At 73.1% G+C, this 55407-nt stretch carries 58 protein-coding genes (1 of these 58 only partly in view); 43 read left to right on the top strand and 15 right to left on the bottom strand.

Annotated features, from left to right (window positions below; translation table 11 throughout):
• Positions 1-491 precede the first annotated feature (491 nt).
• The 3 genes from QP090_RS33765 to QP090_RS33755 all read left to right on the top strand — a co-directional run bounded on the left by QP090_RS33765 (position 492) and on the right by QP090_RS33755 (position 3849).
• Complete coding sequence (locus tag QP090_RS33765) at positions 492-1478, top strand: heme o synthase (RefSeq protein WP_285943731.1); 987 nt, start codon at positions 492-494, stop codon at positions 1476-1478.
• A gap of 94 nt (positions 1479-1572) precedes the next feature.
• Positions 1573-2787 (top strand): PrsW family intramembrane metalloprotease, encoded by a 1215-nt coding sequence (locus QP090_RS33760; RefSeq protein ID WP_285943730.1) that lies wholly within the window; start codon positions 1573-1575, stop codon positions 2785-2787.
• A gap of 63 nt (positions 2788-2850) precedes the next feature.
• The gene (locus tag QP090_RS33755) at positions 2851-3849 is read left to right on the top strand and encodes a COX15/CtaA family protein (RefSeq protein WP_285943729.1); all 999 of its coding nucleotides are present in this window, start codon (positions 2851-2853) and stop codon (positions 3847-3849) included.
• A 72-nt stretch (positions 3850-3921) separates the two neighbouring features.
• Here QP090_RS33755 and polX read toward each other — a convergent pair whose 3' ends face one another.
• On the bottom strand, positions 3922-5652 hold the full coding sequence (polX, locus tag QP090_RS33750; protein WP_285943728.1) for a DNA polymerase/3'-5' exonuclease PolX: 1731 nt from the start codon (positions 5650-5652) through the stop codon (positions 3922-3924).
• A 38-nt stretch (positions 5653-5690) separates the two neighbouring features.
• Positions 5691-6530, bottom strand: coding sequence for a proteasome subunit beta (gene prcB, locus QP090_RS33745; RefSeq protein WP_285943727.1), 840 nt, complete (start codon positions 6528-6530; stop codon positions 5691-5693).
• 406 nt (positions 6531-6936) lie between these two features.
• Between prcB and QP090_RS33740 the strand changes: the two genes are divergently transcribed.
• The 4 genes from QP090_RS33740 (at position 6937) to QP090_RS33725 (ending at position 8825) form a co-directional block, all read left to right on the top strand.
• Positions 6937-7095: a hypothetical protein gene (locus QP090_RS33740; RefSeq protein ID WP_285943726.1), complete on the top strand. Its 159-nt coding sequence runs from the start codon at positions 6937-6939 to the stop codon at positions 7093-7095.
• An 80-nt stretch (positions 7096-7175) separates the two neighbouring features.
• Positions 7176-7715 carry a MauE/DoxX family redox-associated membrane protein gene (locus QP090_RS33735; RefSeq protein ID WP_285943725.1) on the top strand — a complete coding sequence of 180 codons (540 nt, stop codon included), beginning with the start codon at positions 7176-7178 and terminating at the stop codon, positions 7713-7715.
• Positions 7715-8230, top strand: a complete 516-nt coding sequence (locus tag QP090_RS33730) for a thioredoxin domain-containing protein (RefSeq protein WP_285943724.1) — start codon at positions 7715-7717, stop codon at positions 8228-8230. Before QP090_RS33735 ends, QP090_RS33730 begins: the two co-directional genes overlap by 1 nt.
• Before the next feature lie 70 nt (positions 8231-8300).
• Positions 8301-8825 (top strand): S26 family signal peptidase, encoded by a 525-nt coding sequence (locus tag QP090_RS33725; RefSeq protein WP_285943723.1) that lies wholly within the window; start codon positions 8301-8303, stop codon positions 8823-8825.
• A 32-nt stretch (positions 8826-8857) separates the two neighbouring features.
• On the opposite strand, the gene QP090_RS33720 is transcribed toward QP090_RS33725, so the two are convergent.
• The 3 genes from QP090_RS33720 to QP090_RS33710 are packed head-to-tail and all read right to left on the bottom strand — an operon-like array spanning position 8858 to position 11502.
• On the bottom strand, positions 8858-9793 hold the full coding sequence (locus QP090_RS33720; protein ID WP_285943722.1) for an EamA family transporter: 936 nt from the start codon (positions 9791-9793) through the stop codon (positions 8858-8860).
• Positions 9794-9796: 3 nt separating this feature from the next.
• Entirely contained in the window at positions 9797-10579 is a 783-nt protein-coding gene (locus QP090_RS33715) for an ABC transporter permease (RefSeq protein ID WP_285943721.1), read from the bottom strand.
• Complete coding sequence (locus QP090_RS33710; RefSeq protein ID WP_285943720.1) at positions 10576-11502, bottom strand: ABC transporter ATP-binding protein; 927 nt, start codon at positions 11500-11502, stop codon at positions 10576-10578. The genes QP090_RS33715 and QP090_RS33710 overlap by 4 nt, the downstream gene beginning before the upstream one ends.
• 190 nt (positions 11503-11692) lie before the next feature.
• On the opposite strand from QP090_RS33710, the gene QP090_RS33705 reads away from it, so the two are divergent.
• From QP090_RS33705 to QP090_RS33630, 16 genes are all read left to right on the top strand, one after another.
• Positions 11693-12598 (top strand): F0F1 ATP synthase subunit gamma, encoded by a 906-nt coding sequence (locus QP090_RS33705; RefSeq protein WP_285943719.1) that lies wholly within the window; start codon positions 11693-11695, stop codon positions 12596-12598.
• Positions 12599-12812: 214 nt separating this feature from the next.
• Positions 12813-14282 (top strand): APC family permease, encoded by a 1470-nt coding sequence (locus QP090_RS33700; RefSeq protein WP_285943718.1) that lies wholly within the window; start codon positions 12813-12815, stop codon positions 14280-14282.
• A gap of 46 nt (positions 14283-14328) precedes the next feature.
• Positions 14329-15570, top strand: a complete 1242-nt coding sequence (locus tag QP090_RS33695; protein ID WP_285943717.1) for an arginine deiminase — start codon at positions 14329-14331, stop codon at positions 15568-15570.
• Positions 15571-15609: 39 nt separating this feature from the next.
• Positions 15610-16611, top strand: a complete 1002-nt coding sequence (argF, locus tag QP090_RS33690) for an ornithine carbamoyltransferase (RefSeq protein WP_285943716.1) — start codon at positions 15610-15612, stop codon at positions 16609-16611.
• A gap of 32 nt (positions 16612-16643) precedes the next feature.
• On the top strand, positions 16644-17579 hold the full coding sequence (gene arcC, locus QP090_RS33685) for a carbamate kinase (RefSeq protein WP_285943715.1): 936 nt from the start codon (positions 16644-16646) through the stop codon (positions 17577-17579).
• Between the two features lie 43 nt (positions 17580-17622).
• Positions 17623-19083 carry an amino acid permease gene (locus QP090_RS33680; protein ID WP_285943714.1) on the top strand — a complete coding sequence of 487 codons (1461 nt, stop codon included), beginning with the start codon at positions 17623-17625 and terminating at the stop codon, positions 19081-19083.
• Positions 19080-20018 (top strand): universal stress protein, encoded by a 939-nt coding sequence (locus tag QP090_RS33675; RefSeq protein WP_285943713.1) that lies wholly within the window; start codon positions 19080-19082, stop codon positions 20016-20018. Before QP090_RS33680 ends, QP090_RS33675 begins: the two co-directional genes overlap by 4 nt.
• Positions 20019-20153: 135 nt before the next feature.
• Positions 20154-20918 carry a helix-turn-helix transcriptional regulator gene (locus QP090_RS33670; protein WP_432763105.1) on the top strand — a complete coding sequence of 255 codons (765 nt, stop codon included), beginning with the start codon at positions 20154-20156 and terminating at the stop codon, positions 20916-20918.
• Positions 20915-22324: a Fe-S cluster assembly protein SufB gene (gene sufB / locus QP090_RS33665; protein WP_285943712.1), complete on the top strand. Its 1410-nt coding sequence runs from the start codon at positions 20915-20917 to the stop codon at positions 22322-22324. Before QP090_RS33670 ends, sufB begins: the two co-directional genes overlap by 4 nt.
• On the top strand, positions 22321-23457 hold the full coding sequence (gene sufD / locus QP090_RS33660; RefSeq protein ID WP_285943711.1) for a Fe-S cluster assembly protein SufD: 1137 nt from the start codon (positions 22321-22323) through the stop codon (positions 23455-23457). Before sufB ends, sufD begins: the two co-directional genes overlap by 4 nt.
• Complete coding sequence (locus QP090_RS33655) at positions 23454-23771, top strand: Rieske (2Fe-2S) protein (RefSeq protein WP_285943710.1); 318 nt, start codon at positions 23454-23456, stop codon at positions 23769-23771. The genes sufD and QP090_RS33655 overlap by 4 nt, the downstream gene beginning before the upstream one ends.
• Before the next feature lie 15 nt (positions 23772-23786).
• On the top strand, positions 23787-24554 hold the full coding sequence (sufC, locus tag QP090_RS33650; protein ID WP_285943709.1) for a Fe-S cluster assembly ATPase SufC: 768 nt from the start codon (positions 23787-23789) through the stop codon (positions 24552-24554).
• Between the two features lie 37 nt (positions 24555-24591).
• Complete coding sequence (locus tag QP090_RS33645) at positions 24592-25854, top strand: cysteine desulfurase (RefSeq protein WP_285943708.1); 1263 nt, start codon at positions 24592-24594, stop codon at positions 25852-25854.
• Positions 25855-25901: 47 nt separating this feature from the next.
• Positions 25902-26360: a Fe-S cluster assembly sulfur transfer protein SufU gene (sufU, locus tag QP090_RS33640; protein ID WP_285943707.1), complete on the top strand. Its 459-nt coding sequence runs from the start codon at positions 25902-25904 to the stop codon at positions 26358-26360.
• Positions 26361-26467: 107 nt separating this feature from the next.
• Complete coding sequence (locus QP090_RS33635; protein WP_285943850.1) at positions 26468-26776, top strand: metal-sulfur cluster assembly factor; 309 nt, start codon at positions 26468-26470, stop codon at positions 26774-26776.
• A 72-nt stretch (positions 26777-26848) separates the two neighbouring features.
• The gene (locus tag QP090_RS33630; protein WP_285943706.1) at positions 26849-27631 is read left to right on the top strand and encodes a class I SAM-dependent methyltransferase; all 783 of its coding nucleotides are present in this window, start codon (positions 26849-26851) and stop codon (positions 27629-27631) included.
• Here the strand turns inward: QP090_RS33630 and QP090_RS33625 are convergent.
• Positions 27600-28241, bottom strand: coding sequence for a hypothetical protein (locus QP090_RS33625; RefSeq protein ID WP_285943705.1), 642 nt, complete (start codon positions 28239-28241; stop codon positions 27600-27602). The two genes, QP090_RS33630 and QP090_RS33625, sit on opposite strands and share 32 nt — an antisense overlap.
• A gap of 6 nt (positions 28242-28247) precedes the next feature.
• Positions 28248-28466, bottom strand: coding sequence for a hypothetical protein (locus QP090_RS33620; RefSeq protein ID WP_285943704.1), 219 nt, complete (start codon positions 28464-28466; stop codon positions 28248-28250).
• 123 nt (positions 28467-28589) lie between these two features.
• Between QP090_RS33620 and QP090_RS33615 the strand changes: the two genes are divergently transcribed.
• On the top strand, positions 28590-29807 hold the full coding sequence (locus tag QP090_RS33615) for a sensor histidine kinase (protein ID WP_285943703.1): 1218 nt from the start codon (positions 28590-28592) through the stop codon (positions 29805-29807).
• The gene (locus QP090_RS33610; protein WP_285943702.1) at positions 29804-30496 is read left to right on the top strand and encodes a response regulator; all 693 of its coding nucleotides are present in this window, start codon (positions 29804-29806) and stop codon (positions 30494-30496) included. Before QP090_RS33615 ends, QP090_RS33610 begins: the two co-directional genes overlap by 4 nt.
• A gap of 123 nt (positions 30497-30619) precedes the next feature.
• On the opposite strand, the gene QP090_RS33605 is transcribed toward QP090_RS33610, so the two are convergent.
• Positions 30620-31015 carry an ABC transporter permease gene (locus tag QP090_RS33605; RefSeq protein WP_285943701.1) on the bottom strand — a complete coding sequence of 132 codons (396 nt, stop codon included), beginning with the start codon at positions 31013-31015 and terminating at the stop codon, positions 30620-30622.
• A 173-nt stretch (positions 31016-31188) separates the two neighbouring features.
• Between QP090_RS33605 and QP090_RS33600 the strand changes: the two genes are divergently transcribed.
• The 3 genes from QP090_RS33600 to QP090_RS33590 are packed head-to-tail and all read left to right on the top strand — an operon-like array spanning position 31189 to position 33247.
• Positions 31189-31827, top strand: a complete 639-nt coding sequence (locus QP090_RS33600; RefSeq protein WP_285943700.1) for an AIM24 family protein — start codon at positions 31189-31191, stop codon at positions 31825-31827.
• Positions 31827-32477: an AIM24 family protein gene (locus QP090_RS33595; protein WP_285943699.1), complete on the top strand. Its 651-nt coding sequence runs from the start codon at positions 31827-31829 to the stop codon at positions 32475-32477. The genes QP090_RS33600 and QP090_RS33595 overlap by 1 nt, the downstream gene beginning before the upstream one ends.
• A gap of 2 nt (positions 32478-32479) precedes the next feature.
• Entirely contained in the window at positions 32480-33247 is a 768-nt protein-coding gene (locus QP090_RS33590) for an AIM24 family protein (protein WP_285943698.1), read from the top strand.
• Positions 33248-33290: 43 nt separating this feature from the next.
• Here QP090_RS33590 and QP090_RS33585 read toward each other — a convergent pair whose 3' ends face one another.
• On the bottom strand, positions 33291-34061 hold the full coding sequence (locus QP090_RS33585) for a VOC family protein (protein WP_285943697.1): 771 nt from the start codon (positions 34059-34061) through the stop codon (positions 33291-33293).
• Positions 34062-34313: 252 nt separating this feature from the next.
• On the opposite strand from QP090_RS33585, the gene QP090_RS33580 reads away from it, so the two are divergent.
• The 5 genes from QP090_RS33580 (at position 34314) to QP090_RS33560 (ending at position 39986) form a co-directional block, all read left to right on the top strand.
• The gene (locus tag QP090_RS33580; protein WP_285943696.1) at positions 34314-35912 is read left to right on the top strand and encodes an ABC-F family ATP-binding cassette domain-containing protein; all 1599 of its coding nucleotides are present in this window, start codon (positions 34314-34316) and stop codon (positions 35910-35912) included.
• Positions 35913-36028: 116 nt separating this feature from the next.
• The gene (locus tag QP090_RS33575) at positions 36029-36241 is read left to right on the top strand and encodes a helix-turn-helix domain-containing protein (RefSeq protein ID WP_018656527.1); all 213 of its coding nucleotides are present in this window, start codon (positions 36029-36031) and stop codon (positions 36239-36241) included.
• A gap of 206 nt (positions 36242-36447) precedes the next feature.
• Complete coding sequence (locus tag QP090_RS33570; RefSeq protein ID WP_285943695.1) at positions 36448-37293, top strand: enoyl-CoA hydratase/isomerase family protein; 846 nt, start codon at positions 36448-36450, stop codon at positions 37291-37293.
• Positions 37294-37553: 260 nt separating this feature from the next.
• Positions 37554-39641 (top strand): ABC transporter ATP-binding protein, encoded by a 2088-nt coding sequence (locus QP090_RS33565; RefSeq protein ID WP_285943849.1) that lies wholly within the window; start codon positions 37554-37556, stop codon positions 39639-39641.
• Between the two features lie 204 nt (positions 39642-39845).
• Positions 39846-39986, top strand: coding sequence for a hypothetical protein (locus QP090_RS33560; RefSeq protein ID WP_285943694.1), 141 nt, complete (start codon positions 39846-39848; stop codon positions 39984-39986).
• On the opposite strand, the gene QP090_RS33555 is transcribed toward QP090_RS33560, so the two are convergent.
• Entirely contained in the window at positions 39970-40944 is a 975-nt protein-coding gene (locus QP090_RS33555) for a sulfotransferase family protein (RefSeq protein ID WP_285943693.1), read from the bottom strand. The two genes, QP090_RS33560 and QP090_RS33555, sit on opposite strands and share 17 nt — an antisense overlap.
• 108 nt (positions 40945-41052) lie before the next feature.
• Here QP090_RS33555 and QP090_RS33550 point away from each other — a divergent pair, with 108 nt between their 5' ends.
• The 4 genes from QP090_RS33550 (at position 41053) to QP090_RS33535 (ending at position 45060) form a co-directional block, all read left to right on the top strand.
• A complete protein-coding gene (locus tag QP090_RS33550) occupies positions 41053-41820 on the top strand; it encodes an SIR2 family NAD-dependent protein deacylase (protein ID WP_285943692.1) in 768 nt (255 codons plus the stop codon).
• 91 nt (positions 41821-41911) lie between these two features.
• The gene (locus QP090_RS33545; protein ID WP_285943691.1) at positions 41912-43003 is read left to right on the top strand and encodes a S66 peptidase family protein; all 1092 of its coding nucleotides are present in this window, start codon (positions 41912-41914) and stop codon (positions 43001-43003) included.
• Positions 43000-43893: a hypothetical protein gene (locus QP090_RS33540; protein WP_285943690.1), complete on the top strand. Its 894-nt coding sequence runs from the start codon at positions 43000-43002 to the stop codon at positions 43891-43893. The genes QP090_RS33545 and QP090_RS33540 overlap by 4 nt, the downstream gene beginning before the upstream one ends.
• Positions 43894-43932: 39 nt before the next feature.
• Positions 43933-45060 carry a glycerate kinase gene (locus tag QP090_RS33535; protein ID WP_285943689.1) on the top strand — a complete coding sequence of 376 codons (1128 nt, stop codon included), beginning with the start codon at positions 43933-43935 and terminating at the stop codon, positions 45058-45060.
• A 36-nt stretch (positions 45061-45096) separates the two neighbouring features.
• Here QP090_RS33535 and yczE read toward each other — a convergent pair whose 3' ends face one another.
• On the bottom strand, positions 45097-45756 hold the full coding sequence (gene yczE, locus QP090_RS33530; RefSeq protein WP_285943687.1) for a membrane protein YczE: 660 nt from the start codon (positions 45754-45756) through the stop codon (positions 45097-45099).
• A gap of 133 nt (positions 45757-45889) precedes the next feature.
• On the opposite strand from yczE, the gene yczR reads away from it, so the two are divergent.
• Positions 45890-47356, top strand: coding sequence for a MocR-like transcription factor YczR (yczR, locus tag QP090_RS33525; protein WP_285943685.1), 1467 nt, complete (start codon positions 45890-45892; stop codon positions 47354-47356).
• 21 nt (positions 47357-47377) lie between these two features.
• On the opposite strand, the gene QP090_RS33520 is transcribed toward yczR, so the two are convergent.
• From QP090_RS33520 to QP090_RS33510, 3 genes are all read right to left on the bottom strand, one after another.
• Positions 47378-47812, bottom strand: a complete 435-nt coding sequence (locus QP090_RS33520; protein ID WP_285943684.1) for a CBS domain-containing protein — start codon at positions 47810-47812, stop codon at positions 47378-47380.
• A gap of 135 nt (positions 47813-47947) precedes the next feature.
• Positions 47948-48226, bottom strand: coding sequence for a DUF3618 domain-containing protein (locus QP090_RS33515; RefSeq protein ID WP_285943683.1), 279 nt, complete (start codon positions 48224-48226; stop codon positions 47948-47950).
• A gap of 49 nt (positions 48227-48275) precedes the next feature.
• The gene (locus QP090_RS33510; protein WP_285943682.1) at positions 48276-48773 is read right to left on the bottom strand and encodes a phage holin family protein; all 498 of its coding nucleotides are present in this window, start codon (positions 48771-48773) and stop codon (positions 48276-48278) included.
• Positions 48774-48975: 202 nt separating this feature from the next.
• On the opposite strand from QP090_RS33510, the gene QP090_RS33505 reads away from it, so the two are divergent.
• From QP090_RS33505 to QP090_RS33485, 5 genes are all read left to right on the top strand, one after another.
• The gene (locus QP090_RS33505) at positions 48976-50277 is read left to right on the top strand and encodes an NAD(P)/FAD-dependent oxidoreductase (protein WP_285943680.1); all 1302 of its coding nucleotides are present in this window, start codon (positions 48976-48978) and stop codon (positions 50275-50277) included.
• 112 nt (positions 50278-50389) lie between these two features.
• Positions 50390-51667, top strand: a complete 1278-nt coding sequence (locus QP090_RS33500; RefSeq protein ID WP_285943679.1) for an ABC transporter substrate-binding protein — start codon at positions 50390-50392, stop codon at positions 51665-51667.
• Positions 51664-52608, top strand: coding sequence for a carbohydrate ABC transporter permease (locus QP090_RS33495; RefSeq protein ID WP_285943678.1), 945 nt, complete (start codon positions 51664-51666; stop codon positions 52606-52608). Before QP090_RS33500 ends, QP090_RS33495 begins: the two co-directional genes overlap by 4 nt.
• Positions 52608-53438, top strand: coding sequence for a carbohydrate ABC transporter permease (locus QP090_RS33490; protein WP_285943677.1), 831 nt, complete (start codon positions 52608-52610; stop codon positions 53436-53438). Before QP090_RS33495 ends, QP090_RS33490 begins: the two co-directional genes overlap by 1 nt.
• Before the next feature lie 9 nt (positions 53439-53447).
• Entirely contained in the window at positions 53448-54626 is a 1179-nt protein-coding gene (locus tag QP090_RS33485) for an ABC transporter ATP-binding protein (RefSeq protein WP_285943676.1), read from the top strand.
• Here QP090_RS33485 and QP090_RS33480 read toward each other — a convergent pair.
• Positions 54560-55407: the 3' portion of a hypothetical protein gene (locus QP090_RS33480; RefSeq protein WP_285943675.1), read on the bottom strand. It continues 85 nt past the right edge of the window; 848 of the gene's 933 nt are visible here — the last part of the coding sequence; the start codon falls outside the window, past its right edge; it ends in the stop codon at positions 54560-54562. The genes QP090_RS33485 and QP090_RS33480 overlap by 67 nt on opposite strands.

Below are 55407 nucleotides of genomic sequence, written 5' to 3'. Positions count from 1 at the left end.
GACCCCGTGTCCTCCTCAGTGCGGATCCCGTCGGATCCGTCCCGCAGCCGCTGCGGGCCGGGGAGTGGCCGGCGCCGCCCGTCCCCCGCCGGCCGCCCTCGGCGGCCCCGGAGGCCGTGCATCCGGCCTCTACCGAGCCTATCGCGCGAGCGGCCCGCCGCCGCTGGCGGCAGAGGGCGTGCCACCACCGGCCCGGGCCCGGAGGACCCGCGCCGTCCTTTGACGACCCTTGCCCGATCGCCTCCGCCGATAACCCCCGCCCGGGTGATCTCGCGGGGGAGCCCCGCCTGGTCCCTTCTGCGCGCGCGGCGCGTCCGGTGCCCCGGTGCTCGACCCCGGGAGGGGGCGGACTACAGTGATGGCGCGGCTGACACACCTGCCGCGCGTACTCTCAAGCCGAAGTCGCACCCGACCGAGGCGCCTCCCGGACCGCGGGGGCGCCGACGGGGTGGCACGCGATTCCTCATGCCTAGTTGGACGTGGACCCGATTGTGACGGTGCTCAGTAACAAGCTCGGGGTCGACCTCGACGACCAGGTGCCGGAGGCCCCCGCAGCTCCTTCCGGGCCCGCCGATCCGGCGACCGGCCGGTGGTCGCCCGCCGCGAGCGTGCGCGCCTACGTCGCGCTGACCAAGCCGCGCGTGATCGAGCTGCTCTTGATCACCACCATCCCGGTGATGTTCCTGGCCGCCCAGGGCCTGCCCCCGCTCGGCACGGTACTGCTGACGCTGGCGTTCGGCACTCTGTCGGCCGGCGCCGCGAACGCGATCAACTGCTACATCGACCGCGACATCGACGCCAAGATGCGCCGCACCCGCCGCCGCCCGCTGGCCCGGGCGCAGGTCACCCCGACCCGCGCCCTGGTGTTCGGGATCACCCTGGCAGCGCTGTCCACGGCCGGGTTCTGGCTGACGGTCAACGGCCCGGCCGCGGCGATGTCGCTGTTCGCGATCCTGTTCTACATCTTCGTCTACTCGCTGCTGCTCAAACGCCGCACCTCGCAGAACGTGGTGTGGGGCGGCATCGCGGGCTGCATGCCGGTGCTCATCGGCTGGTCGGCGATCACCGGCGGGCTGGCCTGGACCCCGTTCGTGCTGTTCGGCGTCGTCTTCCTCTGGACGCCCCCGCACACCTGGACGCTGGCGATGCGCTACCGCGAGGACTACGCGCTGGCCAAGGTGCCGATGCTGCCGGTGGTCGCCACCGAGCGGCGGGTCGTCACCGAGAGCCTCGTCTACACCTACGCGACCGTCGCCTGCTCGCTGGTCCTGTGGCCGGTGGCCGGGATGGGCCCGGTGTACGGGACGGCGGCGATCGTCCTCGGCCTGGTCTTCCTCGCCGAGGGGCACCGGCTGCTGCGAGCCGTCCGCGCCGGAGTGACCGGCGTGCACCTGCGGCCGATGCGGTTCTTCCACCTCTCCAACGTCTACCTGGCCCTGCTGTTCACCGTGGTCGCGGTCGACCCGCTGCTGCACTGACCCGGCGGTCCGCGCGACGGCCAGCGCACGGCGCGCGGCCCCGCGGGAGGGCCGGCTCCCGGCCCGTCCGGCCCGGGACGGTTACCCTCACGTCATGGCGAGCGTAGATCCCAAGGCGGTCCTGGAGGGACGGATCCCGGGCCGGCCCCCGATCGCCCTGATCGTCGGAGTCACCGCCTCGTCGCTGTGCGCGCTCGGGGCGCTCGGCGTCGACGCCGTCTACGGCGGCTCGGGGTTCTGGGCCGGGGTGGTCCTGGCGATCCTGCCCATCCCGCTGCTGATCGCGCTCGCGCTCACCCTCGACCGGCTCGAGCCCGAACCGCCGCGCGCCCTGGTCTTCTCCTTCATGTGGGGCGCCGGGGTCGCGGTGCTGGGCGCGCTGGTGCTCAACACCCTCGGCCTGCTGTACGTCACCGTGCCGATCTTCGGCGAGGTCAACGGGCATTTCATCAGCTCCGCGGTGGGCGCGCCGATCATCGAGGAGCCGCTGAAGGGCGCGGTGCTGTTCGGCCTGCTGTGGTTCCGCCGCAACGAGATCGACGGGTTCGCCGACGGCCTGATCTACGCGGCCATGGTCGGGCTCGGCTTCGCCATGATGGAGAACGTCACCTACTACATGCGGGCCTTCGAGGAGGGCGGCACCGACCAGCTCCAGGCGGTGTTCATCCTGCGCGGCATCGTCGCGCCGCTCAGCCATCCGCTGTTCACCGCGATGACCGGCCTCGGGGTCGCCTACGCCGCCACCCACCGCGACCGGCAGATCCTCGCACCGGCGCTCGGCCTGCTCGGCGCGATGCTGCTGCACGGCCTCTGGAACGGCGCCACCACCCTCGGGCTGGGCGGCCTCGCCGCGGTGTACGGGCTGAACACCTGCGTCCTGGCCGTCCTGATCGTCATCGTCGCGGTGGAGCGCCGGCACACCGTGCGGCTCATCGAGCGGTACCTCCCGATCTACGCCGACACCGGCCTGGTCACCCCGCAGGACATCCGGATGCTGCGCTCGATCCCGTCCCGCCGCGCCGCCCGCCGCTGGGCCCGGAGCGTCGGCGGACCGGCGGCCGGGCGCGCCATGGTCGACTACCAGCTCGCCGCCACCGAGCTCGCCCTGCTGCACAAGCGGGCCGAGCGCGGCGTCGCCGAGCCCCGCTGGTTCGTGAACCGCCGGGACGCGCTGCTGGACCTCATGGGCCTGGCCAGGCAGGCGTTCCTGCGCACCCCGCCCCGCGGCGACGCGCCCGCCGGGCCCGCCGCCGGGCCGCCCTGGGCGCCGCGCGGCCCGTCCGGCTTCCTGCCGCCGTACGGCGGCTGACCCGAACCGCCGTAACCGGGGGGCGGGGCGGGACCACCGGACCCCGCCCATACGATTGGTGCCGTGGCTGAACGATCCGGTGCTGATCCGACCAACCCCCTCATCCGAGCGCGCGACGCGGTGTGGAATCCCACCGCGGGCTCGCTGCGGCTGCTGGCCCTGCTCGGCGTGATCGGCAACGCCGGCATCGTCGCCACCGGCGGCGCCGTCCGGGTCACCGAGTCCGGCCTCGGCTGCCCCGAGTGGCCCAAGTGCACCGGCGACAGCCTCGTCCCGACGCACAGCCCCGAGCACGCCGCGATGAACATGGCGATCGAGTTCGGCAACCGGATGCTGACCTTCCTGGTGCTGGCGGTCGGCGTGCTGGTCTTCGTCGCGGCCTGGCGGCTGCGGCCCCGCCGCCGCGACGTGGTCTGGTGGGCCGCGGCGCAGCCGCTGAGCGTCGTCGCGCAGGCCGTGATCGGCGGCATCGTGGTGCTGACCGAGCTGCATCCGGCCTCGGTGGCGCTGCACTTCCTGATCTCGCCGGCCCTGCTGGTCTTCTGCGTGGCGCTGTGGGTGCGCACGGGCGAGGGCGACCGGCCGCCGCACCCGCTGGTCGCGCCCCTGCTGCGCCGGGCCGCGCTCGTCCTCGCCGCGCTCTGCGCCGCCGTGCTGGTCGCCGGCACCGTCGTCACCGGCACCGGCCCGCACTCCGGCGACGCCGAGTCGCGCCGCTGGGGCTTCAACATCGAGGACGTCACCCGGGTGCACAGCGTCCTCGCCTGGCTCACCGTCGCGGCGACGCTGGTGCTCATCGTCGCCGTCCACCGCGCGGGCGCCCCGGCGGCGCTGCGGCGGCGGACGCTGGAGCTGCTTGCCGTCGAGCTGGCCCAGGGCGCCGTCGGGTACGTCCAGTACTTCACCGGGGTCCCGGGCCCGCTGGTGGTGCTGCACATGCTCGGCGCGGCGCTGCTGTGGATCGCCGCGCTGCGCATCTTCTTCGCCACCCGCGACCGCGGGCCCGTCCCCACCGCGGCGGACCCCGCCGAGGTGCCGGCGCAGACCCCCCAGCCGGCCTGACCCGTCCCCACCGGCCCGGCCCACCCGGCCGGGGCAGGCCCGGCCCGCGCGATCGGGCCGGGCGGGCGCCGGTCAGCCGGCGGCGGGCTTGCGCAGGAAGGCGCGGAGCCGGTCGAGCGGCCAGGTGTTGATCACGTCGTCGGGGGTGAGCCAGCCGCGCTGGGCGGTGCCGACGCCGTAGCGGATGTTGCGGTGGTGGCCGACCGCGTGGGCGTCGGTGTCGATCGCGAACTTGACGCCGTGCCGCAGCGCCCGGCGGATCAGGTCGGCGGGCAGGTCGAGCCGGTCGGGGAACGAGTCGACCTCCAGCGCGGTGCCGGTGCGGGCCGCGGCCGTGAAGACCTCGTCCCAGTCGGCCTCGACCTCGGGCCGCCGGCCGATCTGCCGGGCGGTGGGGTGGCCGATCACGTGGACGTGCGGGTTCTCGCAGGCCCGGACGAAGCGGCGGGTCATCTCGGCCTCGTCCTGGGTGAAGTGCGAGTGGACCGAGGCCACGCAGATGTCGAACCCGGACAGGAAGTCGGCGTCCCAGTCGACCCCGCCGTCCGGGTCGATGTTGAGCTCGGTGCCGTGCAGCAGGACCAGCCCGGGGTACTCCCGCTGGAGGGCGCGCACCCGCTCGCGCTGGGCGAGCATCTTCTCGTCGGTCATCCGCTGCATGAACAGGTTGGGCGCGTGGTCGGTGATCGCGTAGTACTCCAGGCCGCGTGCGGCGGCGGCCCGGACCATCTCCTCCAGCGAGGCGGTGCCGTCGGTCAGGTCGGTGTGGCTGTGCAGGTCGCCGCGGAGATCGTCGACGGTGACCAGCCGGGGGAGGCCGCCGGCCAGTGCCGCCTCGATCTCGCCGCGGTCCTCGCGCAGGGCGGGCGGGATCCACGGCAGGCCGAGGCGGTCGTACACCTCCTCCTCGGTGGCCGACACGATCGGCTCGCCGGTCTCGTCGCCGTCGGCCGTGAACAGCCCGTACTCGGAGAGCTTGAGCCCGGCCCGGACGGCGATCTCGCGGGTGCGGACGTTGTGCGCCCGGGAGCCGGTGAAGTACTGGAGCGCCGCGCCCCACGCCTCGGGCGGGACGACGCGCAGGTCGACCTGGAGGCCCCCGGTGGTGCGGATCGAGGTCTTCTTGTCGCCGCCGCCGATCACCTCGGCGACCAGCGGGAGCGCGGTGAACGCCGCCATGATCGGCTTGGGCTCGCGGGAGGCGGCCAGGATGTCGACGTCGCCGATCGTCTCGCGCATGCGGCGCAGCGACCCTGCGTGGACGCAGCGCTCGGCGAGCGGGGACAGCGCGGCGACGATCTCGTCGGCCAGGCCGGCCGCCACGTCGATCAGCACCCGCCCGCCGGTCCGCTCCATCAGCTCGATGCCGCGCAGGATGTTGTCCTCGGTCTTGGCACCGAAGCCCTTGAGACCGCGCAGCCGGCCCTCGCGGATCGCGGCGGCCAGCTCGTCCACCGAGGAGACACCGAGCTCCTGGTGCACCGCCAGCGCCTTCTTCGGGCCGAGCGTCGGGATCGCGGTGAGCGCCCGGACCCCCGCCGGGATCTGCGCCCGCAGCTCCTCGACCTGGCGGATGGTGCCGGTGGTGTTGTAGTCGGCCAGCTTCTTGGCGATCGCCTCGCCCACCGTGGGGATCTTCTTCAGCCCGGCGAGCCCGAGCCCGGAGATGTCCTCGGGGTAGCCGGCTATCGCCCGCGCGGCCTTCTCGTACGCGCGGATCTTGAAGGCGTCGCCGCCGGTGATCGAGAGCAGGTCCGCCAGTTCTTGGACGAGTGCCGCGGCCTCGTCGTTCGCCCGTGCCATGGGGGGAGTCTACGAGCTGGGTACGACGTTCCCGGAGTTCAGCGCAGCGGCGCGACCGGCCCGTCGGGCCGGGCGTGCCGGGCGTCCACGACCCGGTCGACGATCCCCGCGAGCTGCTCGCGGGGCAGGGCCCGGTAGCCGTCGGCGGTGACGGCCGCGATCGACGGGTAGATGCGCCGGGCCCGGTCCGGTCCGCCGGTGGCCGAGTCGTCGTCGGCGGCGTCGTAGAGGGCCTGCACGCACACCTCGGCCGCGTCCTCCAGGGAGAGGTCGTCGCGGTAGAGCTTCTTCAGCGCGCCCTGCGCGTAGGGGGAACCCGACCCGTCGGCGTGGTACCGGCGGGTCTCCTGCGGGGCGCCGGTGATGTCGTAGGTGAAGATCCGGCCGGCGCCGGTGTCGGGGTCGTAGCCCGCGAGCAGCGGGACGACCGCGAGGCCCTGGAGCGCCTGGGCGAGGTTGGCCTGGATGATGGTGCCGAGCCGGCGGGCCTTGCCCGGCAGCGACAGCGGGACCGTCTCCATCTTCTCGTAGTGCTCCAGCTCGACCTGGAACAGCCGGACCATCTCCAGCGCCAGCCCGACGGTGCCCGCGAAGGCCACCACCGAGTGCTCGTCGGCCCGTTGGACCTTCTCCAGCTCGCGGTAGGCGATCTGGTGGCCGCGGGTGGCGCGGCGGTCGCCGGCCATCATGACCCCGCCGGGGAACGTCAGCGCGAGGACGGTGGTGCCGTGCGGCAGGTCCGGCGCCGGTCCGGCGTCCTGGACCCGGTTGACCGGGAGCAGCTCGGGCGAGTGCAGCCGCAGGAAGTCGACGAACGAGGCGGGCCCCGCCTCGAAGTACTCGGGCGGAAGCCCCTGATCCTCGGCCCAGCCGGTCACGGCGGCTCCTCTCTGGACGTGTCCTCCCGGTGATCCTCGCATCAACCGGACCGATCCCGCCACTCTCCGGCCGGCTCCGCCCGCCGATCGGGAGCGCTCGTCCACCGGCCCGCCGGCGGTCCACCGAACCGATGGGTCATAACGGCTTTTCTGATCATTTCGGCCTGGGCTGGTCGGTCCGGTTGACGTGCCGAAATGGGGACGACCTGGGAATCGTCGATCACCCGCGGACCTAGTGGATCTTGGGCCTTGCGCCGAAAATCCGGGACTTTCCATGATCGGCATCACCACGGCCGGTCGGCGGCTCCCGCCGGTGCGGGCCGTTGGGGACGGAGGGGTCCGTACATGGACGCCTGCCGTCGTTCCCCCGCATACCTGGCTGTAGCCCGGCCTGAGAGGACACACCATGACCCGTCTCACCGACCGCCTGCTCGGACGCCTCGCCCGCACGACCACCGTCGACGCCGGGTGCAGCAACGTCTACTACTGCGAGAAGGGCATCAAGTACCTGCGTGCTTGCTGCCTGGACCAGGGCTGCCAGATCGTCAAGGTCGGCAAGTGCTGATCTGATCCACCCGCTGTTCGGACGCGGGCGGGCGTGCCACCGGCCGCCCGCCCGCGTCCCGGGCGTGAAGGAAGGTGCGCGTGCAGTACCTGCAAGTGGGATGCGCCTGCCTGATCGGGCTGGTGTTCGCGGTGTCGGCCTTCACCAAGGTCCGGGACTTCGAGGGGTTCGCGGCCTCGGTGCCGGATCTGCTGCCGTTCGGCGGCGGCCCGGCGGCCGGGCGCGCGTCGGGCGGCGGCGGGCACGTCCGGCCGATCGCCTCGCTCGTCCTGGTGCTGGAGGCCCTGGCGCCGGTGCTCCTGGCCGTCCCGGCGACCCGTCCGGCCGGATTCGGCGTCGCCCTCGCCCTGCTGGCCGCGTTCACGTCCGCCATCGCCCTCACGCTCCGGCGCGGGCGCCGCGCCTCGTGCCGGTGCTTCGGCGCCTCGAACGCCCCGCTCGGCGCGCGGCACCTGGTCCGCAACGGCGTGCTGTTCACCGCCGCCGCGCTCGGCCTGGCCACGCCCGGGGGCCCGCCCGTGACGGCGGGCCTCGCCGTGGCCGTCGCCGCCGGGGCGGTGGCGGCGATCCTGATCGTCGCCTTCGACGACATCGCCGATCTGCTCGCTGGGAGTCTCTGATGCCCTACCTCGCCGCCGCCGTCGTGCTCCTCGGCCTGCTGAGCGCCTTCAACCTGCTGCTCACCCGCGCGCTCATCCGGCGGATGAAGGAGGGGGCCGGGCCGCGGCCGGAGGTCTCGGCGGGGCCGCCGGTCGCCCTCAAGCCGGGCTCGCGCCCCGCCGGGTTCATGGCCATGACGACCAACGACGAGCCGGTGACCGCCGAGAACCTCACCGGGCTGGTCGGGTTCTTCGCCGCGGGCTGCGACCCCTGCCACGCGCTGGCGCCGGCGTTCGCCGAGCGGGCGCGCGCCACCGGCCGCGGCAGCATGCTCGCCGTGGTCACCGGCGAGGACGCGGAGCTGACCGCGATGCTGGAGCCGTCCGTCCGGGTCGTCGTCGAGGACCACGACGGGACGGTGTCGGAGGCGTTCCAGAACACCTGGACCCCGGCGCTCTACCTGATCGGGCCCGACCACGCGGTGCTGGCGACGGGCGGGCGCCTTGAGGACCTGCCCCTCGAAGCCCTCGCGTGAGCCTCGTCGCCGCGGGCGGCACCTGCGCCCGGCTGTTCCGGCTCTGGGCCACCGGCTACCGGGAGGTCTCGTGAGGCGCCCGGTCGCGGTGGCGGCGGGAGCGGCGGGGGTGGCCACGGCCGCTGTGCTGCCCGCACTGTGGTTCCGGTGGCGGTACCTGGTCGCGACGGTGGACGGGCGGAGCATGGAACCGACGCTGCGCGCGGGGGACCGGCTGCTGGTCCGCAGGGGCGTCCGCCCCCGGACGGGCCAGATCGTGGTGGTCAGGGTCCCCGACCCGCCGCTGGTGTACGGCCCGCCGGACGTCCCGCTCACCGCGGCGGAGGAGGCGGCGCTCCTGGCCGCGCCCGAACGGCCCGAGGCCGCGCCGCCGCCCGGCGGCAGGCTGGTGGTCAAGCGCGCGGTCGCGGTTCCCGGGGACCCGGTGCCACGGGAGCTGGTCCCGGTGCTGCGCGATGTCCCGGAGGACGTGGTGCCGCCCGGTTTCCTCGTCGTGCTGGGAGACAACGCCGACGCGAGCTGGGACTCGCGGGATTACGGCTTCGTCCGCCCCGGTCAGTGCGTTGGCGTCGCGCTCCGCCGCATGGACGACTGAGACCGGGCCGGGACGGCGGGGAGGGGAGCCGGTCAGGCCTCGTCCGCACCGGGCGGGTCCTGACCGCTGCGGGTGGCGCCTGCGCAGGCGACGATCACGCAGCAGATCGCGATCCACTGCCGTCCCGTCAGGACCTCCCCGAGCAGCGCCACGCCGACCAGCGCGGCCACGGCCGGCTCCAGGCTCATCAGGACGCCGAAGACCCGCGCGGGCATCCGCCGCAGCGCCTCCATCTCCAGCGAGTAGGGGATCACCGAGGACAGCACCCCCACACCGAGGCCGACGAGCAGCAGCATCGGGTCGAGCAGCGCGGCGCCGCCGGAGACCACGCCGACCGGGAGCACCGCGGCGGCGCCGACGGCGCTGGCCAGCGCCAACCCGGTGGACCCGGAGAAGCGCTGCCCGGTGGCGGCGCTCAGCAGGATGTAGGCGGCCCAGCCCACCCCGGCCAGGAGCGCGAAGGCGATGCCGACCGGATCGAGGTCGCCGCCGCCCCGGGCGAGCATCACCACGCCCGCGCCCGCCAGCAGCACCCAGAGCACGTCGCGGGGACGGCGGGAGGCCACGATCGAGACCGCCAGCGGCCCGAGGAACTCGATCGTCACCGCGACGCCCAGCGGGATCCGCAGGAACGACTGGTAGATCGCCAAGTTCATCATGGCCAGCGACAGCCCGAAGCCCGCGGCCAGCGCCAGGCTCCGCCGCGAGTGGTCGCGCAGCACCGTGCGCAGCGCCGTGCGGGCCAGGAAGCACAGCACGATCGCCGAGGTGAGCAGCCGCATCAACACCAGGGCGCTCGGCGGCAGCCGGTCGAACAGGTGCTTGGCCAGGCCGGCGCCGACCTGGAGCGAGATGATCCCGAGCAGGATCAAGGCCGGCGGCGGCACCGAGCCGAGCGACAGCAGCCGCACGCGGCGGGCGAGCCCTCCCTCGCCGCCGTACGGACCGGGTACGTCAGCGAGCGCCAAGGATCACTCCCACTTGAAGAACCGGGCGGCCAGAACGAGCCCCGCGACCGCCCACACGGTGAGGACGAGCAGCGGTTTGCCGGGGAACGCCGCGCCGTCCTGAAGGACCTGGCGCAGCCCGTCGGACAGCGCCGAAATGGGCAGCAACTCCAGCGCGGCGCGTATTCCCGAGGGGAACTTGTCGAGCGGGAAGACCACGCCGCCGACGGCGAGCAGCAGGATGTACACGAGGTTGGCGGCGGCCAGCGTCGCCTCGGCGCGCAGCGTCCCGGCCATCAGCAGCCCGAACCCGCTGAACGCGGCGGTGCCGAGGAGCAGGAGCGCCACGACGGACGCGGGGTCGCCGTGCGGATGCCAGCCCATCGCGAGCGAGACGGCGCAGATCACCACCGCCTGCACGATCTCCACGACGATCACGGTGAGGGTCTTGGCGGCGATCAGCCCGCCGCGCGGCAGCGGGGTCGCGCCGAGCCGCTTGAGCACGCCGTAGCGGCGCTCGAAGCCGGTGCCGATCGCCTGGCCGGTGAACGCGGTGGACAGCACCGCCAGCGCGAGCACCCCCGGCGCCAGGAAGCCGATCCGGTCGCCGGTCCCGAGGTCGAGCAGCGAGGTCCCGCCGAACAGCAGGAGCAGCACCACGGGGATGATCAGCGTGAGCAGCAGCTGCTCGCCGTTGCGCAGGGTCGAGCGGACCTCGTAGCCGGTCTGCGCGAGGACCATCCGCGCCGCCGGGACCGCGCCCGGCGCCGGGGCGAGGTCGAGCCGTGGTGCCGGTGCGGCCGTCATGAACGCAGCTCCCGTCCGGTCAGTTCGAGGAACACGTCCTCCAGGGTGCGGCGCTCGATCCGGAGATCGTCCGCGAGCACGCCGTGCGAGGCGCACCAGGCCGTCACGGTGGCCAGCAGCCCCGGGTCCACGTTCCCCTCGATCAGGTAGTGCCCGGCGGGGGACTCCTTGGCCGTGCTGCCCACCGGCAGCGCGGACAGCAGTTCCTCGAGCCCGAGGCCGGGCCGGGCGCGGAACCGCAGCTGCCGCTCGGCGCCGGTGAGGTCGGCCGGGGCGCCCTCGGCCACGATCCGGCCGTGGTCGACGATGACCACCTGGTCGGCGAGGTGCTCGGCCTCGTCCATGTAGTGGGTGGTGAGCAGCACCGACACCCCGGCGGCGCGCAGCTCGGCGATCAGCTCCCAGACGGAGTGCCGGGCCTGCGGGTCCAGACCGGTGGTCGGCTCGTCCAGGAAGACCAGCTCGGGCCGGCCGACCAGGGCGACGGCGAGCGACAGCCGCTGCTGCTGCCCGCCGGAGAGCCGCCGGTAGGGGGTGCGGGCGTGTTCGGTGAGGCCGAGCCGGTCGAGCAGCGCGGCCGGGTCGAGCGGTGTGGTGTGGAAGGAGGCGATCAGCCGGAGGAACTCGGCGGCCCTGGCGGTGCCGGGCACGCCGCCCGACTGCGGCATCACGCCGACGCGGGGCTTGAGCGCCGCGGCGTCGCCGGCCGGGTCGAGTCCCAGCACGCGGACGGAGCCGGCGTCGGCGCGGCGGAAGCCCTCGCAGATCTCGATCGTGGTGGTCTTGCCCGCCCCGTTCGGGCCGAGCAGCGCGGTGACCGCCCCGCGGGCGGCGCGGAACGACAGACCGTCCACGGCCGTCGCCGTGCCGTACCGCTTGACCAGCCCGTCGATCTCGACGGCGCTGTCCTCGGGGGGTGCCATGGGCTCGAGTTTAGGGCGGGCCCGCGCCCGCTCCGTGCGGAGCCCCGTCGTCCGCGCTCCGGCGGGTCGGCCGGTGGATCGGGAGGCGGTCGGGCGCGAGCACGGGCTCGGGGTGAACGAGCGGTAAAGGCTCAGGAAGGCGCCCGGCGCCGGACGGGGCCGGTGACGCGCCCCGTGGCAGCGTGACGGCATGGCAGCTCAACTGCGGGCGCTGCGCTCCCGCATCAGGTCGGTGAGGTCCACGGCGAAGATCACCCGCGCCCAGGAGCTGATCGCCGCGGCCCGGATCTCCCGGGCGCGGCAGCGGGTGGCGGCGGCCGAGCCGTACGCGCGCCAGGTGACCGCCGCGGTCTCGGCGCTGATCAGCCATCACGTCCACCTCGACCATCCGCTGCTGAACGAGCGGCCGGACGCCTCCCGGGTCGCGGTGCTGCTGCTGACCAGTGACCGCGGCTTCTGCGGCGGCTACAACCACAACGTCCTCAAGCAGGGCGAGTCGCTGGCGGGGCTGCTGCGCGAGCAGGGCAGCGAGCCGGTCTTCTACCTGGTCGGCCGGAAGGCCGTCGACAACTTCAGGTTCAGGCGGCGCGAGGCCGTGAAGGAGTGGGCCGGGTCCACCGGGCAGCCGGCCTACGAGCTGGCGGCGGAGATCGGCGGGCTGCTCCTGGACGCGTTCGACCGGCCGACCCGGGACGGCGGGGTGGGCGGGGTCCACGTCGTCTACACCGAGTTCGTGTCGATGCTGAACCAGCGGACGACCGTGCGGCGGATCCTGCCGCTGGAGGTGGAGGAGGTCGCCGGCGGCGGGCCCGGCGCGCGGGCGGCGCCGGCCTACGACTTCGAGCCGGCCCCCGCGTCCGTCCTGGACGGACTGCTCAGGCAGTACGTCAACGGCCGGGTGTGGCACATGCTGCTGGAGGCGGCGGCCTCGGAGCACGCGGCGCGCAGGGCGGCGATGATGGCGGCCACCGACAACGCCGACGAGCTGATCGGCACCCTGACCCGGCAGGCCAACGAGGCCCGCCAGGAGGAGGTCACCAACGAGCTGAGCGAGATCGTGGCCGGGGCGAACTCGCTCGCCGGGCGGCCCGGCTGAACCGGGTCGAGAAGGTGGACGCGAAGCACAAGTCAAAGCCAAATTCCCCTCCCTTTTCAGAAAAGGCCGAAACTCTTAGTCGATCTTCGTTCGATAGCGGCACAACGGCGAAAGTGCGCCGAGTTTCGGCAGGTAGCGCCCGGGTAATTCCCAGCGTGTCATCCGAGTGCCGCGGTGACTTCTACGGGCCTTTGTCGAATTCGGGGGGACAGGAATGGGGGAGCCCAGCCCGGCGCCCCGGGAGGCCGGGGAGCCGACCGGGACGGCAGCCGGGCGCCCGCCGCGGGAGGCGGGCGGACCCCCCAGCGGCGAGAGCGGCGAGAGCGGCGAGGGCGGAACGGGCGGCGAGGGCGGCGACAGGCTAGGGCTTCCCGGGGCGACCGCCCTGGTGATCGGCAACATCGTCGGCACCGGCATCTTCCTGCTGCCGGCCTCGCTCGCCGCCATCGGCACCCTCAGCTTCGCGGTGATGGCGGTGACCACGCTGGCCGCCATCGCGCTCGCCATCGTCTTCGGCAGGCTCGGCGGCCGGATCCCCTCCAGCGGCGGTCCCTACGCCTACGCTCGCCAGGCGTTCGGCGAATTCGTCGGCTTCTGGACCGCGTGGTCGTTCTGGCTCACCGCCTGGGGCGGCAACGCGGGAATCGCGGTCGCCTGGGTCGGATACGTCAACTACTTCCTGGGCTGGGACGGCACCCTCGGCAAGATCGTGATCGGGCTGGTGGGGGTCTGGATCCCGGCCCTGATCAACCTGACCGGTGTGAAGAACATCGGGCTGTTCCAGCTCGTCACCACCGTGCTGAAGTTCGTCCCGCTGATCTTCATCGCGATCGTCGGGCTGTTCTTCGTGTCGGCCGACAACTTCGGGCCGTTCAACGCCCAGGGCGGGTCGCTGTGGGACGCGGTCTGGCTGGCGGCCGGCCTGATCCTGTTCATCTACTCCGGCATGGAGAGCGTCACCATCGTCGCCGAGCGGATCAGGGACCCGGTCCGCAACGTGGGCCGGGCCAGCATCTACGGCGTCCTCGCCTGCGGCGCCATGTACCTGCTGGCCACCGTGGCGATCTTCGGGACCGTGCCGCACGACCGGCTGGTCGGCTCCACCGCCCCGTTCGCCGACGCGATCAACAACATGTTCGGCGGCAGCGGCTGGGGCGGGGTGATGGCGGCCTGCGCGATCGCGTCCGGCATCGGCGCGCTGAACGGCTGGACGATGCTGGTCGCCGAGATGCCGATGGCCGCCGCCCGCGACGGGCTGTTCCCCGCCGGCTTCGGCCGGCTGTCCCGGCGCGGCGCGCCGTTCGTCGGCATCGTGGCGGGCTCGCTGCTCACCTCGCTGATGCTGCTGTTCGCCTACGCGTCAGAGAACGCCTTCAACACCATCCTGCTGTTCGCCTCGTTCACCACCGCGATCCCGTACTTCTTCTCGGCCGCGGCGCAGCTGTTCTGGCTCGTCACCGGGGGACGCGGGATCGACCGGGGCCGGATGGTCAAGGACCTGACGATCGCGTGCGTCGCGCTGCTGTTCGCCTTCGCGATCGTGTACGGCTCCGGGGACGAGGCCGTGATGCTCGGCATCCTGGCGATGCTGATCGGCGTCCCGGTCTACATCTGGACCAAGGCCGAGCGCGGCGAGTACGGGACCAGGGAGCGGCCCGCCCGGCCGGCGGGGCCGCGGCCCTGACCGGCCGCCCGCGCGGGCGTGCCGGGACCACGAGGAGGGGGAGGCAATGTCATTCAACGTCCAGTCCGAGGTCGGGCGGCTCCGCCAGGTCCTGGTGCACCGGCCCGAGCTGTCGCTCAAGCGGCTCACCCCGTCCAACGCGGCCGACCTCCTGTTCGACGACGTGCTGTGGGTGCAGCGGGCCGGCGAGGAGCACGACGAGTTCCGCAACGTGCTGGCCGCGCGCGGCGTCCAGGTCCGGCTGCTGCTCGACCTGCTGCGCGAGACCATCGAGATCCCCGAGGCCAGGAAGCACATCCTGGACTTCGTCATCGACCCGCACTGGTTCGGGCCGCTCGCCACCGACGCGATCCGCAACGGGTTCGACTCGATGCAGACCAAGGAGCTCGGCTCGTTCCTGATCGGCGGCATCACCAAGCGCGAGCTGCTGGAGCGGATCTCCGAGCCCAAGTCGATCGCCTTCCACTCGATCGGCATGGACGAGTTCGTCCTCCAGCCGCTGCCGAACCACCTGTTCACCCGCGACACCTCCTGCTGGGTGTACGACGGGGTCTCGATCAACGCGATGCGCAAGAAGGCGCGGATGCGCGAGACGGTGAACATGGAGGCCGTCTACCGCTGGCACCCGATGTTCGCCGACGGGTACGACCAGGCGGAGGCGGGCGGCTTCAACGTGTGGAGCCACGGCACCCCGATGGCGCCTGCCACCATCGAGGGCGGCGACATCCTGGTGATCGGCAACGGCGCGGTGCTGGTCGGGATGAGCGAGCGGACCCAGCCGCAGGCGGTCGAGATGCTCGCCCAGTCGCTGTTCGCCAAGGGCGGCTGCGACAAGATCGTGGCGCTCCAGCTGCCGCAGAAGCGCGCGTTCATGCACCTGGACACCGTCCTGACGATGGTCGACCACGGCGTGTTCACCAAGTACGCGGGCATGGGGATGCTGCCGTCCTACACCGTCCAGCCGGGCGACACCGAGAAGGAGCTGAAGGTCACCGACCACGCTCCCGACCAGATGCACCGGGCCATCGCCTCCGCCCTCGGGCTGGACGAGATCAAGGTGCTCACCGCGACCCAGGACGTGTTCGCCGCCGAGCGCGAGCAGTGGGACGACGGCTCCAACGTGCTGGCCGTCGAGCCCGGCGTGGTCGTGGCGTACGAGCGCAACACCACCACCAACAACCACCTCCAGAGGAACGGCATCGAGGTGCTCACCATCCGGGGCAGCGAACTCGGCCGGGGACGCGGCGGGCCGCGCTGCATGAGCTGCCCCCTGGAACGGGACGCCTGACCGGCGCACACCCTCTCTAGAGAACGGACGGACGGCGACATGGCGTTCAACCTGCGCGGGCGCAGCTTCACCAAGGAGCTGGACTTCACGCCCAAGGAGTTCAGGTTCCTGATCGACCTCTCGGCCGAGCTGAAGGCGGCCAAGTACAGCGGGACCGAGCGGCACCACCTGGCCGGCAAGAACATCGCGCTGATCTTCGAGAAGACCTCCACCCGCACCCGGTGCTCCTTCGAGGTCGCCGCGCACGACCAGGGCGCCCACGTCACCTACCTGGAGCCGAGCGGCTCGCAGATCGGCCACAAGGAGTCGATGAAGGACACCGCGCGGGTGCTCGGCCGGATGTTCGACGGCATCGAGTACCGGGGGTCGGAGCAGCGGCTGGTGGAGGAGCTCGCCGCGTACGCGGGCGTCCCGGTGTGGAACGGCCTGACCGACGACTGGCACCCGACCCAGATGCTCGCCGACGCGCTTACCATGCGCGAGCACAGCGACCGGCCGCTGCACGACATCACCTTCGCCTACCTGGGCGACGCCCACAACAACATGGGCCACTCCTACATCGTTGCGGGGGCGCTGCTCGGCATGGACGTGCGGATCGTCGGGCCGAAGGGCCTCTGGCCCGACCAGGACATGGTCGTCAAGCCGGCCATGGAGATCGCGGCCCGGACCGGCGCCGAGATCACCATCACCGACGACGTGAAGGCGGGCGTCAAGGGCGCCGACTTCGTCCTCACCGACGTGTGGGTCTCGATGGGCGAGCCCAAGGAGATCTGGAACGAGCGGATCAAGCTGCTCAAGCCGTACCAGGTCAACGCGCGGGTGCTGAAGGCCACCGGCAACCCGCACGTGAAGTTCATGCACTGCCTGCCGGCCTTCCACAACCGGGAGACCGCCGTCGGCGAGGACATCTACCAGAAGACCGGGCTGGACGCCCTGGAGGTGACCGACGAGGTCTTCGAGTCCGACGCCTCGATCGTCTTCGACGAGGCCGAGAACCGGATGCACACCATCAAGGCCGTCATGGTCGCGACGCTCGGCTGAGCGGGCGCGACGGGAACCGGGGGGACGGGAACATGCGCGTAGTCGTGGCGCTCGGGGGAAACGCGCTGATGCGGCGCGGCGACCGGCCCGACGCCGAGCTCCAGCGGTCCAACGTCATGACGGCCGTCAAGTCGCTAGCGCCGCTCGCCGAGCGGCACGAGCTGCTCATCACGCACGGCAACGGCCCGCAGGTCGGGGTGCTGTCGCTGGAGAGCATCAACGATCCGAACCTGAGCCGGCCCTACCCGCTGGACACCATCGGCGCCGAGACCCAGGGCATGATCGGCTACTGGCTGCTCCAGGCCCTCCAGAACGCGCTGCCCGGCCGGCAGGTGGTCGCGATGATCAATCAGACGCTGGTGTCGGCGGTCGACCCCGCCTTCGCCGACCCGAGCAAGTTCGTCGGGCAGGTCTACGGCAGGGAGGAGGCCGAGAAGCTCGCCAAGGAGTACGGCTGGACGGTCAAGCCGGACGGCGACCACTGGCGCCGGGTGGTGCCCTCGCCGCTGCCGCGCCGGGTGATCGAGACGCGGCTGATCCGGCAGCTCGTCCGCGGCGGGACCGTGGTGGTCTGCGCGGGCGGCGGCGGCATCCCGGTCTTCCGCAACGACGTCGGCCGGCTGGAGGGCACCGAGGCCGTGATCGACAAGGACATGACCGCGGCGCTGCTGGCCGAGACGCTGGAGGCGGACGCGTTCCTCATCCTCACCGACGTGCCGCGGGTGATGCGCAACTTCGGCACGCCCGCGCAGGAGGAGATCGAGCAGACCACCCCGCACGAGCTCCGCGCCGAGGACTTCCCGGCGGGCTCGATGGGACCGAAGGTGGAGGCGGTGAGCGGGTTCGTGGAACGCACCGGCGACATGGCCGCGATCGGGAGGCTCGACCAGTGCGTGCAGATCCTGGAGGGGACCGCCGGGACGATCGTGACGCCGAACGCGACCTGGCCGCTGGCCAGCACGCTGTAGTCCGGGCCGCCCGCCGGCCTCACCGAGCGAAACGGGGTGCGCCTTGACCACAGGTACCGCGTCCGGATCCCTTCTGCGCAGCCTGACCAGGACCAAGCCGGTCGACCAGATCGTCGCCGAGGGCGGCCAGGGCGAGGGCGGCGAGCTCAAGCGCTCGATGAGCCTGCTCCAGCTCACCCTGTTCAGCGTCGGCGCCACGCTCGGCACCGGGATCTTCGTCGTGCTGGGCGAGGCGGTGCCGCTGGCCGGACCCGCCGTGGTGGTGGCGTTCATGCTGGCCGCGGTCACCGCGCTGTTCTCCGCGCTGTCCTACGCCGAGCTGGCCGGGACCATCCCGGTGTCGGGCTCGTCCTACTCCTACGCCTACGCCACGCTCGGCGAGCTGGTCGCCTGGGTGTGCGGCTGGTGCCTGCTGCTGGAGTACGCGGTGTCGGTGTCGGCCGTCGCGGTCGGCTGGGGCTCCTACCTCAACGAGTTCTTCGACAAGTCCTTCGGGTTCACCATGCCCGCCGCGATCAGCAACTCGCCGGGCGACGACGGCGGCCTGATCAACCTGCCGGCCGTCGCGGTGGTGGCGCTCGCGACCCTCCTGCTGCTGCGCGGCACCTCCGAGAGCGCCACCGCCAACACCATCATGGTCTTCCTCAAGATCGGGGTGCTGGTCTTCTTCTGCGCCATGGCGGCCACCGCCTTCCACTCGGGCAACATGACCCCGTTCGCCCCGATGGGCTGGGCGGGGATCAGCGCGGCCGGCTCGAAGGTGTTCTTCTCCTACATCGGCTTCGACGCCGCCTCCACCGCGGGCGAGGAGGCCAAGAACCCCAAGCGCGATCTGCCGCTGGCCATCATCCTGTCGCTGGTCATCGTGACGATCGTGTACGTGGCGGTCGGGCTCACCGCGGTCGGCGCGATGCCCTGGCAGCAGTTCAACCTGAGCGGGTCCGAGGCGTCGCTGGCCCGGGTGCTGGACGAGGCCACCGGCGTCGCCTGGCCCTCCATCGTCCTGTCGCTCGGCGCGGTGATCGCGATCGCCAGCGTCGTGCTGACCGTGATGTACGGGCAGACCCGCATCCTGTTCGCGATGTCGCGGGACGGGCTGATCCCGCCCATCTTCCAGAAGGTCAGCCCGCGCACCGCGGTCCCGGTCGCCAACACCCTGATCGTGGCCGCCTTCATCGGGGTGCTCGCGGCGCTGATCCCGCTCGGCAAGCTCGTCGACGCCACCAGCATCGGCACGCTGTTCGCGTTCGCCCTGGTCAGCATGGGTGTGATCGTGCTGCGCCGGACCCGGCCGGACATGCCGCGCAGCTTCCGGACCCCGTTCTACCCGATCACGCCGCTGCTCGGCATCGGGTTCTGCGTGTACCTGATGGTCGGGCTCGGCGCGGTGACCTGGGGGGTCTTCCTGCTCTGGACGCTGGTCGGGCTCGTGGCCTATTTCGCCTACGGGCGCCGCCACTCGCGGCTGGCGGCCCGCACCGATCGAGGGAAGGGGCCGGGATGAGCGAGCCGAAGGGGCTGCGCCTGCTGGTCGGCTACTCGCCCGACGACCGGGGCGAGGACGCGCTGGCACTGGCGGCGCTGGTCGCCCGCACCGCCAAGGCGGCGGTGACCGTCGCCAACGTCCATCCGCCCGCCTGGCCGGCCCGCGGCCCCGCCTCGGTGGACGCCGAGTGGGTCGCCTACCTCAGGGAGCAGTCCCAGGCCGCGGTCGCGCGGGCCGCCGCGCGGCTGGCGGAGCTGAAGGTGCCCGAGCGGAACGTGACCCTCGTGGTGCACACGCACCGGGGGAGCGGGCGCGGCCTGCTGGAGGTCGCCGGGCAGGCCGGCGCCGACCTGATCGTCGCGGGCTCGGCGCCGCGCGGCCGGCGCGGCCGGATCGCCATCGGCAGCACTGCCGACCAGCTCCTGCACGGCTCGCCGGTGCCGGTGCTGCTCGCGCCGCGCGGCTACGCCGAGGAGGCGCCGCAGCGGTTCGAGCGGCTCACCGTCGCGTACTGGCGGCGCCGCGACGTCGAGGTCCCGCTCACGGCCGCCACGGGCCTCGCGGCGTCGCTTGGCCTGTCGGTGCGGCTCCTGACTCTGGTGCTGCGCCCGGCGGGGCTGACGGGCAAGTTCCGCGGCGCCGAGGAGGTGGTGCGGCGGCAGTGCGCCCAGGCCGAGCGGGACCTGGAGCACGCCGCCGGGCTGGTCGGCCCCGGCCTGGAGGTCGAGACCGAGATCGCGGTCGGCTCCGGGACGGCCAAGACGCTGGGCGGCGTCGGCCTGCTGCCCGGCGAGGTGCTGGCCTGCATGTCCAGCCATGACGGGCCGCTGCGCAAGGTCTTCCTGGGCGAGAGCTCCGGCAAGATCGTCCGCGCCGCCGGCTGCCCGGTGCTGGTGCTGCCGCGCGGGCCGAGGGGGCCCGGCCCGGACCGGGACCGCGCCGATCGAAGTTAGGTAAGGCTTGCCTGCGTGAGCGACGACATCGGGATTCCATTGGTCCCCGGGAAGTAATTAGGGCACACTGATGTTGTGAAATACGTGAGCGAGGATCCGACGAGCGCCCAGGCCGCCTCCGCGCGGCCATCCGGCGTGCCGTCGGCCCGCGCCCACGCCGGGGCGGGCGGACCGCTGACCGGGGCCGGCAGTAGCTCCGAGCGCGACACCCGCGCCCGGGTGGCCAGGCTCATCCTCGAACACGGTCCCATCACCGCCTCGGCGCTCGGAGAGCAGGTCGGCCTGACGCCGGCCGCGATCCGGCGCCACTTGGACGCCCTGCTCGCCGAGGGCATGATCGAGGTCCGTCCGGGCCGGCCGCAGACGCGGCGCGGGCGCGGGCGCCCGGCCAAGTGGTTCGCGATCACCGACGCCGGCCGCAACGCGTTCGTGCACGCCTACGACGACCTGGCGACCAGCGCGCTGCGCTTCCTCGCCGAGACGGCGGGGGAGCGGGCGGTGGCCGAGTTCGCCCGGCGGCAGATCGCCGACCTCGAACGACGCTACCAGCCGGTCGTGCAGGCGGCACCGCCGCACCAGCGGGTCCGCAAGCTGGCCGAGGCGCTGTCGGGCGACGGCTACGCCGCCGCGGCGGCCAAGGCTCCCCAGCAGGGGGGCGGCGAGCAGCTCTGCCAGCACCACTGCCCGGTCGCGCACGTCGCCGCGGAGTTCCCGCAGCTGTGCGAGGCCGAGACCGAGGCGTTCAGCAGGCTGCTGGGCACCCCGGTGCAGAGGCTGGCCACCATCGCCCACGGCGACGGGATCTGCACCACCCACGTCAGCCCGCGCTCCCTCTGCGGAGGGGACGAGGCGGACGGCCAGACCATAAGTGACGAGGAGTCCGGGAGGACCTCCCTATGACTACAGTCCACCCCGAGCTGGACGGGCTCGACAGGTACAAGTTCGGCTGGGCCGATTCGGACGCCGCCGGAGCCTCGGCCCGGCGCGGCCTGAACGACGATGTCGTGCGCGACATCTCGGCCAAGAAGAGCGAGCCTGACTGGATGCTCGACCTGCGCCTCAAGGGGCTGAGGCTGTTCGACAAGAAGCCGATGCCCACCTGGGGCTCGGACCTGTCGGAGATCCAGTTCGACAACATCAAGTACTTCGTCCGGTCCACCGAGAAGCAGGCGGCGTCCTGGGAGGAACTCCCCGAGGACATCAAGAACACCTACGACAGGCTCGGCATCCCCGAGGCCGAGAAGCAGCGCCTGGTCGCCGGTGTCGCCGCGCAGTACGAGTCCGAGGTCGTCTACCACAAGATCCGCGAGGACCTCGAGGAGAAGGGCGTCCTGTTCCTGGACACCGACACCGGGCTGCGCGAGCACCCGGAGATCTTCCAGGAGTACTTCGGCTCGGTGATCCCGGTCGGCGACAACAAGTTCGCCGCGCTGAACACCGCGGTGTGGTCGGGCGGCTCGTTCATCTACGTGCCCCCGGGCGTGCACGTCGAGATCCCGCTCCAGGCCTACTTCCGGATCAACACCGAGAACATGGGCCAGTTCGAGCGGACGCTGATCATCGCCGACGAGGGCTCGCACGTGCACTACGTCGAGGGCTGCACCGCGCCGATCTACAAGTCGGACTCGCTGCACTCGGCCGTGGTGGAGATCGTGGTGAAGAAGGACGCCTACGTCCGCTACACCACCATCCAGAACTGGTCCAACAACGTGTACAACCTGGTGACCAAGCGCGCCGTCGCCTACGAGGGCGCCACCATGGAGTGGGTCGACGGCAACATCGGCTCCAAGGTCACCATGAAGTACCCGGCGGTCTACCTGCTCGGCGAGCACGCCAAGGGCGAGACGCTGTCGATCGCGTTCTCCGGCGAGGGCCAGCACCAGGACGCGGGCGCCAAGATGGTGCACGCCGCCCCCAACACCTCCAGCACCATCGTGTCCAAGTCGGTGGCGCGCGGCGGCGGGCGCACGTCCTACCGGGGCCTGGTGCAGATCCAGGAGGGCGCCACGCACAGCAAGTCCACGGTCAAGTGCGACGCGCTGCTGATCGACCAGATCAGCCGGTCCGACACCTACCCCTACGTCGACGTCCGCGAGGACGACGTGGAGATGGGCCACGAGGCCACCGTCTCCAAGGTGTCGGAGGACCAGCTGTTCTACCTGATGAGCCGCGGCCTCACCGAGGACGAGGCGATGGCGATGATCGTGCGCGGCTTCGTCGAGCCGATCGCGCGGGAGCTGCCGATGGAGTACGCGCTCGAGCTGAACCGGCTCATCGAGCTTCAGATGGAAGGAGCCGTGGGTTGAGCGGCCTGGAAACCGCGACCGTGGGGCAGCCCCTCTCGACACTGCACGAGAAGGGCTCCTACGAGGTCGCCGACTTCGAGGTCCCGACGGGCCGCGAGGAGGAGTGGCGGTTCACCCCGCTGCGCCGGCTGCGCGGCCTGCACAACGGGACCGCCGAGGGCGACGGCAAGGTCCTGGTCGAGGCCGAGGCGGCCCCCGAGGTCACCGTCGAGACGGTCGGCCGCGACGACCCGCGGCTCGGCCGGGCCTACCGGCCCGCCGACCGGGTGAGCGCCCAGGCGTGGGCCTCGTTCACCGAGGCCACGGTCGTCACCGTGCCGAAGGAGGCGGTGGCGTCCGCGCCGACCGTGCTCCGCCTGAACGGCGAGGGCCAGGCCGCGGCGTTCGGCCACACCACCGTGATCCTGGAGCCGTTCGCCCAGGCCACCGTGGTGCTGGTGCACCGCGGCTCGGCCACCTACGCCGACAACGTCGAGTTCGTCGTCGGCGACGGCGCGTTCCTCTCGGTGATCAGCCTCCAGGACTGGGCCGACGACACCGTGCACGTCTCGCACCAGTACGCCCGGCTGGGCCGCGACGCCCGGTTCACCTCGCACAACATCACCCTCGGCGGCGACCTGGTGCGGATCTCGCCCACGGTCGCCTACGCGGGGCCCGGCGGCGACGCCGCGATGTACGGGGTCTACTTCGCCGACGGCGGGCAGCACCTCGAGCACCGCCTCCTGGTCGACCACACCGAGCCCAACTGCCGCAGCCGGGTCGACTACCGGGGCGCGCTCCAGGACCAGGACGCGCACGCCGTCTGGATCGGCGACGTGATCATCCGGGTGGCGGCCGAGGGCACCGACACCTACGAGCTCAACCGGAACCTGGTGCTCACCGACGGCACCCGGGTCGACTCGGTGCCGAACCTGGAGATCCTCACCGGCGAGGTCGCCGGCGCCGGGCACGCCTCGGCGTCCGGGCGGCTCGACGACGAGCACCTGTTCTACCTCCAGGCCCGCGGCATCCCCTTCGACCAGGCCCGGCGGATGGTCGTGCAGGGCTTCCTCGGCCAGCTCATTGAGCGCATCGAGGTCGAGGACGTGCGCGAGAAGGTGCAGGCGGCGATCGAGGCGGAGCTGGAACGATGACCTACGTCAAGGTGTGCCCCCTCGCCGGGATCCCGGCCGACGGCGCGCTCGCCGTCGAGATCGACGACACCCCGGTGGCGCTGGTCCGCAGCGGCGAGGACGTCTACGCGCTCAGCGACATCTGCTCGCACGCCGAGGTCTCCCTCTCCGAGGGCGAGGTCTACGACGGCACGATCGAGTGCTGGCTGCACGGGTCCTGTTTCGACCTGGGCACCGGCAAGCCCACCAACCCGCCGGCCACGCAGCCGGTCGCCACGTACAAGGTGAAGGTCGACGACGGCGACGTCTACGTCTCGCTCGGCTCCGACGACTAAGGAAGACCCAAGGATATGGCCACGCTAGAGATCCGCGACCTCCACGTCTCGGTCGCCGACGGCGCCGAGGACGGCAAGGAGATCCTGCGCGGGGTCGACCTGACCGTGAAGGCCGGCGAGACCCACGCGCTCATGGGGCCCAACGGCTCCGGCAAGTCCACCCTCGCCTACGCGGTGGCCGGGCACCCGAAGTACCAGGTGACCTCCGGCACCGTCACGCTCGACGGCGAGGACGTCCTGGCGATGAGCGTCGACGAGCGCGCCCGCGCCGGGCTGTTCCTGGCGATGCAGTACCCGGTCGAGGTGCCCGGCGTCTCGGTGTCGAACTTCCTGCGCTCGGCGATCACCGCCGTCCGCGGCGAGGCGCCCAAGCTCCGCGACTTCGCCAAGGAGCTGAAGGCCGCGATGGACGCCCTGTCCATCGACCCGGCCTTCGCCCAGCGCAGCCTCAACGAGGGCTTCTCCGGCGGCGAGAAGAAGCGGCACGAGATCCTTCAGCTCGAGCTGCTCAAGCCGAAGATCGCCGTCCTCGACGAGACTGACTCCGGCCTCGACGTGGACGCCCTGAAGGTCGTCTCCGAGGGCGTCAACCGCTTCGGCGCGGCCGGCGAGACCGGCACCCTGCTCATCACCCACTACACCCGCATCCTGCGGTACGTGAAGCCGGACTTCGTGCACGTGTTCTCCGGCGGGCGCGTGGTGGCCCAGGGCGGCCCCGAGCTCGCCGACGAGCTCGAGAGCGAAGGCTACGAGAAGTACGCGAAGGCGGGCGCGTCCGCATGAGGGGAACCCAGTGGCCGAAGCGGACGGGGGGTGCGGCGTGAGCCTCCTGCCAGAAGAGGTCAAGAAGGACTTCCCGCTGCTCCAGCGGACCGTCCGCGGCGGCCGGCCGCTGATCTACCTCGACTCCGGCGCGACGTCGCAGAAGCCCCTCCAGGTGCTGGACGCCGAGCGCGCGTTCTACGAGCGGCACAACGCCGCGGTGCACCGCGGCGCGCACCTGCTCGCCGAGGAGGCCACCGACGCGTTCGAGGGCGCCCGGGCCAAGATCGCCGCGTTCGTCGGGGCGGTTCCGGGCGAGATCGTGTTCACCAAGAATGCGACCGAGAGCGTCAACCTCGTCGCGTACGCGATGAGCAACGCCGCCACCGCCGGCCCCGAGGCCGCGCGGTTCGCGGTGGGCCCCGGCGACGAGATCGTGGTCACCGAGATGGAGCACCACGCCAACCTGGTGCCCTGGCAGGAGCTCTGCCGGCGGACCGGCGCCACGCTGCGCTGGTTCGGGCTCACCGATGACGGCCGGCTCGACCTCGACGACCTCGACTCGCTGGTGAACGAGCGCACCAGGCTGGTCGCGCTGACCCACCAGTCCAACGTGCTCGGGACCGTCCCGCCGGTCGAGCTGATCGCCGCGCGGGCCCGCGCGGTCGGCGCGCTGGTGCTGCTGGACGCGGCCCAGTCGGTGCCGCACCAGCCGGTCGACGTGACCGCGCTCGGCGCCGACTTCCTGGTCTTCTCGGGGCACAAGATGCTCGGCCCGACTGGGATCGGCGTGCTGTGGGGGCGGCGCGAGCTGCTGGAGGCGATGCCGCCGTTCATCACCGGCGGGTCGATGATCGAGGTGGTCCGGATGGAGGGCTCGACCTTCCTGCCGCCGCCGCAGCGGTTCGAGGCCGGCTCGCCCAGTACCGCCCAGGCGGTCGGGCTCGGCGCGGCCTGCGACTACCTGTCCGCGCTCGGCATGGACCGGGTGCACGCGCACGAGGAGTCCCTCACCGGGTACGCCCTCGAGCGGCTCACCGAGATCCCCGGCGTGCGGATCATCGGGCCCGGGACCGTCGAGGCGCGGGGCGGCGCGGTGTCGTTCACCGTGGCCGACATCCACCCGCACGACGTCGGGCAGGTGCTCGACGAGCTCGGCGTCGAGGTCCGGGTGGGGCACCACTGCGCGTGGCCGATCTGCCGCCGGTTCGGCATCCCGGCCACGACCCGCGCCTCGTTCTACGTGCACAACACCCTCGCCGACGTCGACGCGCTCGCCGAGGGCGTCCGGCAGGCCCAGAAGTTCTTCGGAACAGCCTGAGCCGCACCCCTGTTCAAGCAAGAAGAAGGGCCCCGGGAAAGGAAGTCATGCAGCTGGAGGCGATGTACCAGGAGGTCATCCTGGACCACTACCGCAACCCCCTGCACAAGGGGTTGCGGGAGCCCTTCGAGGGCGAGGCGCACCACGTCAACCCCACCTGCGGCGACGAGATCACGCTGCGCGTGCACCTGGACGGCGCGGACCAGGACGCCACGGTCGCCGACGTCTCCTACGACTCCATGGGCTGCTCCATCAGCCAGGCCAGCGCGTCGGTGATGGCCGACCTGGTGATCGGCAAGTCGGTCAAGGAGGCGATGGCGGTCGGCGACGCGTTCCTGGCGCTGATGCAGACCCGGGGACGGGAGGCCGACCTCGACGAGGACGTCCTGGAGGACGCCGTCGCCTTCGCCGGCGTCTCCAAGTACCCGGCCAGGATCAAGTGCGCCCTGCTCGCCTGGATGGCGTGGAAGGACGCGACCGCCAGAGCTCTCGGAGAGGCAACATGAGCGACACCGCACCGGACACCGCCACGGCGGACACCGCCACGGCGGACACCGCGCCGGAGGAGACCGCAGCGGCCACGGACGGCGAGGCGGGCACCGGCACCGCGGCCATGTCCGCGGCCGAGGAGGAGATCCTCGAGGCGCTGAAGGACGTCGTCGACCCCGAGCTCGGGATCAACGTCGTCGACCTCGGCCTGATCTACGGGATCGGGCTGGCCGACGGGATCGCGACGCTGGACATGACGCTCACCAGCGCCGCCTGCCCGCTCACCGACGTGATCGAGGACCAGGCGCACAGCGCGCTGGAGGGCCTGGCCGACGACGTGAAGATCAACTGGGTCTGGCTGCCGCCGTGGGGCCCGGACAAGATCACCGATGAGGGCCGCGACCAGCTCCGCGCCCTCGGCTTCAACGTCTGACCCCGGCCACGGCGAAGGGCGGTCCTCCACCAGGAGGGCCGTCCTTCCCGTCCCGGTCCTAGGATGGGCCGGATGGACGCTTCCCTCCCCGAGACCGAACAAGAACTCGTCGCGCGCCGGGCCGCGTCCTTCGGGATCGGCGCCGCCGTCTACGCCGCGGAGCGTCCCGGCTACCCGGCGGAGGCCGTCCGCTGGGCCCTGGAGCCCCTCGCCGGGCGCGAGCCGCTCCGTATCCTGGACCTCGCCGCGGGCACCGGCAAGGTGACCGAGGCGCTCCTCTCCGAGGGGATCCCCGCCGGCGACGTCGTCGCCGTCGAGCCCGACCCGCAGATGCTGGCCGAGCTGCGCCGCGGAGTCCCCGGCGTCCGGGCGCTGGCGGGCGGCGCCGAGGCGATCCCGCTGCCCGACGGGTCGGTCGACGCGGTCCTGGTGGGGCAGGCGATGCACTGGTTCGACCTCGACCGGGCCTTCCCCGAGATGCGCCGGGTGCTCGCGCCCGGCGGGATCCTGGCGGGCTTCTGGAACCGCGACGACGACCGGGTGCCCTGGGTCGCCGCCCTCAGGGAGATCTCCAGAGGCCGCGGGTCCGCCCGCCGGTCACGGCCGGGGCGGTTCCCCGTCGGCGCCGAGTTCCCGGACGCCGAGCAGACCGAGTTCCCGCACGCGCAGCGCCGTACGGCCGAGTCGCTGACCGCGACCATCGGCACCCACTCGCACGTGCTCGTCCTCGACGAGGCCGAGCGAGAGGCGCTCCTCGCCCGGGTGCTCGGCCATCTGCGCGCCACGCCGGAGACGGCCGAGGGCGAGTTCGACCTCCCCATCGTCACCCTCGCGGTCCGGGTCCGCCGGGCTTAGCGGCGGGCCCCTCTCCGGGCTCTCCCGGCCGGACGAGGCCGGGGGCGGGCTCGGCGCCGTACTCGGCCGCGGCGGCGGGCTCGGGCCTGGCGGGCCAGAGCGTGTACGTGATCGGCCACAGCGACCAGATCGCCAGGACCGTGCCCAGCCGCAGCGTCCAGCCGAGCAGCGCCTCGGTGCGGTCCGGGTCGCCGACCAGGGCGATCATCAGCAGCAGCGCCCCGCAGCCGATGGCCGACGCGAGGGCGGCCTTGCCGAACTCCGACCGCTCGTACCGGGCCCGCGCCCGCCCGTGCCGGGGCTTCGCGCGGGGCGGCGGGCCGTCCGCGAACCGGTGCGCGAAGCGCTCGTCCGCCCACCGCACCCATCCGTGGCCGAACGCCACCGAGTAGCCGAGGTAGGCCGCCGCGAGCCCGTGCCCGAACCCGGCCGTCGCGCCGCCCCGCAGGTCCACCACCGTCGCGGTGAGCAGCACCACGTCCAGCAGCGGCACGCAGAGCAGCAGCGCCGCGCCGGCCCGGCGCCACCGCAGCAGGTAGCGGGCACCGAGCCCGGCGAGCAGCACCAGCCAGAATCCGGCCTCGCAGGCCACGATGACCGCGAACAGCACTCCGGGTCACCGCCCGCCCTTGATCAGGCGCCCCAACACCACCAGGACGAGGCCGGCCGCGCCCACCGCGAGCCCCGCGTAGGGCTGGTGGCCGGTCGACCACTGCATCAGGTCGATGTTCGTGCCGTCGTCGGCGATGGTCGAGCCGAGGCCGACGATCGCCAGGATGATCCCGATGGTCTGCACGATGCTGCCCTTCTCCCGCATGCCGTTCTGCCTTTTCATGGTTTCTCCGGGCGGCGCTCCATGCCTCGTCGCCGATGCCGAGATCGCGGATCCTCCGAACGATGTACGGCGCGGGGCCCCGAGGTGGAGGCGGCACCCGCGGGAGGATGCTGAGATGGGAGCGTGCCGACGCCCCGCCCCGCCCCGCGCCGCCTGCGGACCACGCGCCAGGACCTGCTCTTCGCCGCCGCGGCCCTGGCCGGCGGAGTCCTCCTGCTCGCCTCGCACGGCTACGCGCGCTGGACGGCCGAGGAGGCCGTCCCGCTCGGCTGGCGGTTCGTCGCGCTCCTCGGGTTGTGCGCGGCGGTGCCCTTCCGGCGCACCGCGCCGCTGATCGCGCTGGCCTTCGCCACCCCGTTCAACCTCGCCGACGTGGCGATGGGCCCGAGCTTCGCCACCGCGATCATCTACGGCGACGCGCTGTACGCGGCCGGCCTCTACGCGCGGCGTCCCGCCGCCGAATGGCTGCTCGGCGCGACGGCCGCGACGACGCTGGCGTCGATGACCGTGGTCGGGATCGCCCTCGGGACGGTGAGCGGCGCCGTCATCACCGGGGCCGTCGCGGGAGTGACCTGGGTCGGCCCGGTGCTGACCGCGATGCTGCTCCGGGAGCACCGGGAGCGGGCCCGGGCCGAGCGGGCGCGCGCCGAGCAGGCGGTGCGGATGGCCGAGCTCGACCGGCGCGGCGCCGTCACCGCCGAGCGCGCCCGGATGGCCCGCGAGCTGCACGACGTCATCGCCAACCACCTCAGCGCGGTGGCGCTGCACTCCTCGGCGGTGCTCAAGGTCCGCGACCTGGACCGGGAGGACCTGGACCGGGCGATGGAGGTCATCCGCGAGAACAGCGTGCGGGGCCTGGCCGAGATGCGCCGGATGATCGGCCTGCTCCGCGAGGGCGACGGCGCGGTGCCGGGCCCGGCGGCCTCGCCGCGGCTGGCCGAGCTCGGCCTGCTGGTCGGGCGCACCGGGCGGTCCGACCTCAGCGCCGTCCTCACCGTGACCGGCGAGCCGCCCGACCTGCCCGCCGCCGTCGAGCTCGCCGCGTACCGGATCGTCCAGGAGTCGCTGACCAACGCGCTCAAGCACGGCGGCCCCGGCCGGGCCGAGGTGCTGCTGGCGTACCGGTCCCGGGACGTGCTGGTCGAGGTGTTCAGTCCGATGCCGGGCGGCGACCGGGCCGGGCCGAGGCTGCCCGGCTCGGGCAGCGGGCTGGTCGGGATGCGCGAGCGCGCCGCGATGCTGGACGGGGCGTTCGCCGCGGGCCCGGACGGCGACCGGTGGCGGGTACGGGCCGAGCTCCCCGTCGGTACCGGCGGGCGGGCGCGGGAGGCCGGTTCATGATCGAGGTGCTGGTGGCCGACGACCAGGCCGCCGTCCGGGCGGGCCTGGTGCTGATCCTGGGCGCCGCGCCGGGCATCACCGTGGTCGCCGAGGCGGCCGACGGCGAGGAGGCCGTCGAGCTGGCCCGCCGCCTGCGCCCGGACGTGGTGCTGATGGACCTGCGGATGCCCCGGATGGACGGCGTCTCGGCCACCTGGGAGATCTCCGGGATCGCCGACGTGCTGGTGCTGACCACCTTCGACGTCGACGAGTACGTGTTCGGGGCGCTGCGCGCCGGCGCCGCCGGGTTCCTGCTCAAGGACATCGACGCCGACCACCTGGTGGAGGCGGTGCGGACGGTGGCGTCCGGCGAGGGGATCGTCTCGCCCAGGGTGACCCGCCGGCTGATCGGCGCGTTCGCCGCCCGGCGGCCCGCCCGGTGGCCCGTCGGGCCGTTCCTGCCGCCGGGGTTCGACGACCTCACCCCGCGCGAGCACGAGGTGTTCGGCTGCCTGGGGGAGGGGCTGTCGAACGGGCAGATCGCGCGGCGCCTGGACATGGCCGAGACCACCGCCAAGACCCACGTCAGCCGGATCCTGGCCAAGCTCGGCCTGCGCAGCCGCGTCCAGGCGGCCATCCTCGCGCAGGAGACCGCCGCCGGCGGCCTCTCCGGCCCCGCCGCCCGCGAGGGGCCCATCGGCCCGCGCTGACCCCTCCGCGCGGCTCTCCGTCCTTCTCGGGGCCTCTCAGGACGTTCTGGGGCATTTGCTCCTCGGCCTCTCGTCCGACCCGGCCGCGCGCACCGCGGCGCCGGAGGCGGGTCAGAGGCGGGGTCAGAGGCCCCGGCCGGCCACCAGGACCGACAGCAGGTAGGTCCCGCCCGCCAGTGCCGCCAGCCAGGCGTAGGGGGTGATGTCGGCGCCGCGCAGCGCCTGCACCACCAGCGCCGCCACCAGCGCCGCGGTCACCGTGTCGCCGGTCATCGCCGCGGCCTTCAGGTGCGCGCGGGCCCGGTGGCCGTTGCCGAACGTCTCGCTGACCGGCAGCGCCGGCTCGTGGCGCCGGTACCCGAGGTGCCCGGCGTACCCGGCCAGCACCGCGAGCGCGACGAGGCCCGTCTCGCGCCGCCCGTCGGCGGCCAGCACCGCCGCCACCACCACCCCGGCGGCCAGGACGACTCCCGGCACGATCCAGCGGCTGAGACTGCGGCGTTCGGGGGCGATCCACATGCGCGACATCCTCTCCGATCGACGGACGGAACGGGCCCCCAACGCGCCGGTTCGGGACCGATACGCCACAAGAAGGTCACCCGCGCGCCTGCCCGGACGCCGTCGGGCATTCCGGGCGGTACGCAGTGGAATAGTGGACATGCGGCGGGGCGTCACCGGTATGGTCTGGCCTCGTGGCGCAATTTCGACTGAACGGCTCGAAGATGCTGGCCGTCGATCTCGTCGGCGAGACGATCAAGGCGCTGAACGGCTCCATGGTCGCCTACGACGGCGAGATGACGTTCAAGCGGCAGGGCCTCACCGGCGGCGAGGGGCTGCGCGGCGCGCTCAAACGGAAGATCGCCGGCGAGGGCATGACCCTGATGGAGATCGCCGGCAAGGGCACCGTGTTCCTGGCCAGCGAGGCCACCGAGGTCACCCTGGTCCAGCTCGCCGGCGACGTGCTGTTCGTCGAGTCAGAGAGCCTGCTGGCCCTCGACGGCCGGCTCCAGACCGGGGTGCAGTTCGTCGGGCTGCGCGGCATGGGCACCGGCCAGGGCCTGGCGACCACCAAGGTCGAGGGCCAGGGCACCGTCGCGATCCTGTCGGACGGGCCCGCCATCGCGCTGGAGGTGACCCCGCAGACGCCGCTGTGCGTCGACCCGCACGCCTACGTCGGGCACCGGGGGCAGCTCCAGCAGGACGTCGTCACCGACGTCAACTGGCGCACCGTCATCGGGCAGGGGTCGGGCGAGAGCGTGCAGTTCCGGTACCAGGGCCACGGCCTGGTCTACGTCCAGCCGGCCGAGCGCGGCGGAATTCTGGAGATCTGATGCCGGGATACACCTCGATCAACGCCAAGATGCTCCAGGTCCCGATCGGGCCGGGCCAGGAGGTCTACAGCCGGCGCGGCGCGATGCTGGCCTACACCGGGCCGGTCGAGTTCGCCCCGACCGCCACCGCCGGCCAGGGCATCGGCGGCACCCTCGGCCGCGCCGTCGCCGGCGAGCGGTCGGCGATGATGCACGTCACCGGGCGGGGCTCGGTGATGTTCGGCCACGCCGGGCTGGAGGTCTCGGTCGTCGACCTCGCGGGCGACACCCTCTACGTCGAGGCCGACCGGCTGCTGGTGCACGACACCGCCCTCCAGGTCGGCACGATGTTCATGGGCGAGCAGGGCGGCGTGCGGGGCGTCATCCGCGGCGCGGTCAGCGGGCAGGGCCTGTTCACCACCACCCTGCTCGGCAACGGCTCCTGCGCGCTGCTGTCGCACGGCGGCGTGATGGAGCTGCCGATCACCCCGCAGCGCCCGGTGCACGTCGACCCGCAGGCCTACGTCGCGCACCGCGGCCAGGTGCAGAACAAGCTGACCACCGCGGTCGGGCTCCGCGAGCTGATCGGCCGCGGCTCCGGCGAGGGGTTCCAGCTCCAGCTGAGCGGTACCGGCGTCGTCTACGTGCAGGCCAGTGAGAGGAAGATCTGAGCGTGAGCACTTCCGCGTCCGACACCCAGACCTGGAACGCCGCGACGCTCCCGTCCAACGACAACGTCAACGCCTACTCCTTCAGCGTGGACCTCAACGGCCAGTGGTTCACGCAGAAGGGCAAGATGATCGCCTACTACGGGCAGGTCAGGTTCGAGGCGCTGTCGGCCGGCCCGCTGGACGCCCTGGTCGCCGCGAGCTTCCACTCCCCGCTGTACGCGCAGGACTGGATCGTCGCGCAGGGCCAGGGCAAGCTCCTGCTGGCCGACCGAGGCTTCGACGTCAACTCCTACGACCTCGACGACGGCAACCTCACCATCCGGGCCGGCAACCTCCTGGCGTTCGAGCCGGGCCTGGAGCTCAAGCAGTCGATCATCCCCGGCTTCCTGACGCTGATCGGCACCGGCCGGTTCGTGGCCGCCTCCAACGGCCCGGTGCACTTCGTCGAGCCGCCGATCCGGGTCGACCCGCAGGCACTGCTCGGCTGGGCCGACTGCCCGTCGCCGTGCCACCACTACGACCACTCCTACATGCGCGGGGCGATCGGCGCCGCGCGCATGGTGTTCGGGGTCGGCGGCGCCTCGGGCGAGGAGCACCAGTTCGCCTTCACCGGCGAGGGCACGGTCCTGATGCAGTCCTCGGAGGTCGTGATGAACGATGACGTGCTGCTGCGCGACCTGGAGGGCCAGATCGGCACGGTGGGCACCTCGGGGCTCCAGCGGCTGCACCAGACCATCGCGCAGCGCCTCGCCGCCGAACGCCAGTCCTGACCGGGCCTCCGAGGCCCGGTCCGCGGCTCCCTGGGGCGTGCGGTCAGCCCTCCTGGACGCTCTGCATCACCCGGAAGGCGGCGCCGAACGGGTCGCGCACGTCGGCGACCCGTCCGTACGGGGTGTCCGCGGGCTCGTCCGCCGTGCCACCGAGGGCGCGGGCGCGCAGCACGGCCTCATCGGCGTCGGCGACCTCGAAGTAGCTGCGCCAGGACGACGAGGCGGCGCCGGGGCGGCCCAGGATCCCGCCGATCGGCCGGCCGTCGGGCCTGACCAGGACGGTGTAGTCGATCTCCGCCTCGGCCGGCATCGGCTCCAGCCGGTGCCCGAACACCGCCGCGTAGAACTCCCCGGCCGGGCCGGGGGCCGCGGTGACGAGCTCGCTCCACACCAGGGAGCCGGGCTCGTTCACGGTCTCGGAACCGGCGTTCTCCCTGCCCTGCCAGACGCCGAACCGCGCGCCGACCGGGTCGGCCACGACCGCCATCCGCCCCCGGTCGAGGATCTCCTCCGGGGGCATCGGCACGGTGCCGCCCGCGTCGGTGGCCCGCTTGACGGTCTCGTCGCAGTCGTCGCTGGCGAAGTGCAGGTTCCACCGGAACTCGCTCGCGTCCGGGTCGGGGTTCCTCATCATGCCCGCGACGGTCCGGCCCGCCAGGAGGCACCCGTTGTAGTGGCCCGCCGCGGACCCGAAGTCCTCGAACTCCCAGCCGAAGAGCGCCCCGTAGAACCGCTGGGCTTCGCCGAGGTCGGGGATGCGCAGGTCCAGCCAGGTGGGCGTGCCGGTGGGCGCGTTGCCGGTCAGGTGGGTCATCTCGACCACACTCCTCCCGCCGGGCCGGGCCCGGCGTCGAGCCGCACGCCACTCCTCCCATCATGGCCCCCGCGGCCCGTCCGCCGTCCGGCCGGGCCGGGACGGGCCGCTGAGGGGCCCCGGCGTCACGTACACTGGCGAGATGGTTTCGCACGCGAGCTGACAGGCTCCCCTGGCGCGTCCCGGTCACGGACCGTGACGCGCTTTGTCATGCGCCGTCCATCTGCCGTCCGTCAGGGGAGCCCTGTCACAGTGATCATTGCCAACGACATCGAACTGCGCGCCGGATCCCGGCTGCTGATCGAGACCGCCGCCTTCCGGGTCAACCCCGGTGACCGGGTGGGCTTCGTCGGCCGCAACGGGGCCGGCAAGACCACCCTCACCAAGGTGCTCGCGGGGGAGGCGCAGCCCGCCCAGGGCTCGGTGACCAGCTCGGGCACCATCGGCTACCTCCCGCAGGACCCCCGCGGGGTCGACCTCGAGGAGCTGGCCCGCGACCGGATCCTGTCGGCGCGGGGGCTCGACGAGGTCATCCGCGAGCTGCGCGACGCCGAGGAGCGCATGGCCACCAGCACGGGCTCCGCGCGCGACAAGGCCGTCCGGCGGTACGGCCGGCTGGAGGAGCGGCTGCACGTGCTCGGCGGGTACTCCGCCGAGGCCGAGGCCGCCTCCATCGCCTCCAGCCTGGGCCTGCCGGACCGGGTCATGGCGCAGCCCCTCGGCACCCTGTCGGGCGGGCAGCGGCGCCGGGTGGAGCTGGCCCGCATCCTGTTCTCCGACGCCGACACACTGCTGCTGGACGAGCCCACCAACCACCTCGACGCCGACTCGGTCGTCTGGCTGCGCGACTTCCTGAAGTCGCACCAGGGCGGCCTGGTGGTCATCAGCCACGACGTGGAGCTGCTGGACGCGGTGGTCAACCGGGTCTTCCTCCTCGACGCCAACCGCAGCGCGATCGACATCTACAACGTCGGCTGGAAGAAGTACCTCGCCCAGCGCGAGACCGACGAGCGGCGGCGCAAGCGCGAGACGGCCAACGCCCAGCGCCAGGCGACGCAGCTGATCTCCCAGGCCGACAAGATGCGCGCCAAGGCCACCAAGGCCAAGGCCGCGCAGCAGATGGACCGCCGGGCGCGGCAGCTGCTGGCCTCCGCGGAGGGGGTGCGGCAGGCCGACAAGGTCGCCAAGATCCGCTTCCCGGAGCCCGCGCCGTGCGGCAAGACCCCCCTCACCGCGGAGGGTTTGTCGAAATCGTACGGATCTTTGGAGATTTTCACCGACGTGGACCTGGCCATCGACCGGGGCAGCCGGGTGGTCGTCCTGGGCCTCAACGGCGCGGGGAAGACCACGCTGCTGCGCATGCTGGCCGGGGTCGACAAGCCCGACACCGGCGCCGTGGCGGCCGGCCACGGGCTGCGCATCGGCTACTACGCGCAGGAGCACGAGCTGCTCGAGGTCGAGCGCTCGGTACTGGAGAACATGCAGTCGGCGGCGCCCGGGATGGCGCCGGTCGAGGTCCGCAAGATCCTCGGCTCGTTCCTGTTCACCGGCGACGACGTCGACAAGCCCGCCGGGGTGCTGTCGGGCGGCGAGAAGACCCGGCTGGCGCTGGCGATGCTGGTGGTCTCGAGCGCCAACGTGCTGCTGCTGGACGAGCCCACCAACAACCTCGACCCGGCCAGCCGGGCGGAGATCCTGGCGGCCCTGCGCACCTTCGCCGGCGCCATCGTCCTGGTGACCCACGACGAGGGCGCGGTGGAGGCGCTCCGGCCGGAAAGAGTGATTTTGCTGCCTGATGGTGTCGAAGACATCTGGAGTGACGAGTTTGCCGATCTGGTGGCACTTGCGTGACCTGCATGGTCACTTCCGCAGATCTTTTCTGGCCGAGTGGGTAGCCGAACGCGCGGGAATGACTGATCATGGCGGGGGATAACGCAGCGGTCACCACATCACTACGGGAGGTACTCGTGGCCGAGACCCTTAAGAAGGGCACCCGCGTGACCGGTGCCGAGCGCGACAAGCTGGCGACGGAACTCAAAAAGAGGTACGACTCCGGCGAGAGCATCCGCGCCTTGGCAGCCGCCACCGGCCGCTCGTATGGGTTCATCCACCGGATTCTGACCGAATCCGGCGTCAATCTGCGCGGTCGCGGCGGCGCGACCCGCGGCAAGAAGTCCTGACCGGACGCCGACCCCCGGATGAGCGCACCGCCTGAACCGTCGCCGCGGCCGGCCGAGTAGGGTTCGGTCGCGGCGGCGGGCCGGGTGCCCCCGGTCGACGGGGACCGGTGGGGACGGGGTCGTGCGACCCTCCGGGAACGCCCCTGGCCGCCGTGACAGGCGGATCGGCCGCCTGCCACCGACAGGTCCACACGGAGAGGGGCGTCATGGCTGACGCGAGGGCGGAGCGGACGCGGCCGGAATCGGCCACCGGACGGGACGCGTCACCGGACGCGGCCGGACCGTCCGCGGCGGAGCTGGCCGCGGCCGGGCTGCGGTTCGCGGTCGACGGCGAGGTCGCCACGGTCACCCTCGACCGGCCCGAGCGGCGCAACGCCATGACGTTCGCCACCTGGCGCGGGCTGGCCGCGATCGGCCGGTCGCTGCCGGCCGGCGTGCGGGTGGTCGTGCTGCGCGGCGAGGGACCCTCGTTCTCCGCGGGCATCGACCTCGCCATGTTCTCCGGCGGCGGTGACGAGAGCTTCTCCGACGGCTCCGACGCCGAGGCGACCGACCGGTTCATCGCCGGGCTCCAGGAGGGCTACACCTGGCTGCGGCGCCCCGACATCGTGACGATCGCGGCGGTGCACGGGCACGCCATCGGCGGCGGCTTCCAGCTCGCCCTGGCCTGCGACCTGCGCGTCATCGCCGACGACACCAAGTTCTGCATGAAGGAGCCGGCCCTCGGGCTGGTCCCCGACCTGACCGGCACCAAGCCGCTGGTCGAGATCGTGGGCGTGCCGCGGGCGCTGGAGTTGTGCCTGACCGCCCGCACCGTGCTCGCCGACGAGGCCGCCCGGCTCGGCCTCGCCGAGGTCGTCGTCCCGCGCGACGGGCTCGACGCCGCCGTCCGCGAGCTGACCGCGGCACTCCTCGCGGTGAACCCCGGCGCGGCCGTGGCCACCAAGCGCCTGCTGTGGCAGGCCCCGGAGAACACCCTCGAGGAGCAGTGCGCGGCCGAGCGCCGGGAGCAGATCGGCCGTCTCCGCGAGCTCTTCGGCGCCCAGGGCTGACCAGGGCCCGTCCCTCGTCCACCGGGAGCCGCTCGGCGGTGCGGGTGCGCCCGGTGTCTGTCGGACCCGGCCCGTGTCCAGAGGTCCCACCAGAGTCCCGGGAGCCCCGGGCGCCGAGGGTTACGCCGTGAGCGGAGCCGGGAAGCGCTCGCGGCGGCGGTGTGTTCTCGTCGTCGACACTGAGATGCTTACTTGATTACCCGCGTGCACGCTCGCGCATCGCTCGGGCGGCCGCCGACCCCTCGGAGGCTCATGTGGCGATGCCGGGAATGCCGGGCAGCGGCTGGCAGGTGATGGCCTCGTTCCGCCGGGACGGGTCGGTCACCCAGCAGAAGCTCAAGCCCGGCACGGTCAAGCGGATCGCCGGCTACGCGCGTCCCTACATGCGCGAGCTCGTGCTGTTCCTGGCGCTGAACTCGTTCGCCGCGGTGATCGTGGTGGCCAACCCGCTGCTGCTCAAGTCGATCATCGACCGGGGCATCGTGCCGGCCCGCACCGGCATCGTGCTCTGGCTGGCCGCCGGGGTGGCCGCGCTCGCCCTGGTCGAGGCGGTGCTCGGGCTGGCGCAGCGGTGGTACTCCTCCAAGATCGGCGAGGGGCTGATCTACGACCTGCGCACCCAGGTGTTCGGGCACGTCCAGCGCCAGCCCGTCGCGTTCTTCATGCGGGCGCAGACCGGGTCGCTCGTCAGCCGGCTCAACACCGACGTCATCGGCGCCCAGCGGGCGCTCACCACCACGCTGTCCTCGGTGGTCTCCAACGTGATCAGCCTGGTGCTGGTGCTGATCACCATGCTGGTGCTGTCCTGGCAGGTCACCCTGATCGCACTGCTGCTGCTGCCGATCTTCGTGCTGCCGGCCAAGTGGGTCGGCAGGCGGCTGTCCCGGATCAGCCGCGAGCAGATGCAGCTCGACGCCGAGATGAGCTCGCTGATGACCGAGCGGTTCAACGTGGCGGGCGCGATGCTCGCCAAGCTCTACGGGCGGCCCGCCGAGGAGGAGCACAACTTCTCGCAGCGCGCCGCGCGGGTCCGCGACATCGGCATCATCGCCGCGATGTACGGACGGGTCTTCTTCACCGCGCTCACACTGGTGGCGGCCCTCGCCACGGCCATGGTGTACGGGCTCGGCGGCTCGCTGGTGGTGGGCGACACGCTGGAGCTCGGCACCCTGGTCGCCCTCGCGACGCTGCTGACCCGGATGTACGGGCCGCTGACCGCGCTGTCCAACGTGCACGTCGACATCATGACCGCCCTGGTCAGCTTCGACCGGGTGTTCGAGGTGCTCGACCTCGAGCCCCTGATCCGCGACCGCGAGGGCGCCCGCGACCTCGGGCGGGGCCCGGACCGCCCGGCCGGCCCGAACCCGGCGGCGGGCCCCGGCGGCCCGGACGCGCAGACCGGTCTGGACGCGCCCGGTGACGGCGTCCGGCACGCGGCGCCCTCGGTCCGGTTCGACCATGTGCGGTTCGCCTACCCGTCCGCCGAGGAGGTCTCGCTGGCCTCCCTGGAATCCATCGCCCGCACCGACACCGCGCCGGGACGCGAGGTCCTGCACGACGTGGACTTCACCGCCGAGCCGGGCCAGCTCGTCGCGCTCGTCGGCCCGTCCGGGGCCGGCAAGTCCACCATCACGCACCTGGTCTCCCGGCTCTACGACGTGTCCGACGGGGCGGTGCGCATCGGCGGCGAGGACGTCCGGGACGTCACGCTGGACTCGCTGCGCGACCGGGTCGGCGTGGTCAGCCAGGACGCCCACCTGTTCCACGACTCGATCCGCGAGAACATGCGCTACGCCCGCCCGGACGCCTCCGACGGGCAGATCCACGCCGCCCTGGAGGCGGCACAGGTCGGCGCCCTGCTCGCCGACATGCCCGACGGGCTCGACACGGTCGTGGGCGACCGCGGCTACCGGCTGTCGGGCGGTGAGAAGCAGCGCCTGGCGATCGCGCGGCTGCTGCTCAAGGAGCCGTCGGTCGTCGTCCTGGACGAGGCGACCGCGCACCTGGACTCCGAGTCCGAGGCCGCCGTGCAGCGGGCCCTCCGGACCGCGCTCGCCGGGCGGACCTCGCTGGTGATCGCGCACCGGCTGTCCACCATCCGCGAGGCCGACCAGATCCTGGTGATCGAGGACGGCCGGGTGGCCGAGCGCGGGCGCCACGAGGAGCTACTCCTGGCGGGCGGCCTGTACTCCGAGCTGTACCGGACCCAGTTCGCCCGGCAGGACGGGCGGCGAGACGGGCTCCCGGACGGGTCGGGCGGGCCGGACGGGCTGCCGGACCGGCCGGCCGGCGGGGGCGCGGACGGCGAGGCGGGCGGGCGGACGGCGGAGCCGCTCGGCGCCGAGTGAGCACCGGGGGCCGCACGCCACCGGGTGACGGTGCGTAGCGGGCGGCCTCCCCGGGCATCCTCTCTCTAGAGCGCGGGTGCTGTTTCCGCGTTTCCCGCAGCACGCCCGGTTCGCAACCCGGCGGCCATCTGGCGGCGTCAGAGTCGGTGGCGGCGCCGTTGGGGGGCGCGAGCAGCCGCGGGAGAGGGGACCACCATGCTTTCGATGATCAATCCCGGCCGGGTCGTGAAGAGCGGGCCGGGACGCTACACCGTGCTTCTGGTCGGGCTGGGCGCCGCGGGCGTCGCCATCGGCTGGCTGGGGTCCGACGCCGACGCGCAGCGGGCCCTCATCCGGCGGCGCTGAGCGGGTAGCCCAGCCGGCCGAGCTCGATTCCGGCGACCTTCTCGACCTGGGCGACCTGCCGCGGGCTGAGCCGCTCGCGCCAGGCGCCGACGCCGTGCTCGTCGGCCTCGTGCCGGCCCGCCCGGCCCGTCCGGACCAGCCCGGACAGGGTCGAGCGCGAGATCGGGGCGCCCAGGTAGTCCGACACCTCGCCGGCGACCCGGCGCGGCTTGGCGACCAGGTCCTCGTAGCGGACGGTAAACAGCTGGTCCTCGGGCGTCTGCCGGCGCAGCCGGGCGCTGAGGCGCACCGAGCCGCGCCACCGCAGCGCGCACTTGACCGCGGTGGCCGACCGCGTCCAGCGGTCGCGCTCGGCGAGCTCCTCGACGCCGAAGAACGGGTTGGGGAACACCCGGTCGAGGTTGGCGAGCCCGGGTTTGAACCAGGCCAGGCAGCGCGGGTCGCCCAGCATGTCGGCGACCACGTCCCGCCCGTCCCTGATCACCTGGAGCAGCTGGGCGTCGGGGAAGGCGTCCAGCAGCACGTCGGCGCTGTAGATCAGGTCGGTGGACGCGTCGGCGAACCGGAGCACCTGATGCGCGTCGACGCACTGGCCCCCGCCGGCCGGTCCGGCCCCGGCGCCGCCCGGCGCTGCGGGTGCGGGCGGCAGGCCGGCCAGCTCGCGGCACTCGGCGGGGCACGCGGCGCAGGCGCGCTCGGAGATCTGCCACGCCTCGGCGTAGGCGTCGCGCAGGACCCGCGCGGCGCCCCGCTCGCGGTCGCTGGCGATGGACGGCTGCCGGGCGAACGCGTAGGCGACCCGCAGCACGCCGGGGCGGCCCGTGGTCAGGTGGAAGCCGGCGGAGCGCTTCACCGCGCGCGCCAGCAGCTCGGCACCGGAGTGGGGGGCGCCCAGCACGAAGACCGGACGGCGGACCTTGGTGCCGTTGATCACGAGGATGTGCGGCGTCGACCTCATACGAGCACCAAGTTTGGCACTTCCCGGGGGCGCCGCGGTCCGCGACGCTCCCACGGGTGTGCGGGATAATCGGGCCAGAGTGGAATGTTCCGGGCCTAGCCTTGGGGGATGGACGCTGCGCCCACCCTCGCGGACCTGCTCGCGGGAGCCGAATCGATCACGGTGCTCACCGGTGCGGGGATCAGCACCGCCAGCGGCATCCCCGACTTCCGGGGCCCGCAGGGGGTCTGGACCCGAGATCCGTCCGCCGAGGCGATGTCGACGATCGGGTCCTACCTGGCCGACCCCGAGGTGCGCCGCCGCGCCTGGCGGTCCCACCGCGACCACCCCGGGTGGGACGCCGAGCCCAACGCCGCGCACGCCGCACTGGTCGATCTGGAGCGGTCCGGGCGGCTGCGCCGCCTGATCACGCAGAACATCGACGGGCTGCACCAGCGGGCCGGGTCCGACCCGGCGACGGTGCTGGAGATCCACGGCTCCATGCGGGAGGCCGAGTGCCTGGCCTGCGGCCTGCGCACGCCGATGCCCGAGGTCTTGGCCAGGGTCGACGCCGGCGAGCAGGACCCGCCCTGCGCCGAGTGCGGCGGCCTCCAGAAGTCGGCGACGATCTCGTTCGGCCAGCCCCTGGTGGCGGAGGTGCTGGACGCGGCGGTCAACGCCGCGCGCTCCTGCGACCTGTTCGTGGCCGCGGGCACCTCGCTCACCGTCGAGCCCGCGGCGGGCCTGTGCCAGGAGGCCGTCGAGCGCGGCGCCCGGCTGATCGTCCTCAACGCCGAGCCCACCCCCTACGACGGGATCGCCGACCTCGTGCTGCGCGAGCCGGTCGGCGCGACGCTGCCCCGCCTGGCCGGGCTCGTGCCCGGCGGGCGCCGGTGATCTGTTGGCGGGTCGTGACATGCGGCCCCTTCCGCTGGGGTCCGTATCCTGACAAGCTCTATCCGTTGCGGTGCGAGGAGGGATCGGGTTGATGAGCGGGGGCGCCCGCGCGGGGGCCGTGCACGATCGGCCCGTCGCGCCCGGTTCGGTGCCCCGGAGGTTCGCCCGGCTGAGGCCGGGCGACCGGGTGGCGGTGGTGGCCCCGAGCGGCCCGGCCGATCCCGCCAGGCTCGAGGCCGGCTGCGCGGTGCTCCGGGATCTCGGCCTCGACGTCACGGTGTCCGCGCACGTACTCGACCGGACCGGTCTCGGCGGCGCCGGCCCGGTGCCCGAGGCATGGCAGCGGCTGGCCGGAACCGATGCCGATCGCGCCGCCGATCTCCAAGCGGCCTGGTGCGATCCGGGGGTCCGCGCGGTGATCTGCGCCCGCGGCGGCTACGGCGCCACCCGCGTGCTCGACCATCTCGACTGGCCCGCGCTGGCCGCCGCGACCGGGGCCGCGGTGGAGGCGGGCCCTGGGCCGAAGGCGCTGCACGGTTCCAGCGACATCACCGCGCTGCACGCGGCCTTTGGAACACGCCTGGGCATCACCACCTCGTTCGGCCCGATGCCCGCGGGACGCCTCGCCGACCTCGCCCCCGCCGGCGCTGACGCTGACACTCCCGCCCCCGGCCCCGGCGACGCCGTTCTCGCCCGGACGCTGGACGGCCTCCGCGCCGTTCTGTTCAAGGAGGAGGGCGCAGTCGGCACCGGGCCCCGTGTCCTCACCGGCACGCACGCGCTGAGGCCGGGACGGGCCGAAGCGGTGCTCACCGGCGGCAACCTGAGCCTGCTCGCCGCCCTGCTCGGCACCCCGTACGCCCCGCCGCCCGCGGCGGGCCGCGTGGTCTTCCTGGAGGACGTCGCCGAGGCGCCCTACCGGATCGACCGGATGCTCACCCAGCTGCTCCAGGCGGGCTGGTTCGACGGTGCGGCCGGCGTCGCGCTCGGGTCCTGGACCCGGTGCGGCGACCCCGCCGAGGTCGACGCGGTGCTCGCCGGGCGGCTCGGCCCGCTCGGCGTGCCCATCCTGGCCGGCGTCCCCGCCGGGCACGGGCCCTGCCAGCGCACGCTGGAACTGGGCGTCCCGGTCCGGCTCGACGCCGGGGCACTGACCCTGGAAGCGCCCGGAGGTGTGCGATGAGCGGCGGCAGGCACGCGCGTCCCGATCCCTGGGACGACGGCACCCTCGGCTCCCTGCTGGTCCTGGTGGCCGAGAGCCTCGGCTACACCTGCCGGCGGATGCCCGGCGACGTGATGCTGCTGGAGGGCGCCAACCGGCTGCACGTCAGCATGCGCCTGCTCGGCCAGCTCGCCCGGCTGGTGCCCCGCGACGACTGGCCCGCGCTGGTCTCCGACCACGTCACCACGATCGTCACCGCGATCGAGGAGCCCCTGGACCTCAGCGACTTCGAGCTGGCCCAGCATCTGTTGCGCACCCGGATCTACCCGGCCGAGGCCGACAACGGGGTGCTGGCGGCCCGCCCGTTCGCGCCCGGCCTGATCGAGGTCGTGGTGGTCGACACCCCGACCACGGTCCGGACGGTCACCAACGAGGAGATGGACGGCTGGCCGGTCTCGGGCGACGCGCTGTTCATGCTCGGCCGGGCCAACGTCCGGGCCGACGGGCCGCTCCAGAGCGACGACCAGGACCTGAGCGGCGTGCGCGTGTCGGTGCTGCACGGCTGGACGTTCTACGCCGTCACCCACCTGGCCTGGCTGGAGGAGTACCTCTCGATCGGGCCGCACGGCGCGCTCGTCGTCGCGCCCAACCGCAGCCTGATCATCGCGCACCCGCTGCGTCCCGCCGACGCGTCGCCGCGGGTCCGCTACCGCGCCGCCGTCGCCGCCGCCCGCGAGCTCCAGGCGCAGGCGCACCGCGCCTACGAGGACGGGCCCGGCTCGCTGAGCCCGCACCTGTACTGGTGGCGCGGGGGAGAGCTGACGCTCCTCGAGCCCCGCTACGAGGGCGACGCCATGGTCCTGCCCGAGGACTTCGCCTCGGTGCTCACCACGCTCGCCGCCGAGCGCTGACACCGGGCGAGCCCCGGCACCGTTGAAAGGGAGAACCGCGTGCGCATCGTCGTCGCCTCCGACTCGTTCAAGGGCAGCCTCGGCGCCCCCGAGGTCTGCGCCGCGATCGCGGCGGGCGCCCGGCGGGCCGTGCCGGGCGCCGAGGTGGCCGAGGTCCCGATGGCCGACGGCGGCGAGGGCACGCTCGACTGCTTCCTGAGCGCCCGCGGCGGCCGGGAGGTCGAGCTGACCGCCGCCGACCCGCTGGGCCGCCCGGTCCGGGCCCGGTACGCGCTGTCGGGCGACGGGCGGTCCGCGGTGGTGGAGCTGGCCGCCGCGTCCGGGCTCCCGCTGGTGGCGGACGTGCCGCCCGACCCGCTGCGCGCCGACACCGCGGGCACCGGCGAGCTCATCGCCGACGCGGTGCGGCGCGGCGCCCGCGACGTGCTGGTCTGCGTCGGCGGCAGCGCCAGCACCGACGCCGGCACCGGGCTGCTGCGCGCCCTCGGGGCGCGGTTCACCGGCGCGGACGGCGCCGAGCTGCCCCCGGGCGGCGCGGCGCTGGCCGGGCTCGCCGCGATCGACCTGTCGGGGATCTCCGCGGACGTCCGGGCCACCCGGTTCCGCGTCGCGTGCGACGTGACCAACCCCCTGGTCGGCCCGGAGGGCGCGGCCGAGGTGTTCGGGCCGCAGAAGGGCGCGACCCCCGCGCAGGTGCGGCGGCTCGACGCCGCGCTCACCACGTTCGCCGACGTCCTGGCCGGCAACGGCGGGCCGCGCGTGCACGACCTGCCGGGCGCGGGCGCCGCCGGCGGCACCTGCGGCGGCCTGGTCGCGGCGCTCGGCGCCGAGCCCGCCCGCGGCGCCGAGCTGGTCGCGGACGCCGCCGGGCTCCCGGCCGCCCTCGACGGGGCCGACCTGGTGATCACCGGCGAGGGGCGGGTGGACGGCCAGAGCGCCGGGGGCAAGGTCGTCTCCGTCGTCGCGCGGCTGGCCCGTGAGCGCGGCGTGCCCGCCGTCGCGCTGGCCGGGGGCGTCGCCGGGCCCCTGGACGCCCTGCACGCCCTCGGTCTCACCGCCGCCTTCAGCCTGGCCGACGGCCCGCGGACCCTGGACGAGCTGACCGGGCGGGCCGCCCCCCTGCTGTCGGCCGCCGCCGAGCAGGTCGTGCGGCTCCGCCTCGGCTGACCCTCGGTGCCCACCGGGGCCCCACGGGCGGCGACCTCAGCGGGCGTTGGCCTCAGCGGGCGCCGGGCTCGGCGCGGGCTCCTCCCGGCGTGGGGCGGCCGGCTCCTGGCGGGCCGGCCTCCGGATCTCCAGGGCGGGGACGAAGTAGTGCGCGAGCGGCCCGATTGCGACCGCGTACAGGACGGTGCCGACGCCGACCGTCCCGCCGAGCAGCCAGCCCGCGGCGAGCACGGCCACCTCGATCGTGGTCCGCACCACCCGGATCGAGTGGCCCCGCGCGGCCAGCCCGGTCATCAGCCCGTCGCGCGCGCCGGGACCGAGTCCGGCGCCGATGTAGCAGCCGGTGGCGAAGCCGCCCAGCAGCACCGCCGCGACCAGGAAGGCCCAGCGCGCGGCCGGCGCCTCCGGGGCGGGCAGCACGTACAGGAACAGGTCGGTGAAGACGCCGACGAGCAGGACGTTGCTGATTGTGCCGAGGCCGGGCCGCTGCCGCAGCGGGATCCAGGCCAGCATCACCACCGCCCCGGCGATGATGATCCAGGCGCCGATCGAGAGCCCGAACCGGCGGGACAGGCCCTGGTGCAGCACGTCCCACGGGTCGTTGCCCAGACCTGAGGCCACTTGGAGCGCGATGCCCAGGCCGTACAAGGCCAATCCCGCGTAGAGTTGCACCAGGCGGCGCACCATCAGAGCCATCCTCGAAGTCCCCTTACCAGCCCGCTAGCCTGTCGAACAGTCAGGTGGGGCGACCCTCGGGTGGCCGTCCCCAGTGAGAAGGGTGACCGAAATGGCCCGGTTAGTGAAGGGCCAATAAGGGAAAGTGGCCTGTATGAGTACCCGTTATGTGAGCGGCCAGCAGCTGGCCCGGCTGCTGGGCGACGTCCCGCTTGCCCGGCCGGTGTACGCCGCGCTCGCCCGCGCCGTCCGCGGCCTGGTCCAGGACGGGCGGCTGGCGCTGCGCACCCGGCTGCCCGCCGAGCGCGACCTGGCCGCCGCCCTCGGTGTCAGCCGCACCACGATCACCGCGGCCTACGACCGGCTCCGCGACGAGGGCTTCGTCGAGAGCCGGCGGGGCGCGGGAAGCTGGACCGCGCTGCCGCCGACCGCCATGACCACGACCGCGCCGCGCACCGGCCCGTCCGCGGCGGGCCGCTTCGGGATGGCGGACGCGCCCACCGGCGCCGAGTTCATCGACCTCGGCTGCGCCACGCCGGGAGCGCCCGCCATCTTCGCCGAGGCCGTCGCCGCCGCCGTCGACGAGCTGCCCCGCCACAGCGGGGGGCCGGGGTACGAGCCGGCCGGGCTCGCCGGGCTGCGCGAGGCCGTCGCCGCGGGCTACGCCGCGCGCGGCGTGCCCACCCGGCCGGACCAGATCGTGATCACCACCGGGGCGCAGCACGCCTTCACCCTGCTGACCCAGACGATCGTGGAGCCGGGCGACGCCGTCATGGTCGAGCGCCCGACCTACCCGCACGCGCTCGGCGCGGTCCGCCGCCGCGGGGCGCGGCTGGTGCCGGTGGGCGTCAACGGGGGATGGGACGTCGAGCTGATCGCGGGCAGCCTGCGCCAGGCCGCGGTGCGGACGGCCTACACCATCCCCGACTTCCACAACCCGACCGGGCTGCTGATGCCGGGGGAGGACCGGGCGGCGCTGGTCGACGCGGCCCGGCACGCCGACGCGGTCCTGGTCTGCGACGAGACCTTCGCCGAGCTGGGCCACGACGTCGCCGCGCCTCGAGTGCCGCCGCTCGCCGCCTACGACACCGGCGGGCGGGTCGTCACGATCGGGTCGGCGTCCAAGCTGCTGTGGGGCGGGCTGCGCATCGGGTGGATCCGCGCGACCGCGCCGCTCGCGCACCGGCTGATCCGGGCCCGCGAGGCGCTCGACATCGCCAGCCCCGTCCTGGACCAGCTCATCGTCGGCGAGCTGCTCCGCCGGATCGACGAGGTGCGGGCCGAGCGCGCCGAGACGCTGCTGAGCAGCCGTGACGCGCTCGCCGCCGCGCTGCGCGAACGGCTGCCGGAGTGGGAGTTCCGGCTCCCCGACGGAGGCATGTCGCTGTGGGCCGGGCTCGGCGCCCCGCTCGCCACCGCGCTGGCCGAGGCCGCCGCCCGGCACGGCGTCCGGGTGGTGCCCGGACCGGTGTTCGGCGTCGACGGGGTGCTGGAGGACTACGTGCGGCTTCCCTACGTGCTGCCGCCCGGCACGCTGCGCGCCGCTGTCGACCGCCTGGCCCTCGCCTTCCGCGAGGCCGAGGCCGCGCCCGTCTCCCGCCCGCTGCCCGCCTACGTCTGAGACCCCGGCGGGGCGGCGGGCTCAGGGGGCGCGCTGGATGTAGTCCACCAGGTGCTCGCGCTCGCTCTCCAGCACGTCGATGGCGCTCTTGACCACGTCGCCGATGCTGACGATGCCGGCCAGCCTGCCATCCTCGACCACCGGGAGGTGCCGGATCCGGTGGTCGGTCATCGTCTGGCGCAGGTCGTCGACCATCGCGTCCGGACGGCAGGTGCGCACCTCGACCGTCATGATCTCCGAGACCGGGCGGCCCAGCAGTCCGGCGCCGTGCTCGTGCAGCCGGCGGGCGATGTCGCGCTCGGAGACGATGCCGGCGATCGACGCGCCGTCGGGCGACACCACCGCCGCGCCGATGTTGTGCTCGGCCAGCGTGGCGAGCAGTTCCCGCACGGTGGCCTCGGGCCGCACCGTGGCGACGGTGCCCCCCTTGCGCCGCAGGATGTCGCGAATCCGCATACCTCACGCTCCGGTGCCGGGTTCAGTCCGTCTTGTCTTCAACGTCGCATGTTCCGCCGGGAGGTAAAACCCCTTGGCGGTAAACGTTCCGCGCCCGCCCACGCGCCCACGGCGGGCCGTGGGGTGCGGGGTCCGTCAGTGCCGGTGCGTGCGGCGCCGTGCCAGGATCCACGCCGCCGCGGAGACCGCCACGGTGCCGGCGCCTGCCGCCGCGATCTCCTTGCGGCGGAGCCGCGCGTTCTGGCCGGTCTGATCCTTCAATTGTGCGCTCCTGGCGCGGAGGGCCCGGCGCTTCGCGGTGGCGCGTTCCTTGGCCCGGCCCCTGATGTCGGCCTTGGCGGCCAGCGCGTCGACCGTCTCTCCGAGGGCCGACCGCGTGATGGCGATCTCCCTCTTCAGCGATTCCGCGTCCATGGGCGATTCGGCGCCGCCCGCGGGCCGTCCTTTCCCCTTAGGGACGTGCTCATGAATCCGCTGTGCGGACTCCGTGTCCGTCTCGGGCGGCCTCTGCATTTCTTCCGTCATGGTGAACTCCCTTCCGGAGGACGTCGACGTCGCGGCGGACGCTCGCGATGGCCGACTGCGGCAGCGGCGGGGAGCCCTGCCTGGTCTTGCGCCGCCCGACGACGGCCAGACCGGCCGCCAGCAGGAACAGCAGGACCGTGACGATCAGTGCGGCGAGCCAGGTGGGGAGCACCACGTCGAGCGCGAGGCCCGCGGTGACCGCGGCGGCCCCGGCGCCCAGATAGGCGACCAGCCCGGCACCGCCGAAGAGCCCGGCGCCGATGCCCATGCTCTTGGCCTTGTCGCGCATCTCCAGTTCGGCCAGCCGGAGTTCGTCCCGGAACAGATCCGAGGCCTGTTCGGTGAATTGCGCGAAGAGTTCTCCGGTGGTCCGCGCGTCCGTCGATCCGCCGGCCTCGGGGGGCGGGGTCAACGCCTGCTCACTGAGTCGAACCATGCGCCTTCCTTCCGCTTTGAGCATCGTCATTGTCATATGTGACCTGAGAGGGAGGCCCGAAACGGTTCCGCCCGGCCCGGTGCCTCGTCCGCTGCGGCGGACCGGCCTCCGTGGGTGGCCGTCAGGGGCGTCCCCGGACAGGTGACGTAGCGTGGTGGATCATTCGCCGTGAGTGGTCGAGGACGCCAGTGAGGGAGCCACCGTGTCCGTACCCCGCATCGTGATCGTGGGCGCCGGTTTCGCCGGATACGCCGTCGCGCGCCGGCTCGAGCGCACCCTCCGGCCCGCCGCGGCCGAGATCGTCATCGTCTCCCCGTTCGGCTACACCCTGTACCAGCCGCTGCTGCCCGAGGTGGCGGCCGGGCTGCTGGACCCGCGCTCGATCGCCGGCCCGCTGCACCGCAAGCTGCGCCGCACCCGGCTGATCCCCGGCACCGCGACCGACGTCGACCTGGCCGCGCGCCGCTGCGAGGTCACCATGATCGACGGCCACACCGCCACGGTCCGGTACGACCGGCTCGTGCTGTGCCCCGGCAGCGTCACCCGCAGCTTCGACATCCCGGGGCTCAAGGAGCACGCGCACGGCATGAAGAGCCTCGCCGATGCCGTCTACCTGCGCGACCACGTCATCGCCCAGCTCGAGCTAGCCAACGCCGGGCTCGACACGGCCGAGCGCGCCGAGCGGCTCGGCTTCCTGGTCGTCGGCGGCGGCTACTCGGGGGTGGAGACCGCCGCGAACCTCCAGCTGCTGACCAGCAAGGCGCTGCGCAGCTTCCCGCGGCTCGACCCGGCGCTGCTGACCTGGACCCTGATCGATGTCGCGCCCCGGCTGCTGCCCGAGATGGGGGACCGGCTCGGCGCCGTCGCCATGCGCAAGCTGACCCGGCGCGGCATCGGGATCCGGCTCGGCACCACCATCGAGCGCCTCACGGCCACGTCCGCGGACCTCACCGACGGCAGCACCCTGCCGTGCCGGACGGTGGTGTGGACCGCGGGCGTCCAGCCGAGCCCCGTCGTCGCGACGCTGGACGCGCCCACCGAGCGGGGCCGGCTGGTGGTCGGCGCCGACCTGAGGCTGCCCGGGACCCCCGGGGTGTTCGCGGTGGGCGACGCCGCCGCCGTTCCCGACCTGGACAAGGGCGGCGACGCGATCTGCCCGCCCACCGCGCAGCACGCCACCCGGCAGGCGCGGACGGCCGCGCGCAACGTGGTGGCCTCGCTGCACGGCGGCGAGCCCAGGCCCTACCGGCACCGCGACCTCGGCATGGTGGTCGACCTCGGCGGCAGCCAGGCGGTCGCGCGCCCCCTCGGCGTCCCGCTGACCGGCGTGCCGGCGCAGGCCGTCACCCGCGGCTACCACCTGGCCACGGTCCCGTCGGCGCGGGCCAAGGCGCGGGTGCTGGGCGACTGGCTGCTGCACAACGTGGCCGGCGACGACCTGATCCGGGTCGGCCTGATGGACCCCGCCACCGGCAGCCTCGCCGACGTCGAGCACAGCCTGTGACCAGGGGATGGTAATGATTCGTCCACCTCGGTGATCACCACCGGGCGCCCGGGTAGAGCCTGAGCGACCGGGGCGGGGGAAAGCCCCGGCGGCCTGGGGGAGGGGGACGTCGATGCTGATGGGCGGAGGCGGCCCGGCCGGGCCCCGGCGGCGCGGGGCGGCCGCCGCGTGCGCCGCCGCGACGCTGGCCGCCGGGTTCCTGTCCGGCTGCGGCTCCGGCGGCTCGGGGGCTCGAGTGATCAGCCTCTACAACGCGCCGCAGCAGAGCATGGGCGAGATCGTCAAGCGCTGCAACCGGCTCGCGCGGGGCCGGTACCGGATCGTCCTCAACACGCTGCCGCGCGGCGCCGACGACCAGCGCGAGCAGCTCGTCCGCCGGCTCGCCGCCGCCGACTCCGAGCTGGACGTCCTCGGCATGGACGTGACCTGGACCGCCGAGCTCGCCGAGGCGGGCTGGATCCGCGAATGGACCGGCCCGTTCGCCGCGGAGGCGCGCCGGGGGGTCACCGCGAGGCCGCTCGACACCGCCGTCTGGCAGCGCAAGCTGTACGCGGCCCCCTACAACACCAACGTCCAGCTCCTCTGGTACCGCTCGGACCTGATCCCGGAGCCGCCGACGACGTGGACGGGCCTGATGGCCGCCTCGGCCCGGCTCGCTGCCGAGGGCAAGCCGCACTACGGCGAGGTCACCGGCGCCCAGTTCGAGGGGCTGGTCGTCTGGTTCAACAGCCTGGTCGCCTCGGCCGGGGGCCGCATCCTGAGCCCGGACGGCGCGCGCGTCGAACTCGGCCCGCAGGCGCTCGTCGCGCTCAAGGTGCTGCGCGCCTTCGCCAGGTCCAAGGCCGCCGACCCGTCGCTGTCCAACACCAAGGAGGACGACGCGCGGCTGGCCGTGGAGTCGGGACGCGGCGCCTACGAGATCAACTGGCCGTTCGTGTACGCGTCCATGGCCGAGCTCAAGCCCGCCATGCTGCCGCACTTCAAATGGGCCCCCTACCCCGGCATCACGGGGAGCGGCAGGGCGCCCCTCGGCGGTGCCAACTTCGCGGTCAGCCGCTACTCCAAGAACCCCCAGGCGGCGTTCCAGGCGGCGCTGTGCCTGCGCGACCCCGAGAGCCAGCGCGTCGCCGCGGTCAAGGACGGGCTGCCGCCGACCATCGAGTCCGTCTACGGCGCCAGCGGCATGGCGGAGGCGTACCCGATGCGGGACACGATCCTGGCCGCGCTCAAGACCGCCGCCGCCCGGCCGAAGACGCCGACCTACCAGAACGTCTCGACCGTCACGGCGGTGACGCTGTCGCCTCCTTCGGCGATCGATCCGCCGCGCACGCTGAGGACGCTGAGGAACCTCATATCCGACGCGCTGCAAAGCAAGGGGGTGCTCCCATGAACGGCCCGGGCGGCGGCGCGACCGTGAGCGGGGGCGACGACGCGGGGAGGCGGGCGGTCAGCCAGGGCCGCAGATCCGAGCGCCACCTCGGCTGGTGGCTGTGCGCGCCCGCCGCCCTGGTCATGGTGCTGGTGACCGGATGGCCCATCGTCTACTCGGTGCTGCTGTCGCTTCAGCGCTACGACCTGCGGTTCCCGGACCGCAAGGGGTGGATCGGCGTCGAGAACTACACCACGGTCCTCACCAGCGCGTTCTGGTGGAACGCGTTCGCGGTGACGGCCGTCGTCACGGTGGTGAGCGTCGCCATCGAGCTGGTGCTCGGCATGGTGATCGCGCTGGTGATGTACCGGACGCTGGTCGGGCGGGGCCTGATCCGGACCGTCGTGCTGATCCCGTACGGCATCGTCACGGTCGCGGCGGCCTACGGCTGGAAGTACGCTTGGACGCCCGACACCGGCTGGCTGGCCGGGCTGCTCCCGGGCGGGCAGGCGCCGCTCACCGAGCACTGGCCCGCCATAGGGATCGTCATCCTCGCCGAGGTGTGGAAGACCACGCCGTTCATGGCGCTGCTGCTCATGGCCGGACTCGCGCTGGTGCCCGAGGACACGCTGAAGGCGGCGTCGATGGACGGCGCCGGTGCGTGGCAGCGGTTCCGGCTGATCACCCTGCCGCTGATGCGGCCGGCGATCCTGGCCGCGCTGCTGTTCCGGACGCTGGACGCGTTCCGGATCTTCGACAACATCTTCGTGCTCACCAACGGCGCGCAGAACACCGCGGCGGTGTCGGTGATCGCCTACCACAACCTGATCGGCGGGCTGAACCTCGGCATCGGCTCCACCATGTCGGTGCTGATCGTCGTCACCGTGGCGGTCATCGCGTTCGTGTTCGTCAAGGTGCTGGGCACTTCCGCGCCAGCCCAGGCCACAGGGGGTAAGCGCTGATGTCACGGCACCGGGACCGGACGGCCGGATGGGCGGTGGTCGACCTCGTCGTGGTGGTGTGCGCGCTGATCCCGGTGGTGTGGATCGCCGCGCTGTCGTTCAAGGCGCCGAGCACGATCTCCGACGGGAGGTTCTGGCCGACCACCTGGACCTGGTCCAACTACGCCGGCATCTTCAAGAACGACGACTTCGTCCGCGGCCTGATCAACTCCATCGGGATCGGGGTGATCTCCACCCTGATCGCCATCGTGATCGGCACGATGGCCGCCTACGCGGTGGCCCGGCTGGAGTTCCCGGGCAAGTCGCTGGTGCTCGGGATCTCGCTGCTGATCGCGATGTTCCCGCAGATCTCGCTGGTCACGCCGCTGTTCCAGATCGAACGCGGGCTCGGGCTGTTCAACACCTGGCCCGGCCTGATCCTGCCGTACATCACCTTCGCGCTGCCGCTGACCATCTACACGCTGTCCACCTTCTTCCGGGAGATCCCGTGGGACCTGGAGAAGGCCGCCAAGATGGACGGCGCCACCCCCTTCCAGGCGTTCCGCCTGGTGATCGCGCCGCTGGCCGCGCCGGGCGTGGTCACCACCGCGATCCTGGCGTTCATCCTGTGCTGGAACGACTTCCTGTTCTCCATCTCGCTGACCTCCTCCAGCGCCGCCCGCACCGCCCCGGCGACGATCTCGTTCTTCAGCGGCAGCTCGCAGTTCGAGGACCCGGCCGGATCGATCGCGGCGGCGGCCATCGTGATCACGATCCCGATCGTGCTGTTCGTGCTGCTGTTCCAGCGCCGGATCGTGTCCGGCCTGACCTCCGGAGCCGTGAAGGGATGAGGCGGGACCATGGCTGAGATCGTCCTGGACGGGGTGACCAAGCGGTACCCCGACGGCACCACCGCCGTCAGCGAGCTGGACCTGAAGATCGCCGACAAGGAGTTCATCATCCTGGTCGGCCCGTCCGGCTGCGGGAAGTCGACCACGCTGAACATGATCGCCGGGCTGGAGGACATCAGCGCGGGCGAGCTGACCATCGGCGGCGCGCGGATGAACGAGAAGGCACCGCGCGACCGCGACATCGCGATGGTGTTCCAGTCGTACGCGCTGTACCCGCACATGACCGTGGCGGAGAACATCGCCTTCCCGCTGCGGCTCGCCAAGGTCGGCAAGGCCGAGTCCAAGCGCAAGGTCCAGGAGGCGGCCCACCTCCTGGACATCGAGCAGTTCCTGGACCGCAGGCCCGCGCACCTGTCCGGCGGGCAGCGGCAGCGGGTCGCGATGGGCCGCGCGATCGTGCGCGACCCCAAGGCGTTCCTGATGGACGAGCCGCTGTCCAACCTGGACGCCAAGCTGCGCGTGCAGATGCGCACGATGATCTCGCGGTTGCAGAAGCACCTGGGCACCACCACCGTGTACGTCACCCACGACCAGACCGAGGCGATGACGCTCGGCGACCGCATCGTGCTGATGCGCAAGGGGGTGGTGCAGCAGATGGGCCCGCCCGAGGAGCTGTACGAGCACCCGCACAACCTGTTCGTCGCGGGGTTCATCGGGTCGCCGTCGATGAACTTCCTGAACGCCGACGTCACCTCGGACGGGCTCCAGACCGTGCTCGGGCCCATTCCGGTCTCGGACCGGATGCGCCGCGCCCTGGAGGCCAACAACGCCCCCGCACAGGTGATCGTGGGGATCCGGCCGGAGGCGTTCGGCGACGCCCGGCTCGTCCGGGAGCGCCGTCCCGAAGGGCACGACCTGACCTTCACCGGGCACGTCGACGTCCTGGAGTCGCTCGGCGCGGAGAAGTTCGCCTACATCGACCTCGGCTCGTCCGGGGCGATCGAGTCCGAGCACCTGGCCGAGGCGTTCCAGGGGAACGTCACCGACCAGAGCCGGTCCCAGCTCATCGCCCGCCTCGACCCGATGTCGCGGGCCCGCCGGGGCGAGAACATCGAGCTCGACTACGACCCCGACGCCATCGACCTGTTCGAGCCCGAGACCGGCGTCAACCTCAGCGAGCGGGTCTGATCGGGGGCCCGGACGGGCACCTCGGCCATCCGCCGCTCGGCGCCGAGCCGCCGGCGCAGCACCAGGTACCCGGCGAAGGCCGCCGGGCCGAAGAACACCTGCGCCGGGACGAGCGCGGGCGCCGACCCGGTCAGCGCCTCGACGGCGAGGGGCGCCAGCGTCGGGAGCACCGACCCGAAGGCGAGCACGATCCCCAGCGCCGCCCGCAGCCCGCTCCGCCCGTACGCCTTGTACGCCGCCGCGGTGTACAGCGAGTAGGCCAGCAGGTCGCCCATGCCGATTACCGCGCCGAACCCGCCGGCCCGCAGCCCCGCCGACGGCGCGAACGGGTACCCCTGGATCGCCTCGGCCAGCTCCTGGGTCAGCGGGATCACCGTGGCGAACGTCAGATCGTACACGGCCAGCAGCAGCACGAACCAGGCGACGTTCTTCAGCGGCATGCCGCCCTGCACGTTGAGGTTGGTCGCGGAGACCACGATGAGCCCGACGATGCAGCTGTTGGCCACCCAGTAGAAGGGCGTTCCGGCGCCGAGCACCTGGTGCCCCACCAGGTCGGCGGCTAGCAGCGCGAGGATCAGCGCCCAGCGCACCGGCGCGCGCCCCACCACCGGCTGGTAGCCGACCGTCAGGCCGCCGGCGAACACCAGCGCCAGCACGACCGGCAGCGCCACCCCGGGCAGCGCGAGGTAGAGGAACGGCAGTGCGAGGACGAACCCCATCATCACCACGATGTCGCGCCCGTTGAACGTCCCTACGGGCGGCCTCGGCACCCGCACGGTGC

This window comes from Actinomadura xylanilytica (assembly GCF_030283145.1).
Classification (GTDB): domain Bacteria; phylum Actinomycetota; class Actinomycetes; order Streptosporangiales; family Streptosporangiaceae; genus Spirillospora; species Spirillospora xylanilytica.
This window is presented reverse-complemented; position numbering and strand designations above follow the sequence as displayed.

Excerpts from the sequence above, each read along its gene's own strand:
- QP090_RS33585 (WP_285943697.1), bottom strand. The coding sequence starts at position 34,061 with ATGACCCACCTGACCGGCAACGCGCCCACCGGCACGCCCACCTGGCTG.
- QP090_RS33705 (WP_285943719.1), top strand. The coding sequence starts at position 11,693 with ATGGCAGCTCAACTGCGGGCGCTGCGCTCCCGCATCAGGTCGGTGAGG.
- QP090_RS33655 (WP_285943710.1), top strand. The coding sequence starts at position 23,454 with ATGACCTACGTCAAGGTGTGCCCCCTCGCCGGGATCCCGGCCGACGGC.
- QP090_RS33560 (WP_285943694.1), top strand. The coding sequence starts at position 39,846 with ATGATCAATCCCGGCCGGGTCGTGAAGAGCGGGCCGGGACGCTACACC.
- QP090_RS33555 (WP_285943693.1), bottom strand. The coding sequence starts at position 40,944 with ATGAGGTCGACGCCGCACATCCTCGTGATCAACGGCACCAAGGTCCGC.
- QP090_RS33635 (WP_285943850.1), top strand. The coding sequence starts at position 26,468 with ATGTCCGCGGCCGAGGAGGAGATCCTCGAGGCGCTGAAGGACGTCGTC.
- QP090_RS33515 (WP_285943683.1), bottom strand. The coding sequence starts at position 48,226 with ATGGACGCGGAATCGCTGAAGAGGGAGATCGCCATCACGCGGTCGGCC.
- QP090_RS33485 (WP_285943676.1), top strand. The coding sequence starts at position 53,448 with ATGGCTGAGATCGTCCTGGACGGGGTGACCAAGCGGTACCCCGACGGC.
- argF (WP_285943716.1), top strand. The coding sequence starts at position 15,610 with ATGGCGTTCAACCTGCGCGGGCGCAGCTTCACCAAGGAGCTGGACTTC.
- QP090_RS33695 (WP_285943717.1), top strand. The coding sequence starts at position 14,329 with ATGTCATTCAACGTCCAGTCCGAGGTCGGGCGGCTCCGCCAGGTCCTG.
- QP090_RS33715 (WP_285943721.1), bottom strand. The coding sequence starts at position 10,579 with ATGACGGCCGCACCGGCACCACGGCTCGACCTCGCCCCGGCGCCGGGC.
- QP090_RS33730 (WP_285943724.1), top strand. The coding sequence starts at position 7,715 with ATGCCCTACCTCGCCGCCGCCGTCGTGCTCCTCGGCCTGCTGAGCGCC.
- QP090_RS33510 (WP_285943682.1), bottom strand. The coding sequence starts at position 48,773 with ATGGTTCGACTCAGTGAGCAGGCGTTGACCCCGCCCCCCGAGGCCGGC.
- QP090_RS33495 (WP_285943678.1), top strand. The coding sequence starts at position 51,664 with ATGAACGGCCCGGGCGGCGGCGCGACCGTGAGCGGGGGCGACGACGCG.
- QP090_RS33490 (WP_285943677.1), top strand. The coding sequence starts at position 52,608 with ATGTCACGGCACCGGGACCGGACGGCCGGATGGGCGGTGGTCGACCTC.
- QP090_RS33740 (WP_285943726.1), top strand. The coding sequence starts at position 6,937 with ATGACCCGTCTCACCGACCGCCTGCTCGGACGCCTCGCCCGCACGACC.
- QP090_RS33595 (WP_285943699.1), top strand. The coding sequence starts at position 31,827 with ATGCCGGGATACACCTCGATCAACGCCAAGATGCTCCAGGTCCCGATC.
- QP090_RS33550 (WP_285943692.1), top strand. The coding sequence starts at position 41,053 with ATGGACGCTGCGCCCACCCTCGCGGACCTGCTCGCGGGAGCCGAATCG.
- yczE (WP_285943687.1), bottom strand. The coding sequence starts at position 45,756 with ATGGCTCTGATGGTGCGCCGCCTGGTGCAACTCTACGCGGGATTGGCC.
- QP090_RS33760 (WP_285943730.1), top strand. The coding sequence starts at position 1,573 with ATGGCGAGCGTAGATCCCAAGGCGGTCCTGGAGGGACGGATCCCGGGC.
- QP090_RS33700 (WP_285943718.1), top strand. The coding sequence starts at position 12,813 with ATGGGGGAGCCCAGCCCGGCGCCCCGGGAGGCCGGGGAGCCGACCGGG.
- QP090_RS33520 (WP_285943684.1), bottom strand. The coding sequence starts at position 47,812 with ATGCGGATTCGCGACATCCTGCGGCGCAAGGGGGGCACCGTCGCCACG.
- polX (WP_285943728.1), bottom strand. The coding sequence starts at position 5,652 with ATGGCACGGGCGAACGACGAGGCCGCGGCACTCGTCCAAGAACTGGCG.
- QP090_RS33565 (WP_285943849.1), top strand. The coding sequence starts at position 37,554 with ATGCCGGGAATGCCGGGCAGCGGCTGGCAGGTGATGGCCTCGTTCCGC.
- sufU (WP_285943707.1), top strand. The coding sequence starts at position 25,902 with ATGCAGCTGGAGGCGATGTACCAGGAGGTCATCCTGGACCACTACCGC.
- QP090_RS33500 (WP_285943679.1), top strand. The coding sequence starts at position 50,390 with ATGCTGATGGGCGGAGGCGGCCCGGCCGGGCCCCGGCGGCGCGGGGCG.
- sufC (WP_285943709.1), top strand. The coding sequence starts at position 23,787 with ATGGCCACGCTAGAGATCCGCGACCTCCACGTCTCGGTCGCCGACGGC.
- sufB (WP_285943712.1), top strand. The coding sequence starts at position 20,915 with ATGACTACAGTCCACCCCGAGCTGGACGGGCTCGACAGGTACAAGTTC.
- QP090_RS33710 (WP_285943720.1), bottom strand. The coding sequence starts at position 11,502 with ATGGCACCCCCCGAGGACAGCGCCGTCGAGATCGACGGGCTGGTCAAG.
- QP090_RS33545 (WP_285943691.1), top strand. The coding sequence starts at position 41,912 with ATGAGCGGGGGCGCCCGCGCGGGGGCCGTGCACGATCGGCCCGTCGCG.
- QP090_RS33675 (WP_285943713.1), top strand. The coding sequence starts at position 19,080 with ATGAGCGAGCCGAAGGGGCTGCGCCTGCTGGTCGGCTACTCGCCCGAC.
- yczR (WP_285943685.1), top strand. The coding sequence starts at position 45,890 with ATGAGTACCCGTTATGTGAGCGGCCAGCAGCTGGCCCGGCTGCTGGGC.
- QP090_RS33540 (WP_285943690.1), top strand. The coding sequence starts at position 43,000 with ATGAGCGGCGGCAGGCACGCGCGTCCCGATCCCTGGGACGACGGCACC.
- QP090_RS33570 (WP_285943695.1), top strand. The coding sequence starts at position 36,448 with ATGGCTGACGCGAGGGCGGAGCGGACGCGGCCGGAATCGGCCACCGGA.
- arcC (WP_285943715.1), top strand. The coding sequence starts at position 16,644 with ATGCGCGTAGTCGTGGCGCTCGGGGGAAACGCGCTGATGCGGCGCGGC.
- QP090_RS33605 (WP_285943701.1), bottom strand. The coding sequence starts at position 31,015 with ATGTGGATCGCCCCCGAACGCCGCAGTCTCAGCCGCTGGATCGTGCCG.
- QP090_RS33610 (WP_285943702.1), top strand. The coding sequence starts at position 29,804 with ATGATCGAGGTGCTGGTGGCCGACGACCAGGCCGCCGTCCGGGCGGGC.
- QP090_RS33630 (WP_285943706.1), top strand. The coding sequence starts at position 26,849 with ATGGACGCTTCCCTCCCCGAGACCGAACAAGAACTCGTCGCGCGCCGG.
- QP090_RS33620 (WP_285943704.1), bottom strand. The coding sequence starts at position 28,466 with ATGAAAAGGCAGAACGGCATGCGGGAGAAGGGCAGCATCGTGCAGACC.